The sequence below is a fragment of the Aeromonas fluvialis genome (assembly GCF_000819885.1).
Lineage (GTDB): Bacteria > Pseudomonadota > Gammaproteobacteria > Enterobacterales > Aeromonadaceae > Aeromonas > Aeromonas fluvialis.
The window spans coordinates 37,893-95,563 of the sequence record NZ_CDBO01000011.1 but is presented as its reverse complement, the minus strand read 5'-3'; the positions used below and the strand labels follow the sequence as shown (position 1 = coordinate 95,563).

Sequence of the window (57,671 nt, the reverse complement as noted above, 5' to 3'; positions counted from 1 at the left end):
AACTGATCCAGCAACTCCGGCTGCCAGCGGCGTACCAGCTCCTTGATGGTGCTGACGTCGACGTTGCGGTAGTGGAAGAAGGCTTCCAGCTCGGCCATGTGCTTGACCATGAAGCGACGATCCTGACCGATGCTGTTGCCGCACAGCGGGCTGGTGCGCTCCGGCACCCACTGGCGGATAAACTCAAGCGTCTCGGCCACTGCTTTGGCTTCATCGTGCTGGCTCGCCTTGACCCGGGCCACCAGACCGCTCTTGGTGTGGGTGTTGACGTTCCACTCGTCCATCTTGGCCAGCTCTTGCTCGCTCTGGTGGATGGCGATGACCGGCCCTTCGGCCAGCACGTTCAGGTCCTTGTCGGTGACGATGGTGGCAATCTCCAGTACCACATTCTCTTCAGGGTCGAGACCCGTCATCTCCATGTCGATCCATACCAGGTTCTGCGCGCTGACTGTCATGATTACTCTCTCTATTGGGAGGAATGGCGGAATTTTGTCAATTTACATGTATCATACTGGCTTTGGATCTGTTCATAAACTGGCGAATCGAGTGGCAAAGAAAGCAAAACTCAATCTGGGTCAACAAAGGCGCGTCCAGGCCAACCGCGAACGGCGGCTGCAAAAAGATCACACCACAGTGGTGGATGACACCCTGTTTGGCCCCGCCATCGAAGGGGTGGTGATCAGCCGTTTTGGTCAGCACGCAGACGTGGAAGCGGTTGATGGCACCATCCACCGCAGCAACCTGCGGCGCAGCAGCATCAGCAGTCTGGTGTGCGGCGACAAGGTAGTGTGGCGTCCCGGCCTCAATGCAGCGACAGCGGGCGTCATCGAGGCGGTGCATCCGCGCCACTCGGTACTGACCCGGCCGGACTTCTACGACGGGGTCAAACCCATCGCCGCCAACATCGACCAGATCATCATCGTCTCGGCGGTGATGCCCGAGTTCTCCACCAATATCGTCGACCGCTATCTGGTGGCCGCCGAGGATGTGGAGATCCAGCCACTCATCGTGCTGAACAAGGTCGATATGCTGGATGCGGCGGCGCGCAAGCGCATCGACAGCCAGCTCGAGCCCTATCGCAAGCTTGGCTACCAGGTGATCCTGGTGAGCTGCGAGAGTGGCGAGGGGCTCGATGAGCTCAAGGCCCAGTTCGAGGGCAAGATCAGCATCTTCGTCGGCCAGTCCGGGGTAGGCAAATCCTCGCTCACCAACGCCCTGATGCCGGGGCTGGACGTACTCACCGGCGAGATCTCCGAAAACTCGGGGCTCGGCCAGCACACCACCACCACGGCGCGACTCTACCATTTCCCAAGCGGTGGCGATCTGATCGACTCCCCGGGGATCCGCGAGTTCGCCCTCTGGCATCTGGAAGCCGATCGCATCACCTGGTGCTTTATCGAGTTCCGTGACTATCTGGGTGGTTGCAAGTTCCGCGACTGCACCCACAAGGACGATCCCGGCTGCGCCCTGCGGGCGGCAGTCGACAGTGGCGCCATCAGCGCCGATCGCTTCCACAACTATCACCGCATCCTGGAAACCATGCAGGAAGCCCGTCATGGCCGCCAACAGGCGCGCCTGTGACCCGATTCACCCCTCTTTTTGCCAAGAGCTGATGATAAACATGAGCATTACTGACAACCTGAAAATTGCCGGTCAATACTGTCTGCCCAAGCACGCCCTCTCCCGTCTGATCGGCAAATTTGCCGCTGCCGAAGCGGGCAACCTCACCACCCGGGTGATCGAGACCTTTATCAAGCAGTATCAGGTCGACATGAGCGAGGCGCTGCACGAGAGTCCGGCCCACTACAAGAGCTTCAACGAGTTCTTCACCCGTGAGCTGAAACCGGGGATCCGCCCGGTGGTTGAAGATGCCATGACCCTGGCGCTGCCAGTGGATGGCACAGTCAGCCAGCTCGGCCCCATCCATCAGGGCCGCATCATTCAGGCCAAGGGCCACGACTACAGCGCCCGCGAGCTGCTGGGTGGCGATGAGGATCTGGTGGCGCCGTTCAAGGATGGTGACTTTGCCACCATCTATCTGGCGCCCAAGGATTACCACCGCATTCATATGCCGCTGGACGGCGTGCTGGAGAGCATGGTGTTCGTGCCGGGGGACCTCTTCTCCGTCAACCCGCTCACCGCCGAGAACGTGCCGAACCTGTTTGCCCGCAACGAGCGGGTGGTCGCCACCTTCCGTACCCCGCACGGCCCGATGGCGCTGGTGCTGGTCGGCGCCACTGTCGTGGCCAGCATCGAAACCATCTGGGCCGGCAATATCGCGCCGACCAAGCAGAAGGAAGTGGTGCGCTGGGATTACACCGGTGATGAGGCCATCACTCTGCAAAAAGGCGCCGAGATGGGCCTGTTCAAGCTGGGCAGTACCGTGGTCTGTCTGTTTGGTCCGGGCATGCTGGCCGGTTTCGAGCCGCATCTGGCCAACGGGGTCACCACCCGCATGGGCCAACCCTTTGCCAAACTGGCGGAGCAGGCATGAGCGAGCAGCAGAAAAACAACCCGTTGCACGGACTGACCCTGGAAGCCATCGTCACCGCGCTGGTCGAACACTATGGCTGGGAAGAGCTGGGGCAGCAGATCAATATCCGCTGCTTCACCGATAACCCCAGCATCAAGTCCAGCCTGAAGTTCTTGCGCAAGACCCCCTGGGCTAGGGAGAAGGTAGAGAGCCTCTATCTGTATGTACAACGCCAGCAGACCAAGCTGAAAGGCTCTGACTGTGTTTAAATCCGGCCTGACATCCCTGCGCAAGACGCACAGAGCTCGGGAGAAGGTAGAGAGCCTCTATCTCTACGTCCAGCGCAAGCAAGCCAAATCGAAGAAGGAAGGGCCAGATGGCGTTTAAGATCACCTACACCTACAAGAAACAGACCAAAGAGCTGGGCTACGCCAACGACAAGTTCCGCAGCATCTATGACGCCATTGCCGCTGCCGAAGGGATTGACCTCTCCAGCTTCCACGCTATGGAGGCCCAGCTGGCCCAGGTTTGTCGCCGTGACAAGAAGAGCGTTAAGGCTTATCAGGAGAACTACTTCAAGGAGTTGGGCTTTTCCAGCATCGTCATTGAACGGGATCTGCAGGAGTAACCATGCGCACCTTGGCCCTGATGGCCGCCTCCCTGCTGCTGGCGGCATGCAGTACACCGGAACAACATCTGGTTGGCAGCGATCGCGACAGCCACGGCTGTATCGGCAGTGCGGGCTATCAGTGGTCAGCGCTGACCGGCAAATGCGTGCGCCTGTTTGAAGAGGGTATCCGGCTCAATCCGACCGATGCCGACCAGATCGGCAGCGCCTTCGTGCTGTTCAACACCGATCAGAGCAAGGCCGAACTGACTCTGCCGACCGGCGAGCAGCACCAGCTTGCCCGTCAGGGTGCAGAGGGCAACTGGTCGTGGCAGGGCAGCGGCTACACCCTCTTCCCCTGGAAGGGATATGTGCTCAAATCCGGTGACAAGGTGCTCTATCAGGGGAAATAACCCAGAGCGATAGCGCACTGCGCGGTATCGGCGCGATACCAGCGAAAAAATGCCGACCCAGTGGTCGGCATTTTTGTTTCTGAAACAGCCTGTAATCAGGCGCGGCTGAGGTAATCGGCCTGCCCTACCCACTTGTAGCTGGTGAGCTCGGTCAGCCCCATGGGGCCACGGGCATGCAGCATCTGGGTCGAGACAGCCACCTCGGCACCCAGACCAAACTGGCCACCATCGGTGAAACGGGTCGAGGCGTTGACATAGACAGCCGCCGAACCGGCACCGTTGACGAAACGCTCGGCGTTGGCCAGATCGTTGGTCAGGATGGCATCGGAGTGGCCGGCGTTATGCTCGCGCATATGGGCCAGTGCCTCGTTCACATCCGCCACCAACTTGACCCCCAGAGTCAGTCCCAGCCACTCGGTATCGAAATCCTCTGGCCCCGCCTCGCACAGGTTGTCGGCACCCGCCAGCAGCGCCATGGCGTTGGGCGCGGCCACCAGCGTCACCTTGCGCTCGTTCATCAGCGCCACCAGTTGCGGCAGGAATGTCGAAGCGACTTTCTCGTGCACCAGCAGGGTATCGAGGGCGTTGCAGGCAGAGGGGCGCTGCACCTTGGCGTTGTCGATGACCGCCAGAGAGCGCACCAGATCGGCGCTCTCGTCGACGAAGATATGGCTGATGCCGAAACCACCGATGATGACGGGGATGGAGCTGTTCTCCTTACACATCTTGTGCAACCCGGCACCGCCGCGGGGGATGATCATGTCCACATAGCGGTCGAGGCGCAGCAACTCACCTACCAGGGCCCTGTCAGGGTTGTCGATGTACTGCACCGCCGCCTCGGGCAGACCGGAGGCCGCCAAGGCATGCTGGATAACCCGCACCAGCTCCAGATTGGAGTGGAAGGTCTCGCGCCCGCCACGCAATATGCTGGCGTTGCCAGTCTTGAGGCAGAGGCTGGCGATATCGATGGTGACGTTGGGGCGCGCCTCGTAGATGACGCCGATAACCCCGATGGGCACCCGACGACGGGAGAGACGCAGGCCATTTTCCAGCACCCGGCTATCCATTTCGGTGCCGACCGGATCGTCCAGCGTGATCACCTTGCGCACATCCGCCACGATACCGGCCAGCCGGGCCGGATTGAGCAGCAGCCGATCCAGCATCGCCTCGGAGAGGCCAGCCTCGCGCCCTGCGGCGATATCCTTGTCGTTGGCCGCCAGGATCTGCTCGCTGCGGGCCTCCAGCTCGTCGGCAATCGCCGCCAGCGCCCGATTCTTCTGCGCCGTGCTGATGGTAGCCAGCTGATAGGCTGCTTCACGGGCCGCCTGCCCCATTTTCTCCAGACTCATCTCGGTTCCCTTTTATTCATGTTGTGCCGCCCTGATTAGAGCAGCACCATATCATCTCGATGGATCGCCACGGAACCGTAACCGTAGCCCAATACCTGCTCAATCTGATCCGAGTGAACGCCCCGCAGCTTCTCCAGCTCCAGATGGTCGTAACGACAGATGCCGCGGGCCAGCTCGGCCCCCTTGGGATCGAGGATCCGCACCACATCGCCGCGCACGAAATCTCCCTTCACCGCCACAATCCCCTTGGGCAGCAGGCTGGAGCCTTTCTCCTTCATGGCGGCGACAGCCCCCTGATCCACATGGACTTCGCCGTGAGGGGGCGGGCCAGCCAAAATCCAGCTCTTGCGCCCTTCCAGCGGGGACGCCAGCGCCGGGAACAGGGTGCCGATACGCTCACCCTTGGCGAGACGGCCGATCACCTCCGGCATCTGGCCGGTGGCGATCACCACATTGACCCCGGCGCGACGCGCCACATCGGCTGCCTGCAGCTTGGTAGCCATGCCGCCTGTGCCGAGGCCACTGACACTGTCACCCGCTAGCGAGCGCAGGGTATCGTCTATGGTCTGTACCTCTTCAATCAACTGGGCATCCGGATTGGTGCGCGGATCGGCGGTAAAGAGCCCCTTCTGGTCGGTCAGCAGGATCAGCAGATCCGCATCCGCCAGAATGGCGGCCCGTGCGGAGAGGTTGTCGTTGTCGCCGACCTTGATCTCGGCGGTCGCCACCGCATCGTTTTCGTTGATCACCGGAATGATCCTGTGATCAAGCAAGGTGCGCATGGTGTCGCGGGCGTTGAGGTAACGCTCCCGATCTTCCAGATCGGCGCGGGTCAGCAGCATCTGGCCGATATGCAGACCGTAGAGGTTGAACAGATCCTGCCATACCCGAATAAGCTGGGTCTGGCCAACGGCCGCCAGCATCTGCTTGTTGGGTAGGGTCGGTGCCAATGGCGGGTGGCCCAGATGTTCACGCCCGGCAGCGATAGCCCCCGAAGTGACCACCACCACGCGATGGCCGTGACGGTGCAAGGCTGCACACTGTCTGACCAGCTCGACCATATGGGCACGATTGAGCTGGGAAGACCCCCCTGTGAGCACGCTGGTGCCCAACTTGACGACTATGGTTCTGTTTTCCATGGGAGCATAAAGGCTAAAAAGTAAGGAATATCTTTATACCCACGGCCATGGAGCCCTGCAAGGCAATTAACGCCGGGGTGAGGAGATGGGCGCAAAGGCCCGGATGATTGCGAGCGGAAGGGGGAAATGGCTGACTGATCGCCCGGCAAGCGGCTGGGTGCTGCTCGCCGGGCATCAGGGGCTCAGGCAGCCGTTACGCTCAACTCGTTGGTCACCTGTTCGGCAGGCACTAACTGACACTCAAACAAGGCTAACTTGTCACTGATCAGCTTGTAGAAACGTTTGAGTGTTCGTTCAACTTCCATCTGATGTTTCTTGGGGATCGGCTTGTCGAGCCACACGCCATCGGCATTGTATAATCCGAACTGATAATGATAGCGGAACAGATGTTCCTCCTGCTCCAACACCAGCCACCAGCCCCAAAACTCACGCTTGTCCGGCGCCGGTTTGGCACTGACACAAACGGACAGGCTGTCGAAACGGTAACGCCCCTCTTCACAGAGATCCTCGCGCAAATAGGGGCCAATGGCAGCAAACTGCCTCAGCAGTCGCTTGTAGGTCACTCTTTCAGACATGTTAACCTCCCTGTTAAACAAGCCGCGCCACCTCGGGATGGCGTCAGTTCTTTAGCGCAATGTCAGGTACACAAATGCTGTTTCAGCCACTCGACGATTTCGTCCAGTGCCTTGTCATACACCTCCAGCAAAGGCTGTTTGTCGAATACGATGGCCTTGCCGTTACGACTGGCCGCCGCCAATGCCCGTACATCCTGCTCGGGACAAATAAAATCTCGCTTGTGTCCAATACTCAATATCGGCACGGAGGTGCGAGTCCCCAGCAATCCCTGTGTTTTCAGTGAAAATACCTGGCACTTGGTACGCATGCCATCCCACTGCGCCGCATCAGCCCCCAAGCGGTTGGCCAGACTGTCCCGCATCATGCGCGGACACTTGGCAAACAGCTCCTGATTGGTAAACACCTGATTGACCCCAGCCCCGACACAGACCACGGTGCGCAGTTTGAAGGGTTCGATAAAGGCCAGCCGGGCTGCAACATTGCCTGCCAGCCGAAAACCGACCATGGCAATACGCTGGTGATCGACCCAGGCCACTTCGGAGAGATAATGGAGCACCGCCTGATGGAGGCGGCTGGAATCCTGCACCAATGGCCAATGCTCGGCATAGCCGATACCCGGCATGTCGAGAGAGAGCATGCCGATGCCGTTGGGCTCAAGCCGCTTGAGATAGAAGTTGAGGAAATCGAGCTGCAGGGAGTCGATCCCACCGCTGATGATCACTAACGGCACCGGTTTGTCGGTGGTTGGCAGGTGGAGATAACCCTGGATATTTTTTCCGCGAAAGGGCACCTGGATCTCTTTGAGCGGCACCTTGAACAGCCGACCGGCCTCGCGATAGGCCATGTTGCCAAGCAGCTGGGCCTGATCCGCCAGTTCGTCATCCTTGAGATGGGGATAGCTGGCGATGGAGTAGTAACGCACCGCCTTTAGCAGCTTTTGCAGGGCGCCAGCAGCATCCCCTTGCTCGCGCAGCTCGCGGCCCTGCTTGAAATAGTTGCCAGCCACCTGGCTCCACTCGTAGATCCAGTTGCCGGGCACATAGCCCTTGATGGTATCGAGATAGCAATCGTGAGTGCGCTCGCCGCTTGCCATAGCGATGCGGGCCAGGGTCTGCTCCACCTCGATCGGATCAGCCCCCTGCCAGGCCCAGGAGGGGCGGCGCAGCAGACGATACCAGCTCTTGGACATGGAGCCGTCGATAAACATCTCGTCTGACTCTGCCTCGGCAATGTCCGCCGGGCTGGAGTTGGAGATCTCGGATGTTTCCAATACCTTCTTGACGCGGGTAAAGAGCTGTTCAGTCAGATTAAGGTCTTCGTTCAAGTCCAAGGCAGTGTCCCATTCATATCAGGCAATGGTCCATCTTAACCACTTTTACCGCCGCACAGCCACCCCGCAACAGATTGATAGACAAAAAAACAGGGCTCCAAACTGGAGCCCTGTGAAACCATTATTACCGGTTGCGGTCAATGGACGCTGTGAGCGTCACATTCCCATCCCGTTACTCTTCGTCGCAGATTGGCGTGGTGAACTCCAGCGCCATATCCCACGGCTGTTCGATCCAGGTATCCTGCGGGATCGCCACTTCGAAATCGTCCAACAGCGCTTCGCCCATCGGCTTGGCGAAGATCGCGATGAACTTGGCTTTCGGGTAGAGCTCGCGAATCGCCTTGGCGGTGGTGCCGGTGTCCACCAGATCTTCCACCACCAGCCAGCCTTCGCCGTCACCGGCGGTGGTGGCGGCCTTCACTACCACCAGCTCGCGCTGGTTGTCGTGGTCATAGCTGGAGATGCAGAGGGTTTCCACATTACGAATGCCAAGTTCACGGGCCATCAGGGCAGCGGGCACCAGACCACCACGGCTAACCGCGATGATACCTTTCCACTGGCTGACAGGTAGCTGACGACGGGCCAGACGACGAGCTTCACGTTGCAGGTTGTCCCACGACACATAGAACTTTTTCGGCATGTTATCGATCTCGAATAGTTATATAAAAACAATCACTTAAAATAATTAAACCCGCAAATCCCCCTGCGGATGCCAGCAAATGGCTGCCCTTGCCCGACTGAATTCAGATTGCACTTCGGCGGCCTCAGGGCTGAGCCTCGGCAGCAAATCTGATAACAATGGAAGCAAGATGGGCGTATCCGGCGATCGGTTAGATGATGTGTCCAAACCGCGGACAGGCTATTGGGCCGGTATGATAGCACCGTTTGCAGATAAAATGCCTGGCAAACGTATGCCAAAAACAGGAAAAATCGGCATCACCCTCTCCATTTGGCACATCATGAGAGCCAAACGACCAACCTTCTAGTCGCTGCTAATGACACCAAAATAGGCGTAGCGGCAAATCGCAGATAAAAAAATAGCAGGGGGAGGTTTGACCTCACGCACCTGCTGCTTTCTCGCCTCTGCCTGGTTGGGCAGCTCGTCTTAGCGACGAGTGACGAAGGGGTTAGGGTAGCTGAAACCCTGGGTATACAAAGACGGGGCAAACCAATAGGTTGAGTTGCTGCCTGGCATATTGAAACTCCTGATTGCTTAACAAGTTACGTACCTTTAATGCGGGCTCAAATCCTTGAACGAACACTCGGTTCCATGGAGGCGCACTTGCTTTGCTTCGGTTCCCTGGAGGCTTTCATCGTCATCCTGACGGGTGGCGAACCATGGGGGCTAATTTACCAGTCAGTGCGTGAAATTCAATATTTTTGTGAGATCGGTCACATAATTTCTTTTCTACCAGCCTGCGTCGTCCGAACCTGACAATCGTACTGCCTGGTTGCCATGGGTCAGCACAAGCTGCCGTTGATTTGCGCTGATTGCTCACATTTTTGTGTGATTGACTGTATTATCGTTATCCTCTTCCCCGGCCCGTTGATGGGGCCCTATTTATTCCGTGCTGGTAAGGAGTCCCGACGTGGCACAGCTTAGCTCTCTCTCTCCCAAACTGATTTGGCATTTCTTCGAACAGATCTGCTCCATTCCCCACCCTTCCAAGCATGAAGCCGTACTGAGCGCCTGGATCATCCAATGGGCCCAAGGGGAAGGTCTGGCGGTCAAGCAGGACAAGGTCGGCAACATCATCATCAAGAAACCGGCCACCCCGGGGATGGAAAACCGCAAAGCCGTGGTGCTGCAGGCCCACATCGACATGGTGCCGCAGGCCAACGCCGACACCAAACACGACTTCGCGACCGACCCCATCGATGCCTATGTAGATGGCGAGTGGGTCACTGCTCGTGGCACCACCCTGGGTGCCGACAACGGCATCGGTATGGCCGGTTGCCTGGCTGTGCTGGCTGACAAGACCATCAAGCACGGTCCGCTGGAAGTGCTGCTGACCACCGACGAAGAGACCGGCATGACCGGCGCTTTCGGCCTGGAAGCGGGTTGGCTGGAGGGCGAAATTCTGCTCAACACCGACTCCGAAGAGGATGGCGAGGTCTATATGGGCTGCGCCGGCGGTGTGGATGCCAATATCCGTTTCCCGCTCGAGCAGGTTGACGCCAGCGAAGGTGAAGCGTTCGAGCTGGCGGTCAAAGGGCTGCGTGGCGGTCACTCCGGTTGCGACATCCATCGCGGTCGTGGCAATGCCAACAAGCTGCTGGTGCGCCTGCTCAAAGCAGCCGAGCCGCTGGGTATCCGTCTGGCCGAGATCCACGGCGGCACCCTGCGCAACGCCATCCCGCGCGAAGCCCGCGCCACCCTGCTGGTGCCCGCCGCCAGCGTGAACGAGTTCAAGGCGCTGGTTGACCGCTATACCGGTATCTACCAGACCGAACTGGCCGCCACCGAGCCGAACCTGACCCTGCTGGTCAACAGCGCCGCCAAACCGGCCAAGCTGATGAGCGCCTCCTTGCAGCAACGCCTGCTGGATGCCCTGCTGGCCTGCCCGAACGGCGTGATGCGCATGAGCGATGCCATGCCCGGCGTGACCGAGACCTCCACCAACCTGGGGGTCATCAAGACGCAAGATGGCGAAGTGTACGTCCAGTGCCTGATCCGCTCCCTGATCGATTCCGGCCGCGAGAGCATCGAGCAGATGACCCGCTCCCTGTTCACCCTGGCAGGTGCCAGCTGCGAATTCACCGGTGCCTATCCGGGTTGGGCACCGAACGTGGACTCCCCCGTCATGGCGCTGGTACGGAGCAGCTACCAATCGCTGTTTGGCACCATGCCCAACGTGATGGTGATCCACGCCGGTCTCGAGTGCGGTCTGTTCAAGAGCGCCTATCCGGAGTGGGACATGGTCTCCTTCGGCCCGACCATCCGTGGTGCCCACTCCCCTGACGAGAAGGTACATATCCCGGCAGTCGAGCGTTTCTGGCAACTACTGGTGCACGTGCTGGAAGCCATTCCGGCCAAATAACCCGGCCGTCGCCACACGGCAAAACAAAGCCCCGCACTGCTGCGGGGCTTTTTATTGTCTGTTCCAGCCAGACTTTGGCGCTTAACGGATGCCGCGGGCCTCGCGGATCCACTCCCAGGCTTGCTGGATCTCCTGGGTCTTCTCCTTGGCCATCTCCATCATCTCCGGCGGCAGCCCCTTGGCGGCCAGCTTGTCCGGATGATGCTTGCTCATCTCTTTGCGATAGGCGCGCTTGATATCCTGATCGCTGTCACTCTCGCTCACCCCCAGCAACTGGTAGGCATTCTTAAGGCGATCCGCAGAGGGTGCCTCCTGACGGTACTGCTGGCCACCGGAATGGCCCCCCTGATACTGGCCATGGGCCTGATTGAAGAAGTTCATCTGCGCTTCGGCCATCGCCAGAATGCGGGCCAGCTCGATGCGGCTGAACCCCAGCTCGTCGGCGATGGTATGGAGAATGGCACGCTCGCCATCCTCTACCCGCCCGTCGGCAAAGGCCGCCTGCAACTGTACCTCGAGGAAGAAACGCAGAATGTCGCGCTGGCCCTGGCTGGCGCGACGAAACTCGGCCAGGGTCTCGCGCAGCGGGAAGTCGGCCTCTTTACCGAGACGAAACGACTCCTGCGCCCGGGCACGCTGTTCGCCCGCCAGCCGCATCCGATCCATCAGGTTGGAGGCAACCCGGATCTCCTGTTCAGTCACCTGACCGCTCGACTTGGCGATGTGGCCCATCACCGAGAAGGTGGCATGGAAGAAGACGGCTTGTTGCTGCTGACTCGGGCCGCGACGAAATGCCCCCTGCAGCCCCATGCCCCGGTCGAAACGGTGGCCGATCCAGAGGCCAATCAGAGCGCCGATGATATTGCCGAGCAGAAAACCGAAGAAGGCGCCCAGCACCTTACCCCAAATACGCATGGTTCAAGACCTCTTGAAGTTAATGAGTGCGGGCCTGGAGCTGGTCATCCAGCTCGCGCAGTCTCTCGACCGTGCCGATATCTCGCCACTCACCAGCGAGTAGACTGCCGCCCACCCTCCCCTGCGCCATCCAGTCACGCAGCAGGGGCGCCAGCTTGCGGGCTCCACCAGCAAGACCAGTAAAGGCCGCCGGATCATATAGTCCGACCCCGCTGAAGGTAAACGCTGGCGTATCCACGACTCGCCCGGCTTGCAGGGCAAAATCTCCGCTCGGGTGCTGGGGTGGATTGGGCACCAGCCAGAGGTGGGCCAGATCATCGCCAAGGGACTGGCTGATCAGGGTGTGATAATCGAGATCGAGCCAGGTATCGCCGTTGATCACCAAAAAGGGTTCTGCGCCCAGTAGCGGCAGCGCCTGCACGATGCCTCCCGCGGTCTCCAGCGCGCTCTCCTCGGCTGACCAGTGAATAGTCACTCCAAGCGCACTGCCATCACCAAGGCTCTCGACCAGCTTGTGACCAAGCCAGGCGTGATTGATGACCAACTCGGTCACCCCGACGGCTTTGAGCTTTTCGATGTGATGAACGATAAGCGGCTTGCCCCCCACCGCCAGCAGCGGCTTGGGCTGCAGGTCAGTCAGTGGGCGCATCCGCTCGCCACGGCCAGCGGCCAAGATCATCGCCTTCATGGTTTCACTCCAACGTTGGCGATCCCGGGCAACACCACCCGCTCCAGCCACTGACCAAAGCGGCCCAGCACCGGATAGGTGCCACCGTGGCTGCGACAGACATCCACCACGTAGCCGAGGGTGCGGGGAATATCCTTGAGATAGCCGGACTTGCCATCGCGATGAGAGAGCCGGGTGAAGATCCCAGCAGCCTTGAGGTGGCGCTGCATACCGGTCAGATCGGCATCGCGGCGGAAACTGTCGTAGTCGCCCTCGTCCAGCAACCCCGCCTGTTGCAGGGTTGCAAAGCCGTGACGCATCCCTTGCTCAATCACCTCGTCCGGCCAGCGCACGTAACAATCCTTGAGCAGGGAGACCAGGTCATAGCTCAGGGGCCCGATCACCATGTCCTGAAAATCGATGATGGCCAGCCGGCTGTTCTCGGGGGTATCACCGCCACACACCATCAGGTTGCGACTGTGAAAATCCCGGTGCATCACCCCTTGCGGCTGGGCCAGATTGCAGGCGGTGAGGCAGGCAAAGGTCTCATCCAGCAACTGCTGCTCTTCATGGCTCAGGATCAGTTGCAGATGATGGCCCAGCAGCCACTCGGGGAAAATGCTGTTCTCCCGCGCCATAAAGGCCGTATCGAAGGGTTCAAGGGCCAGTTCAACCCCGCCCAGGCGAGGCAGCAAATCAATCGCCTTGCCATACCATGCCTGCACGTTGTGCTCATGCAGGCAGCGGATAAGCTGGATATCACCCAGATCAGTGACCGCCAGCAGACCCTGTTCGTAGTCCACCGCCTTCACCTCTGGCGCCAGTAGCTGACGCGCCCGCAAGGCGGCAGCATTACGAACAAACTCATGATTTTTTTCGGTTTCAGGATTGGCATCCACCCACACCAGCCCCCCACCACGATAGTAGCGGCGGAAGCTGGCATCACCGGAAATAAGGGTCAACTGAAGATTGGCATCACCGGAAATACGGCGTGCCCACTGCAATAGCAGGGAATTGCGATCGTGCATAAGTCGAGGACCAAGGTGGAAAGCAGCACTTGGCTGTTAGCCCTGGCCGCAATAATGCTTTATCATTGCCGGCTAACATAAAGCAATGACATGCAATGTCAACTCGATGAAACCTGTCGTAAAATGCATGCTTTGGATCAACCGTATTTATCACGGATTGCAAGAGTCTTTCACATGACAAAATGGACACTGGGGTACCGCTATCCCATCGCCCTGACGATCAGCTTGGCACCGGCCCTGACATCCATGATGGTTCAGGCTGCCCCTTTTGATACGCCGCCAGCTACCGGGATCCTCAACAGCCTCTGCTACGACTATGTGCCCAAGGTCGAAAAACCTGTCTCTGCCGAGGAGGCCAATGCCCTGCCGGTAGAAGTAGATGCTGACCGGCTTGAAGCCAAGCAGGGCGGTACCGCCCTCTATGAAGGGGATGTCAAGGTCCGTCAGGGAGTTCGCAAGTTCGACTCCGACTATGCCCAGCTCGACCAGAAGAGCCGGGATGTCATCGCCATTGGCAACATCTATTACAACGACGGTCAGGTGACCGTCACCAGCGACAAGACCCTCAAATCCAATCTGGATACCAAGAACTCCGAACTAGAAGAGGGCAAGTATCAGGTGCACGGCTCACCGGTGCGCGGCTTTGCCAAGCGTGTGGTGATGACCAACAACAACCAGAACATCACCATGGAGGGGGCTCAGTACACCACCTGTCCCCCCGGTCAGGAGGTGTGGACCCTCAAGGCAGGCAGCATCGACATCGACCAGAAAGAGGTGTTCGGCGAAGCCTGGAACGCCAGCCTCTGGCTCTATGACTACCCGGTGTTCTACTTCCCCTATATCAACTTCCCCATCAAGGATGAGCGGAAGACCGGTCTGCTCTACCCGGGTTACAAGCAGAGTTCCGACAATGGCATGGAGATCACCCAGCCCTTCTACTGGAACATTGCCCCTAACTACGATGCCACCATCACCTCCCGTTTTATGGACAGACGTGGCCTAATGGAGCAGGTGGAGTTTCGCTACATGCCGGACCCTGCCCATACCGGCACCCTCTATTTCGAGAATCTGGCCAACGACAAGCAATACGACGAGACTCCGGGCCTTAACGATTACCTCTCCGATGGTCATCGCTATCTGATGAACGTCAACCATAACTCCAGCCTGATGGATGGTGCCCTGCGCCTCGGGGTCAACTACACCAAAGTACGGGACCAGGATTACAACTACTTCAACGACTTCAACCCCCTGGTGGGCACCAGGGTGGATGACCAGTTGCAGCAATCCTTTACCGCAGGTTACTACCAGCCCAACTGGAATCTCACCTCCGAGCTGCGCCAGTATCAGATCCTGAGCCCCTATGCACTGCTGCCCCACGAGATGCTGCCACGCATCAACTACAACTACTACCAGCAGGGTAACTGGTTTGATCTGGCGTGGAACAGTGAGCTGACCAAGTTTGGGTATGACGCTGGCAATGCCAGCAATTTCCAGAAAGGGGAACGCTATACTGCCACTCGTTTGCATCTGGCGCCGACCCTGACCGTCCCCCTGGTCGATGCCCCCGGTTACTACCTGACCAGCCAGTACAAGCTGATGTTTACCTCCTACAACCAGGAGCTACCCAAGGATCTGGTTAGCCAGGATCGCAGACGCTTTACCGATGCCGATAGCAATCAGCTGACCCTGAAAGACGGCAACATTACCCGCACTTTGCCGTCCTTCCGCCTCAAAGGGGGGGTCAACTTCGACCGCCCGCTCAACTGGTATGATGGCAAGGGGACCCAGACCCTGGAACCTGAGCTCCAGTACCTCTATATCCCTTACAAAAATCAGGACGAGATCGGGATCTACGACACCACCACCACCCGCCAGGACTACTACAGCCTGTTCAGCGATCGCCGCTTTGCCGGTCTCGACCGCATCAGCGATGCCAATAGAATCAGTGTTGGCCTGACCAGTCGGATCTATGACAATGTCGGGGATGAACGGCTGCGTTTGGCTGTGGCGCAAGCGTTCGAGATGAGACCCCCTAAAGTTAGGCTGTATGCGGCTGATGCCGAGAACACCAACTCCCGTTCCCTGCTCTCGTTTGAGGGGGATGCCCACATCACCGACAAATGGTTTGCCCATGCTGGGACCCAATATGATACCTCTGAAGATGAATTCAGCGCAGGCAACAGCGCCGTTGAATATCGCCATGAAAAGCTGACGACCCAGCTCAACTACCGGTATCTCAAGGATGGCAATCTCGATTATCGCACTCTCACCACGGCGCGACAGGCCGAAGATCTCAGCCAAGCGGGCCTGGTGATGATGGCCCCGCTTAACGAGCGCTGGCAGATGTATGGCGGTTACTACCGGGATATCAACCAGAACGTCAACATCGATCGCAAAATTGGTGTCAAATACGACTCCTGCTGCTGGAGCATCAACCTGAGCCTGGAGTGGCACAACCAGCCTGACAACATCACCCTGAGACCCACGTCGGAGAAATCGATCGGTCTGCAGTTTGAGATGAAGGGGCTCGGCAGTGTCGGTACCGGTGACCGCACCGCCACACTGGATACCGAGCTGTTGCCCTATATTCGCCCGTTTAATCTGAAAGGCCAGCAATGATGCTGGCCCAGCCTTGAGAGATGGATATGAAAAAGACCCTGATTGCCCTGCTGACCGCGGGAATGTTCGGTGCCATGAGCCAGGCCGCCATGGCGGCCCCCGAACTGATGGACAAGGTGCTGGCCGTGGTCAACAAGGACGTGGTGCTGGCCAGCCAACAGGATGCCTTGGTCAACAAGGTGAAGCTCTCCGCCCAGGAGAGCGGCCAGTCTCTACCTGACGATGCCACCCTGCGCAAACAGGCGCTGGACCGTCTGATCCAGGAGAGCCTGCAGCTGCAGCTGGCGGATCGCCAGGGGCTGAAGATCAGTGACACCCAGCTGGAACAAGCGATTCAGGGCATCGCCGCCGACAACAAGATGACCCTGGATCAGCTGCGTGCCCAGCTCGCCCGTGAAGGGATGACCTATGCCCAATATCGGGAAGAGGTACGCCGCGAGATCCTGATGAACGAGGTGCGCCGCAACCAGGTGCGCCGCCGTATCAATATCTCCGAGCAGGAGGTGAAGCAGGTGGTGGAGATCCTGAAGAAACAGGGTCAACAGCAGGATGAATACCACCTCGGTCATATCCAGATTGCCCTGCCGGACAACCCCACCGCCGCCCAACTGGATGCCGCCAAGAGCAAAATTGAGCGCATTCTGGCCGCCCTGAAAGAGGGCGCTGACTTCCGTAAACTGGCTATTGCCGAGAGTAACGGTCCCAAGGCGCTGGAAGGGGGCGACTGGGGCTGGATGAGCCAGCAAGAGATGCCGACCCTGATGGCCGAAGCGGCAAAGGGTGCCAAGAAGGGCGACATCGTCGGCCCGCTGCGCTCGGGTGCCGGCCTGCACATCGTCAAAGTGTTCGACAGCAAGGGTCAGCAGCAGGTGATGCATACCGAGGTGAAGGCCCGTCACATCCTGATCAAGCCCTCCATCATCCTGAGCGAAGAGAAGGCCAAGGGGATGCTGGATGGCATTCTGCACGACATCAAGAGCGGCAAGGCTAACTTCGCCAGCATGGCGGAGAAGTACTCCGAAGATCCGGGCTCTGCGGTGCAAGGTGGCGAACTGGGCTGGTCTGATCCCAACGTTTACGTGCCGGAGTTCCGCGACATGGTCAACCGCCTGCAACCGGGCCAGATCAGCGCCCCGTTCCGCAGCTCTCACGGCTGGCACATCGTGCAGGTGGAAGACCGTCGCAGCCAGGATGCCACCGACAAGGCCCAGGAACAGCGCGCTTACCAGCTGATCTACAACCGTCGCTTCGTGGAAGAGTCCCAGGCATGGCTGGACGAGCTGCGTGACGAGGCCTACATCCAGATCGAAGGCGCCGGTAGCTGATGAGCTGTCGTCGCCTTGCCGTCACCCCGGGTGAACCGGCCGGGATCGGTCCGGATCTGGTGCTGCAGATTGCCCAGCAGGATTGGCCCCACCAGCTGGTGGTGATCGCCGATCCGGCGCTGCTGCGCGAGCGGGCAGCTCTGCTGGGGCTGTCTGTCGAGCTTGAGCCCTATGATGCCGCCGCCCCTGCCCACCCCCAGCGAGCGGGCACCCTGACCGTCTGTCCTGTCTATCTCGGCGCCACCGTGGTGCCCGGAGAGCTGGACGAAGGCAATGGCGCCTATGTGCTGGCGACCCTGCAACGGGCCTGCGATGGCAACCTCAGCGGCGAATTTTCCGCCGTGGTGACCGGGCCGGTGCACAAGGGGATCATCAACCAGGCTGGGGTCTCGTTTAGCGGTCATACCGAGTTCTTCGCCCAGCAATCCAACACCGCCGACGTGGTGATGCTGTTGGCGACCGAAGGGCTGCGGGTCGCACTGGCGACTACCCACATTCCGCTGGCCTATGTGGCGAAGGCTATCACCGAGGATCGCCTCGGCAAGGTGATCCGCATCCTGGATGCGGATCTCAAAGCCAAGTTCGGCATCGCTAGCCCCCGTATTTACGTCTGCGGCCTCAATCCCCACGCCGGGGAAGGTGGCCATCTCGGACGTGAAGAGATTGACGTGATCGAACCCGCTCTGGCCACCCTGCGCCAAGAGGGGATCGATCTGGTCGGCCCGCTGCCGGCCGACACCCTGTTCCAGGAGAAATACCTCAAGGATGCGGATGCGGTACTCGCCATGTACCACGACCAGGGGCTGCCCGTGCTCAAATACAAGGGCTTCGGCAGCTCGGTCAATATCACCCTTGGACTCCCTTTCATCCGCACTTCGGTGGATCACGGCACCGCACTGGATCTGGCAGGCCAAGGCCTGGCGGATTCGGGCAGCCTTGTCACCGCGATTAACCACGCCATCAAGATGGTAGAGAAAAAAAGATATGAGCAGTAAGGTGCACATGGGTCACACGGCCCGTAAGCGTTTCGGTCAGAACTTCTTGCACGATCGCTATGTAATCGACCAGATCGTGGCCGCCATCAACCCGCAGCCGGGCCAAAACTTGGTGGAGATAGGTCCGGGTCTGGCCGCGCTGACCGAACCGGTCGCCTCCCAGATGGACAAGATGACCGTGGTCGAGCTTGACCGGGATCTGGCAGCTCGCCTGCGCGAGCACCCGACCCTCAAGGACAAGCTGACCGTGATCGAAGCAGACGCCATGCGGTTCGACTTCGGCACCCTGATGGGGGAAGGCAAGGGCCCGCTGCGGATCTTCGGCAACCTGCCCTACAACATCTCCACCCCGCTCATCTTCCACCTGTGCGAGTTCGCCGATCGGGTTGAAGACATGCACTTCATGCTGCAAAAGGAAGTGGTGCTGCGTCTGGCCGCTGGCCCGGGCAGCAAGGCCTATGGCCGTCTGAGCGTGATGACCCAGTACTACTGCCAGGTAGTACCGGTACTGGAAGTGGGCCCTGGCGCCTTCAAACCGGCACCGAAAGTGGACTCTGCCGTGGTCCGTCTGATCCCGCACAAGAACCCGACCATAGTGGCGAAAGACATTCGCTGCCTGAGCCGCGTCTGTACCGAGGGCTTTGGCCAGCGTCGCAAGACCATCCGCAACAGCTTCTCCAACTTCATTACCGACGCCCAGCTGACCGAGCTTGGTATCGATGGCAATCTGCGTCCGGAGAACCTCTCCCTCGAGCAGTTTGTCATGATCGCCAACTGGCTGGCGGACCAGCCAAAGGCCTGATCCTGTGGCACTCCCGCACATCGAGATCCGCCCATACCCCGTGTATGTGGCAGGATCCAGAGACCCCTACCAGTTTCACTATCTGATCGAGATTGAGAATCTGGGGCCCGGCCCGGTGCAACTGCTGCACCGGCGCTGGCTCATCACCGATGCCAATGGCAAGATGTTGGAAGTGGCAGGCTCTGGCGTGGTCGGGGAGCAACCCGTCATTGCCGAAGGGGAGACCTACCGCTACCAGAGCGGCGTGCCGCTGGCGACCCCGCTTGGGGTGATGGAAGGGAGCTATACCCTGCAAGATGGCTCTGGCCAGCAGTTCGAGGCACCCATCGCCCCCTTCACGCTGGCCATCCCCAATATTATCAACTGAGGTTTCATGGCGAACTGTTTTGTCGGTGACATCCAGGGCTGTTACGACGACTTGCGCCGTCTGCTGGATCTTGCTGCGTTCGATCCCGATCAAGATGTACTTTGGCTCTGCGGCGACCTGGTCGCCCGCGGCCCGGACTCCCTCAATACCCTGCGGTTTGTCAAAGGACTGGGCAACCGGGCCGTCACCGTGCTCGGCAACCACGACCTGCACCTGCTGGCGGTCGCCAATGGCGTTGCGCCGCTAAAGAAGAAAGACAAGCTGCAAAGCCTGATGGATGCGCCGGATCGGGACGAGCTGCTGGAGTGGCTGCGCCACCGACCGCTGTTGGCCGAGCATCCGGAGCTGCCCATCATGATGGTCCATGCCGGCATCTCCCCGGCGTGGGACGCCCGCACCGCCCGCAACTGCGCCCGCGAGGTAGAGAGCCTGCTGCGCGGCGATCAGTACCTGTGGCTGCTGCACAACATGTATGGCGATCAGCCGGATGGCTGGCAGGATGATCTGGTCGGCATTGACCGCTACCGCTACATCATCAACACCTTCACCCGGATGCGCTTCTGCTATTTCGACGGTCGTCTCGACTTCAAATGCAAGAAGGGGCCCAAGGAGTCGACCCCGGGGCTGCGCCCCTGGTTCGAACAGCGCGAACACCACGTGGATGACCCCATTCTGGTGTTCGGCCACTGGGCGGCGCTGATGGGCAACACTGGTAAGAGCGATATCAAGGCACTCGATACCGGCTGCGTCTGGGGCAACAGCCTGACCCTGTGGCGTTATGAAGATGATGCCCTGATCGCCACCCCCTGCCCGGTTCACGCCAGCTAGGGAGTGCACAGCACTCTGGCGGTATCTACCGAACCGATTGCCAAGACTCGCTCCAATAACAAAGCCCGGCGACCTGCCGGGCTTGCTGTTTCTTGTTCCCGGTTTTCCGGGTGGATGAGATCACAGCTTGCGCCCCAGCCGTTTCTCGATCTGGCGCCGCTCCCAATCCGGCCCAAACATCTTGAAAGGCTGGAACAGATTAACAGCATGGGATAGCAGTCCCAGCCCCCACCCCAGCGCTGGCCACCAGGCCCAGATATAGTCCGGATTGCTCAGGTAATTGATGACAAACAGCCCACAGATCACCAGCAGATAGCTGGTCATGTGGAAATAGAAACCCTTGAGTGCCTCCACATAACGCATGGCTGCCCGCTCTTCGATAGATACCTGCAATGCATCCTGACCCATAGTGTCGCTTCCTCTCATCTCGTGCTCCTGTTGCCGTGTGCCGTCAAGTTGCGCCACATCAAGCTCGAAGACCGAGGCCAGGGCCTTTAGAGATTCCAGTCCGGGTTGCTGCCCCTGCTCGATCCGCTGGATAGTGCGGACACTCAAACCAGTCATTGTCGCCAACTGATCCTGGGACCAACCCCGTTGCAATCTCAACTTCCTGACGATCATCGCGAACTCCTTGTGGTCATTGACAGGGCCAGCATAGGGCTTGGGCTGCGAAAGGTGACACGACAGATGGCCGACATCAACCTGACAACTCTTTCAAATCAATTAGTTGAACAAACATAAAGAGATATAAGGTCAAGCTCTGGCACACATGCAGATGTGTCCGGATGTGTAATCACAGGCTCTGCATCAGCTCTGCGGCAATCTCGAAAGAGCGCAGCCGCGCCTGATGAGCGACGATCGGGCCATTGAACATCAGCTCATCGGCACGGGTTTCCGCCAGCAGCGCCTTGAGACCGTGGCGAACCTGCTCAGGGTCGCCCACCAGAGAGCGGGCCATCGCCATCAGCTCACGGGGTGTCCACTCGTCGCCAAACTAGACTACCGGTGCAGGCAGTTTGCCCGCATCACCACGATGAAGGGGCAGGAACTGCTGCTGCACTGTGGTGAACTGGAAGCGGGCCTCCCGCTCGCTGTCGGCGGCAATCATGTTGATGCAAACCACCGCATGGGGCTTGGGCCAGCGGGCAGAGGCCGCCCGCCCCGATCTGCAGTGTGGTGGTGGCCTCGGCCAGATGACCGATCAGCACCGAGGTGGCGGTACTGGCAATGCCCGGCATGTTGTGATGTTCGGCCAGCCAGTAGCGCTGGTAACCCCAACCCTCGGCATGGCGGGCAAGATCCCGCGAACGGCGAAACGACTCGGCAGGCACGGAACCCTCGGTAACCGGCACCAGATCGAGCACAGAATAAGGGCTGGCAGACATGGGGCACCCCATTATTACACATTTCAACAACATACGGGCAACGTAGCATAATATACCTGAATGACACCCCACCCTGAAATACCCCATGGCTACCCAGCCTGAGCAATAAAGTCCCATCGGGAGCCGGATCTAAACTTGCTGATATTCCTGTCCCGATCGCTGTGTTTTTTGCCGTACTGCGAGCACACTGATATGGGCCATTACGGCCATCTCCCATGGGACAAGGATCCGTCCATGACAAAGAGAATGCTCAATAGAAAACCGTTTTACGTGCACATTGCCACGCTCTTCATTCTGCTGTTCAGCGTGCTGGGGGGAGTCCTCATCATGCTGCAGTTTCATCAGGGCATGCAGCAGGGGCTGGAACACGAGCGACAGCGCTTCCTGCAATACCGGGAACAACTGGCGCTGGCCTTCAAGTTGCATCAGCAACCGGCGCGCATGTCGCTGAGCCTGCTGAGCCGTGGTCAGCTGGCCGCGATGACCAGCCTAGATGCTCGCCTCGGCTACCTACCCCAGCTGGCCGAAGTGCTGGCCAACAGCGCCAGTTATGGTGCCATCTATGCCGGTTACGAGAACGGTGATTTCTTTCTGGTTCGCAAAGTGACCGACAGAGCCAGGGGTCGGCTGGACAACCCCCCACCCGCTAGCCACCTGCTGGTACAGAGCCTGAGTCAAGGCCAGGGTGAATACCTCTATTTCGACAAGCAGCTACAGCTGCTCGAACGTCGACTCATGCCGGACTACCAGTTTGATCCCCACAGCCGCCACTGGTACAAGGAGGCGCGCTTGCGCACCGGCCTCATCGTCACCCAGCTCTATCTCTTCTTCACCACCAAGGAGCCGGGCATTACGCTGGCAGTGGAGAGCGACGATCGCCGGGCGGTGCTCGGACTGGATGCCGGGGTGGAGGGGCTCTCCTCCCTCATCGGTGCTCTGCCCCTACCCAGTCATGGGCAACTGGTGCTGTTCGACGAGCTTGGTACTCTGCTGGCTACCGATCCGACACGACTGCCAAGCTTCGAGCAATTGACCAGATTGCCCACGCTGTCGGTACTCAAGAACCCCATATTGACCCAGTTGCAGCAACAAATCGCAATCCATCCCCCCCTGTTGCACGGGCCGACCGAGCTGACCCTGAGCGCAGAGGATCGCCGTGAGTGGTTGGTCAACCTCTCCCCCCTGGAAGAGGGCTCTCCCTTCTACATTGCCCTGCTGATGCCAGCGGACACCCTCACCAAGCCAGCCCTGAACGAGGCCCTAACAAACCTCTCCTGGGCCCTTGTCGGCTTGCTGTTGCAACTGCCTGTCATCTGGCTGGTGGCGAGGCGTACCGCGGCGCCCTTGCTGGCACTGACCCATGAGGCGGAGCGTATCCAGCACTTCGATTTTGGCGAGAGCAAGTGGCCTGATTCGTCAATCCGCGAGATCGACGATCTGGCCCGCATCATGTCCAGCATGCGGCAAACCCTCGGCAATTTCATGAGCATGGGGCGAGCACTGGCGGCCGAACACCGCTTCGACTCCCTGCTCAGTCGCATCTTGCACGAGACGATCTCGGCGGCGCAGGCGGAAGGGGGTTGTCTCTATCTGGCGCAAGACACGCACATGACGGCGGTACAGGCCATCTGGCGGCAGCAGCCCCTGGACTGTGAGCAGGTGCACTGGCAGGAGGCGTTGCACGGTCGTCTCTATCATACCGAGCGCCTCAGCCTGCCCCTCGATGTCGACCAGTGGCAGCAATATCTGGCCGACTGGGGCCCCTTCCCGGGTCCCCGCCAGTTGCTGGCAGAGCCGCTGTACAATCAGCGCCAGGAGCTGATCGGCTACCTGTTGCTGATCCTGCCAAGCTGCTCATCACAGGAGCTGACGTCACGGATCAGCCTGATCGAGGCGCTGGCGGGCATGTCAGCCTCCGCCATCGAGAACCAGCGTCTGCTGGAAGAGCAGAAAAAGTTGCTGGAGGCCTTTATCGAGCTGATCGCGGGGGCCATCGATGCCAAGAGCCCCTATACCGGTGGTCACTGCCAGCGCGTCCCCAAGCTGACCAGGATGCTGACGGAGGCGGCCTGCGCCCAGCAGCAGGGACCCTTCAGCGAGTTCAGCCTCAACGAAGAGGAGTGGGAAGCCATCCATATCGCGAGCTGGCTGCACGACTGCGGCAAGGTCACTACACCGGAGTTCGTGGTCGACAAGGCCACCAAACTGGAGACGATCTACGACCGGATCCACGAGATCCGAACCCGTTTCGAGGTGCTTAAGCGAGATGCCTATATCGAGGCGCTGGCGGCCCGCTTGCCGGAGCAAGAGAGGGTGGCGAGCCAGGAAGCGGTGGCTCAGACTTGGTCAACCTTGGATCAGGAGTTTGCCTTCGTCGCCGAGTGCAACTTGGGAGGAGAATGGATGGCACCGGAGAAACTGGAGCGGCTCGATGCCATCGCCAACCGCACCTGGTTGCGCACCTTGGATGACCGCCTCGGCATCAGCCAGGAAGAGCTCAAGCGACGCCAAGCAGAGCCCGCCGCGATCCTGCCCTGTCTAGAACCCTTGCTGGCCGACAAACCGGAGCACCTCATCCCTCACCCCGGCCATGACAATCTGGCGCTAAACAACCCCTGGGGGTTCAAGGTCAAGGTCCCGACTCACCTCTACAATCGGGGGGAGCGCTACAACCTCGCCATCAGCCGTGGCACCCTCACCGAGGAGGAGCGCTACAAGATCAACGATCATATCATCCAGACCATCCGCATGCTGGAGCGGCTCCCTTTCCCCCGCCACCTGCGCAAGGTGCCGGAGATCGCGGGCAGCCATCATGAACGGATGGACGGCAAGGGCTATCCATATCAGTTGCAGGGGGCACAGATGAGCATCCCGGCCCGCATCATGGCCATCGCCGACATCTTCGAGGCGCTGACCGCCAACGACCGCCCCTATAAGGTAGGTAAAACGGTATCCCAGTCGCTGACCATCATGAGACAGATGGTGCAGGATCAGCACATCGATCCGGCCCTGTTTATCCTGTTCGTCGACAGCGACATCTGGCGGGAGTATGCCGAGTGTTTCCTGGCGCCGGAACAGCTGGACGAAGTGAACAGCCAGGCTCTATTGGCGGAGCTAGCCTAGCCGGCGCCCATAAAAAAAAACGGTCAACCTGGGTTGACCGTTTTGACACCCGAGTCAGGGACTCAGAACAGCAGGTGTGCCACCCCGGCGATCACAGGCAGAGTGACCAGGGTGCGCAGCAAGAAGATGACGAACAACTCCCACAGCTTGACCGGGATCTTGCTGCCCAGCAGCAGAGCGCCCACTTCGGACATATAGATCAGCTGGGTCACCGACATGGCGGCGATGACGAAGCGGGTCATCTCGCTCTCGATGGTGGAGGCCAGCACGGCCGGAATAAACATGTCGGCAAAACCGATCATAATGGTCTTGGATGCGGCTTCCGCCTCCGGCAGTTGCAGCAGTTCCAGCAACGGAACAAACGGCGCGCCCAGCCAATTAAAGACCTGGGTGTGCTCGGCCAGCATCAGGGCACAGGTACCGATCGCCATCACCACCGGCAACACGCCAAACACCATATCCAGCGCATTCTTCACCCCTTCCCGCGCCACGGCGCCAAGATCGGTAACGCTCTCGGCCTTGGTCAGCGCACGCTCGAAGCCATAGCTCATCACACTGTGCTGATGCGGCACCGCTTCCTGCTTGCGGCACAAGGGCGTGCCATCGGCATAGATGTCCTTTTTCCAGCACAGTGGCGGCAGACGCGGTACCACGATGGCGGCGACCACACCCGCCAGACAGACGGTCAGATAGAAGGGAACGAACATGTGCTCCAGCTTCACCTGGGAGATAACCACCAGACAGAAGGTGATGGAGACGGCGGAGAAGGTGGTACCAATAACCGCGGCTTCACGCTGGGTATAAAACTTCCCTTCGTACTGCTTGCTGGTCAGCAGGATGCCCACGCTGCCATCGCCGAGCCAGGAGGCAAAGCAATCCACGGCGGAGCGACCCGGCAGGCGAAATACCGGACGCATGATACGGGTCATCATGGTGCCGACGAACTCCAGCAGCCCGAAATCGAGCAGCAATGGCAGCAGCAGGCCGGCGAAGATGAAGACCGAGAACAGCACTGGCAGCAGATCGTTGAGCACCAGACCACCGGTCGCACCGGAATAGAGCACCTCTGGTCCCGCCTGGAAGAAGGTGAGCAGGACGAAAATACCGCCCAAAACCCGCACGCTGGCCCAGAAGGGAGAGACATTGAACAGGCTGTTGAGGAAGGGTCGACGCACCAGAATCGCGGGCTTGAACAACCAGGTAATCAGCGTCATCAACATGGTGGTGGTGATCGCGGCGCTGACCATGGCGACCAGATAGTCGGCAAATACGCGCTGAACCAGCTTGGCCAGCACGGCCACCGGAATGGTGACGTTGCCGTCATAGACGACCGGCGTCATGAACAGCAAGATCCCGATCAGTGACGGGATTAGAAACATCAACAAGTTACGGCGGGTATTGACCGCAGGTGCTTCGAGACTCTTTTCCAACATGATATGACTGCCTTAATGTTACTTTTCCCTAGCCTGGCCAAACTGCGTATTCATGCATTAGCCAGCAAAACGGCCGCAAGAATACTCTAAAAAAATGCACAAACAAGCCCTTAATCGATAAATCTGCGCATAAATATTTTATCAGGTAAACCTTCCATCAAAACAACAAGATATAGCGGCGCATATCGATTCAATCGACATCGACAGATGATTGTTTCGTTATTGTTAATTTTGGTAGGCAGTATAATCGGTTATCAGTGGCAGGCAATAAGTAGCATCACAAACATACCTAATGAGTTGCTGCTCGATAGACATAAAAAAACCGGAGCCTGTTCAGGCTCCGGTTTTCAATGAGAGTGACGGGGATCAGTCACGGACGTAGATGACTTCAACGCCATCATCTTCGTCGTCATCCCAATCATCATCGTCGAGCCCTTCGTCAAAGGCCATGGAGGCGGCCAGCGCATCCGCTTCTGCCTTGGCTAACTGGTTCTTGTGGTAGTCGTCCCACTTGAACTCGACCTTCTCGATGGCCTCTTTGGCATCTTCTGCCAGTTGACGCGGCATGGTGTCCAGCAGGTCCAGAATGTCATAGCAGACTTTCTTGGTCCCTTCCTTGCTGATAGCAGTGATGGCGTAGACCGGGCCTTCATGGTTCAGGGCCGCCTTGACGCGATCCATCACTTCCTGGGCTTCTTCTTCCAGGATCAGGTCCATCTTGTTGAACACCAACCAGCGCGGCTTGCCTGCCAGCTCGGGGCTGTACTTCTCCAGCTCCCGGACGATCGTCACGGCATTTTCAGCCGGATCCGACTCATCCACCGGGCAGATATCCACCAGATGGATCAGCACGCGGCAACGCTCGAGGTGCTTGAGAAAACGGATACCAAGGCCTGCGCCTTCGGCGGCACCCTCGATCAGACCCGGGATATCGGCGATCACGAAGGAGCGGGAGTTCTCACCACGCACCACGCCCAGGTTCGGCACCAAAGTAGTGAAGGGGTAATCGGCCACTTTTGGGCGGGCCGCAGAGACGGCGCGAATAAAGGTAGATTTGCCTGCGTTGGGCAGACCCAGCATACCGACGTCGGCCAGCAGCAGCAGCTCCAGCTTCAGGGTACGCACTTCACCCGGGGTACCGTTACTCTTCTGGCGCGGAGCACGGTTGACCGAGCTCTTGAAGCGAGTATTGCCCAGACCATGGAAACCGCCTTTGGCAACCATCAGTTTCTGGCCATGGCTGGTCAGGTCGCCCAAACGTTCACCGGTATCTTCATCGCTGGCGCGGGTACCGACCGGTACGCGCAGGACCTTGTCCTTGCCACGATGCCCGGTACAGTTGGCACTGCGACCATTTTCTCCACGCTCGGCAGCATGGAAACGCTCAAAACGGTAGTCGATCAGGGTGTTGAGGTTTTCATCTGCCAGCAGATAAACATCACCACCATCGCCGCCGTCACCACCGTCCGGACCACCGTTAGGAACATACAATTCCCGACGGAAGCTGACACAACCGTTACCACCGTCACCGGCATCGACTCGAATCTGGACTTCATCAACAAACTTCATAGGTAACCGTCACCTTAATTCGAAAAACCGATACGCAATTATAGTGGTACAGACCCCTGCGGGCGATACGCATCTTGCCAATCATGCTCATCAGAGCCAACGTCAGCTGCGTTCCGTTTTTTCGTCAACGACATCAGAAAGACGTCAGAAAAACAAAAGCCCCGCCTGTTGGCGGGGCTTCGGATCCTTGCGGTCCGTAATTACTCAGCAATGATGCTTACGTACTTACGATTCAGCGGACCTTTAACTTCAAACAGGATCTTGCCAGTCGCTTTCGCGTACAGGGTGTGATCGGTGCCCAGACCAACGTTGTTGCCAGCGTGGAACTTGGTGCCACGCTGACGAACGATGATGCTACCAGCCAGAACTGTTTCGCCGCCGAAACGCTTCACGCCCAGGCGTTTAGCTTCAGAATCGCGACCGTTGCGGGATGAACCGCCAGCTTTTTTGTGTGCCATTTATCGGACTCCTCTAATTAAGCGCTGATGCCAGTGATTTTGACTTCAGTGAACCACTGACGGTGGCCCGCTTGCTTACGATGGTGCTTACGACGACGGAACTTGACGATAGTCACTTTCTCGCCACGGCCGTGAGCCACAACTTCAGCTACAACCTTGCCACCTTCAACGAAAGGAGCACCTACTTTAAAAGTGTCGCCTGCAGCAACCATCAGAACTTCGTTGAAGTCGATGGTAGCGCCAGTCTCAACGTTCAGCTTTTCCAGACGAACGATTTGACCTTCGGCCACACGGTGTTGTTTTCCGCCGCTTTGGAATACCGCGTACATTTGATTAACTCCGTAAAGGCATGTCTTTTGCTCAAGGCTAGACATGCACAAAAACCTATAACAATGGGCGGGCATTCTACGCAAATCGATTTGCTCAGGCAAGGCCAATTTAGCAAAAAGTTTATTTTGTGCGCATATCTGCCGCCGTGAATAAACGCCTAACTGTAACCCATTGTGAAATCGTGTAGAATCCCTGCCATTACTAAAATCGCAGTTCTTGCTGCTGTCACGTTACGAGACTTATGGACCAACAGACTATCCGTGCGCTCTGTGCCGCCGACATGACGGCGGTCAATGAACTGATCCTGGCCCGACTCCAGTCCGACGTTAGTCTGATCAATCAGCTGGGTTTCTACATTGTCAGCGCCGGCGGGAAACGGATGCGCCCCATGCTGACCGTGATGGCTGCGCGTGCGCTGGGCTATGAGGGTGAGGATCACCTGAAACTGGCCGCCATCATCGAATTCATTCATACCTCTACCCTGCTGCATGATGACGTGGTCGACGAATCCGACCTGCGCCGCGGCCGGGAGACCGCCAACGCCATGTTTGGCAATGCCGCCAGCGTGCTGGTCGGTGACTACCTCTATAGCCGCTCCTTCCAGATGATGGCCGAACTCTCCAATCTGCGAGTGATGGAGATCCTCTCGGATGCCACCAACACCATCGCCGAGGGGGAAGTGTTGCAGCTGATGAACTGCAACGATCCGGACACCACCGAAGAGAGCTACATGACGGTCATCTACTGCAAGACCGCCAAGCTGTTCGAGGCCGCCACCCGGCTCGCCGCCGTGCTGACCCATCAGCCCGAGCCCGTCGAGCAGGCCATGACCGATTACGGCAAGTATCTGGGCACCGCGTTCCAGATCATCGATGACGTGATGGACTACTGCTCCCAGAGTGAAGAGATGGGCAAGAACGTCGGTGACGATCTGGCCGAAGGCAAACCGACCCTGCCGCTGCTGCGCGCCATGGAAGTGGGCACGCCGGAAGAGCGCCAGCGGGTGCGCGATGCCATCGAGCACCGCAACGGTATGGAACATCTTGAGCAGATCCTCGGCATTCTCGACCGCACCGGTGCGCTGGAATACTCCCGCATGCGGGCCCGGGAAGAGGCTGACAAGGCGATTGCCGCCCTCGCCATCCTGCCGGACTCCCAGCACAAGCAGGCACTCGAGACCCTGGCCCATATGGCGGTCCAGCGCAGCGCCTGAGTCACAGGGTCAGATACAATAAAAAAGAGGCCGGATGGCCTCATTTTTTATTGTCTGTTGGGGCAGGCGTAACAGCGCCCACCGTCAGGCTCAACGACTCATCATCCAGAGGATCACCGCACCAGCCACCACCAGCGAACCGCCGATACGGCGCAGCTGCTCCGCGGGCTGGTCACTCAGCAGACGCAGCATCTGCTGCCAGGCTCTTGGCATCAACAGCGGACCGAGCCCTTCAAACAGCAGCAGCAATCCCAACCCCGTCAGTATGGATGTCAGCATCAGGCCTCCTTCAATACAGCAAGCTACCCAGAGTATCCACCAGGTGGCGTTGGCAGCAAAACAAAAGGGTCTGACAATGCAGACCCTTTGAATGTAACCCTGTGGCGATTACTGCTTGGTGCCGTTAGGTGACTTGAGGTAGCGGAAGAACTCGCTGTCCGGCTTCAACACCATCAGGTCGTTGCCACCGGCAAAGCTCTTGCGATAGGCCTCCATGCTACGCACGAAGCTGAAAAACTCGGGGTCTTTCTTGTAGCTGTCGGCATAGATCTTGGCGGCTTCGGCATCCCCTTCACCACGCAGTTGACGCGCGTTACTCTCGGCATCGGCGATCATAACGGTCACCTTGCGGTCGATATCGGCACGCAGGATTTCAGCCTGCTCACGACCCTGAGAGCGATGCTCACGGGCTACCGCAGTCCGCTCGGCACGCATCCGCTGATAGATGGAGCTGGAGACTTCCAACGGCAAGTTGATCTGCTTGATCCGTACATCAACCACCTTGATGCCCAGCTCGGAGGAGCGTGCCATCTTCATCAGGGCATCTTCCATCACGGTACTGCGCTCACCGGAAACGATATCCTTGATGGTGCGGTTACCGATCTCGGAACGCAGCCCGTTGTTGATTTTACGCTTGAGCAGATCTTCAGCCTGGATCTTGTTGCCACCACCGGTTGCCAAGTAGTACTTGGAGAAGTCTTCGATCTTCCACTTCACATAGGAGTCGATGATCAGATCCTTCTTCTCGGACGTGACGAAGCGATCCGCCTGGCCTTCCAGCGTCTGGATGCGAGCATCCATCTTGCGAACCTGGTCGATGAGCGGCACCTTGAAGTGCAGACCCGGCTCGTAAAGACGGGGCTCACCTGAGTCAATACGCTTCACCTTGCCAAATTGCACCACGATCCCTTTCTGCCCTTCATTCACAATAAAGACAGAAGAGAAACAGACCATGGCCGCGACAGCGATTGCACCAATAGCTAACTTTTTCATCTATCAGTTTCTCCCTGAGCTGAAACGGTCACCGCCACGCAGCGGGGTCGGTGTAGAGTTGGCCCCTTCGTTGGACGGAGGCGTCTGTTCAACCACCGGAGTACCTGCCGGACGAGCCGGTTGTACTGCATTCGCTTTGCCAGAGAGCTTGTCGAGCGGCAGATAGATCATGCTGTTGTTGCCAGCCGGCATGTCGACCACCACCTTGTTGGCTTGCTGATAGAGCTCTTCCATCGTTTCCAGATAGATACGCTCACGGGTCAGCTCGGGGGCAGCCTGATACTGGGGCAGCAGCTCGTTGAAACGGGCAACTTCACCCTGGGCCTTCAGCACGATCTGTGACTTGTAAGCTTCCGCTTCCTGCTCCAGACGCTTGACGGAACCGCGCGCCTTCGGCTCGACTTCACGGGCATAGGCTTCCGCTTCACGAATGAAGCGCTGCTCATCTTCCTGAGCGGAAATGGCGTCATCGAAGGCGTCTTTCACCTCTTCCGGCGGACGAGCCGGCAAGAAGTTGACGTCCACGATCTGCAGACCCATCTGGTAGGGCTCGATGATGCCATCGATCACCTGCCAGGTCTCCTGACGGACTTTTTCCCGACCCGTGGTCAGTACGTCATCCATCTTGGTGTGACCCACTACGTAACGCAGGGCACTATCGGTCGCCTGACTCAGGCTCTCGTCAGCATTGGTTACGCTGAACAGATACTGCTCCGGGTTGACGACGCGGTACTGCACGTCCATCTCGACCCGCACCACGTTTTCATCCTGAGTCAGCATGAAACCGGAGGCCGGCAGGGAGCGTACCGATTCGACGTCTACCGGAATGACCTGATCGATAAAGGTCGGCTTCCAGCGCAAGCCCGGATCCACATTATGGGAGTACTCCCCAAAACGCAGCACCACGCCTCGCTCGGCTTCACGAATGGTGTAGAAGCCGCTGACGACCCACACCACCACGGCTACCACCAGCGCGATGGAGAGACCAAAGCGACCGATATCGCCGCCAGACTTGCCGCCACCCAGCAAGCCACCGAAACGGCGACTCACCTTGCGCAGCATTTCATCCAGATCAGGGGGGCCCTGATTCTTGCCGTTATTCCCCCAAGGGTCACGGTCTTTGCCGTTGTTACCAGGCTCATTCCAAGCCATCAGCGTCTCCATTAATACTTGCGGATGGAAATCATCTCTACCGGACCTTCATCGTTGATGAAGCCTGTCAGCATTCACAGACGAATCAATGTCTGATAGAGCGTTGTAAAATCTCACCTTCCTGTTTCACGAGGCGGTTCCAGTCGGCCACTTGCAAGCGGACTTCCAGCACGAAATCACCCTCCTCGCTAAAACCTTCCTGCTCAATCCCTTTCAACTGATAGAGCGCACTGCGCAATCTCGCGGCAGAAGGAGGCAACTGCAGGGTGTGATGCACCATGGAGCCAGCCAGCAATTCGGTCAGCGCCGTAAACAGATGCTCACACCCTTCACCGGTCTGGGCCGACAACCAGACGCGCAACGGGCGCCCCTCGTCATCTCGCTCCAGACCCGTCGGACGATCCGCCAGCTTGTCGATCTTGTTGCAGATCATCAGCTGGGGACGGTCATCGGCTTCAATCTCAGCCAACACCTGCTGCACGGAGTCGATATTCTCCTGCATCTGCTCATCGGCACAATCCACCACATGCAGCAGCAGATCCGCTTCACGGGTCTCCTGCAGGGTCGCCTTGAAGGCCGCGACCAGATCATGGGGCAAGTGTCGAATAAATCCAACTGTATCCGCCAAAATCACATCACCCACATCCCGGATCACCAGTTTACGCAGGGTGGGATCCAGAGTTGCGAACAATTGGTCGGCAGCATACACGCTGGCAGCTGTAAGTTGGTTGAACAAAGTGGACTTTCCGGCGTTGGTATAACCAACCAGTGACACCGTCGGCACTTCGTTGCGGTTGCGGGCGCGGCGTCCCTGCTCCCGCTGCTTGGCCACCTTGTCGAGCCGACGCAAAATCGCCTTGATGCGTTCCCGCAACAGACGTCGGTCAGTTTCAAGCTGGGTTTCACCCGGGCCACGCAGACCGATCCCGCCTTTTTGACGCTCAAGGTGGGTCCAGCCTCGCACCAGACGAGTAGAAAGATGGCGCAACTGGGCCAGTTCGACCTGCAGTTTACCTTCGTGGGTACGAGCACGCTGGGCAAAGATATCGAGGATCAGGCCGGTTCGGTCCACCACCCGGCACTGGAACAGACGCTCCAGGTTACGCTCCTGGGCGGGGGTCAGGGCATGGTTGAAGATCACCACGTCCGCCGCCAGCATCTGGACTTGGGACGCGATCTCTTCAGCCTTGCCACTGCCGACAAAAAACTTGGCACTGGGCGCACTGCGGCTGGTGGTGACCACCCCCAGTGCATTGACGCCGGCCGAGCTCACCAGCATTTTGAGCTCTTCCAGATCCTCCCGCTCACCCTCATCACTGAAGTTGACATGCACCAGGACGGCCTGTTCGCCAGCTTCATAACGGTCAAACAAGCGCTTGCTCCTTAACAGGAATCATGATGAATCTGAGTTGACGAGTAGACTCGCCCAGGGATATCACGCCTCGGCATCACCCTGTTCATCCGCCGCACCACCCGGAGCTGGTTGGTGATGATTGACGGCACGGGCCGGTACGACGGTCGAGATGGCGTGCTTGTAAACCATCTGGCTCACGGTGTTTTTCAGCAGAATCACAAACTGGTCAAAAGACTCGATCTGACCTTGCAGTTTGATGCCGTTCACCAAATAGATAGAAACAGGAATCCGCTCACGGCGCAGCGCATTCAAAAACGGGTCTTGGAGAGATTGCCCCTTAGCCATTTTTCTTTTCCTTATAGTTTGTTGTTTTTAAACACCGAATATCAATATAACAACCTGATTATACAGGGAGTGTCAAGCTGCACCAGCGCGAGCAAGCACGCGGTCGAGATTGCCAGACTCACCAGATTCCAACCAGGTTACCTCGGGCCAGCCGCGCAACCAGGTCATCTGTCGTTTTGCCAATTGGCGTGTGGCAACAATGCCACGATAACGCATCTCATCATACCCCACTTCGCCGCCCAGGTAGTCCCACATTTGGCGATAACCCACGCAGCGAATGGAGGGGAGATCCAGGTGCAGATCGCCACGCGCCATCAGCGCACGCACCTCCTGCTCAAAGCCACCTTGCAGCATCTTGTCAAAGCGCTGTTCAATACGCTGGTGCAGCACGGCGCGATCACTTGGCGCAATGGCAAACTGCTGCACCCGATAGGGCAACCCCTCACCTTGCACCTGCGTCAGCTCGGTGAGTGTCTTGCCGCTGATGCGGTAGACCTCCAGAGCCCGGCTGAGGCGCTGCGGATCATTGGGATGGATCCGTGCCCCGGCGACCGGATCGATGCGCACCAGCTCATCGTGCAGCGCCTGCCAACCGAGGCGGGCCGCCTCTTCTTCAATCCCGGCACGAATGACGGGATCGGCGGAAGGCAGCGGGGACAATCCCTCCAGCAACGCCTTGAAATAGAGCATGGTGCCACCGACCAGCAGCGGAATGCGGCCACGGTCGGCGATCTCTTTCATCTCCCGCAGGGCATCCTTGCAAAAATCGGCCGCCGAATAGCTCATGGCCGGGTCGAGAATGTCGATCAACCGGTGTGGCGCCAACGCCAGCTCCTCGGCGGTCGGTTTGGCCGTGCCGATATCCATGCCACGATAGATCAGCGCCGAATCGACGCTGATGATGTCGCAGGGCAATGTCTGGCACAGTTTAATGGCGAGATCCGTCTTGCCGGAGGCCGTCGGCCCCATCAGAAAAATTGCGGTCGGCAAGTCACTCGCCATGTTCAAACTCCTCCAGCACGGTCGCCAGCGAAAGCGGGCGCACCATACGCATGTCACCAAGCTGGTCACTGAAATCAGTCACAAGTTCCGTCAGCAGACGACTGGCAGTTGAAAAATCGTATATCTTCTCGCGGCTTATCCCCTGCTCCACCAGCCATTGGCATAATACTTCAGCCTGCTGACCAGCATCACTGTCAGATCCGCCCTCGATAATTTGCAGCAATTCGGGTAACAGACGCACCAGATCGGTCTGGCGCAGCAGAGCCGGCACCCGAGTCAGGATCATGGTGTCGCGCCCCCCGCTTTTCAACTCCAGCCCCATCCGTTTCAGCAAACGTTCCTGCTCGGTCACCAGCGCGATCAAATTCTTCGGCAGCTTGAAGGAGACCGGCAGCAGCAAGGGCTGGGCCGCCAGTCCCTGGCCCCAAGCCTCCAGCAGCCAGTGGCGCAGCAGCACCCGCTCGGCGCGCACCAGCGAGAGCAGCTCCAACTGATTATCCCGCTCTATCAACAGATAGGCCTGATCCACCAACGTCAGGGCGCGACATTCCCCCTGTCTGGATGGCGCCGCAGTGGCAGCAGGCTGCGCGGGAGCGGGGGCAGCCTCAGCCGCCGCTGCGATGGGCAGCGTAGTGAGCAGGGCTCCCATGCCGCGCATCGCCTCCCGGCTCGTCGGCTCGGGGGGTTGGTAGTTGCTGGCGCGCACCGCGCCTTCCCGCACCTGCGCAGGAGCCCGATAGCTGTGCTCGGCACCGTACCACTCAGGGCGTGGCGCCTGACCTGGGTACTCTATTTGCGGACTGCCCGGCAGCTCGACCAGCGTTTCGGCCAACGGCGCTTCCTGATGGGCGGCAGTCGCCCCTTTACGGCGCAACGCCGTAAACAACGCCTGAAAGATGAAATCATGCACCAGCCGTGCCTGATGGAAGCGCACCTCGTGCTTGGCCGGGTGAACGTTGACATCCACCTGACGGGGATCCAGCTCGATATAGAGCACATAGGCGGCAAAGCGGTCGGCAGGCAGCAACTCGTCATAGGCCTGACGAATGGCGTGGTTGATGAGCTTGTCGCGCATCATCCGGCCGTTGACATAGGTGTATTGCAGATCGTTTTGCGGTCTTGCCCCCTCCGGAGTCGCCAGCCAGCCCCACAGCCGCACATCGCTGTGCTCGCTCTCCACCGCCAGCGCATGATGCATGAAGGGGGTTCCGCAGACGGCGGCGAGGCGGCGCTCCTGCTCCGGCACGGTATTGGCGGCCTTGTACTGGCGCACCACCTTGCCGTTGTGGCGCAGGATCAGGGTGGCATCGAAGCGGGAGAGCGCGATGCGGCGCACCAGCTCGTCGATATGGGCAAACTCGGTCTTTTCGCTGCGCATGAACTTGCGCCGCGCCGGGGTATTGAAGAAGAGATCCACCACCTCCACGGTGGTGCCCACCGGATGGGCGGCCGGCTTGATGGTGACGCTCATCTCGCGCCCTTCCGCCTGCGCCTGCCAGGCTTCGGACTGCTCAGCGGTGCGGGAGGTGAAGGTGAGGCGGGAAACCGAGCTGATGGAGGCGAGCGCCTCGCCGCGAAACCCCAGGCTGTTGATCCCCTCCAGATCGTCCAGCGTGGCCACCTTGGAGGTCGCATGACGCGACAGGGCCAGCACCAGCTCATCCTTGGCGACGCCACAACCGTTGTCACGGATGCGGATCAGCTTGGCGCCCCCCTTGTCGATGTCGATCTCGACCCGGTCTGCCCCCGCATCCAGGCTGTTTTCCACCAGCTCTTTCACCACAGAAGAGGGCCGCTCCACCACCTCTCCGGCTGCAATCTGGTTGGCCAGGATCGGGGGTAATATACGGATCGGCATCACTTACTCCTGAATTTCAATCTTGCGGATGATGAGCCCCTTAACTGTCCAGAAGGGCAGCTCAACCCCCTCTCCGCCAGCCGGAATCTGGTTGGCCAGAATCAGGGGTAATATACGGATCGGCATCACTTGCTCCTGAATTTCAATCCTGCGGATAGTATTCGCTAACACAGGGAGCGGCATCGCCCGCTCCCGCAGGTCAGTTTTGGGGAATGTAGAGCACCTGCCCGACCTGGATATTGCGCGACTTGAGCTTGTTGATCTCTACCAGCCGAGCCTGACTCACCCCATGTTTCTCGGCAAGGCGGGAGAGACTCTCCCCCCGCTTGACCACATGGCGGAGCATCTGCGACTTGTCGTCACTGCGAACGGCGGCTGCTCGGCTCTGGCCCTGCTGGGGGATATAGAGGGTCTGGCCGATCTGAATATCCCGGCTGCGCAGTTGGTTAATATCGACCAGGGTGGACTGACTCACTCCATGCTTTTCGGCAAGGCGGGAGAGGCTCTCGCCCCGCTTGACCACATGGCGGAGCATTCGCGATTTGTCATAGTCCCCCACACTGCTGACCGGCGCACCGGACTCCTGCGCTGCCGCCGAGTAAGGCTTGATCACCCCGGCGCCAGAACCGGTCGCCCCACTGCCGTCACGAGTCGTGGCAGGCATCTTGTTGGTCACCACCGGCTGCGACTGTAGCTGCCTGGGCTGGCTCACCGGCTGCGAGGCGACCGGCGCGGGCCGTGTGGCAGCGGCAGGCCTGCTCGCCTGCCCCTTGCCGGTCAGCATGGCCCCCTTGGTCGGGTTGGCACGGTAGTAGTTGCGGATCCCCTCGAAGATGGCACGGGCCAGCTGGTCCTGATAGCTGGCGGTGGCCAGTAGCTTCTCTTCCGCATGGTTGGAGATAAAACCGGTCTCCACCAGCACGGAGGGAATATCCGGCGCCTTCAGCACTGCCAGACTGGCGTGCTCCGGCGCTTTCTTGTGTAGTCGGGCGACCTTGCCCATGGAGCGCAGGATCTGGCGGCTGACGTCATACCCTTCGGCACGGGACTTGTCCATGGAGAGGTCGAGAAAGGTCTGCGCCAGATAGGGGTTAGGATCGGATTCCGCCAATACCTTGCCTACCCCGCCCAGTAGCTCGCCCTGCTTCTCCTGCTTCTCCAGCCAACTGCCCATCTCGCGGTTGGCACGGTTGGTCGAGAGCACCCAGACCGAGGCGCCGCGCGGGGTGGAGTTATGGAAGCTGTCGGCGTGGACCGACACCAGCAGATCCGCCTTGGCCTTGCGGGCAATCTCGGAGCGCTTGTTGAGGTCGACGAAGTAGTCGCCACGACGGGTCAGCACGGCACGCATTCCCGGCTCACGGTCGATCAGTGCGGCCAGTTTCTGGGAGACCGCCAGCGTTACCCGCTTCTCATAGGTACGACGCGGTCCGATGGAGCCCGGGTCTTCCCCGCCGTGACCCGGGTCGATGGCAATGACCACTCCCTTGCCCTTGCCACCAACGGGCGTGGCTTGCACCACAGCCGCCGAGCGCTTCTCTTCATAGGGCAGGTCGATCACCAGACGGTGGCCATAAGGGCCGGCAGGCGCTAGCGGAAAGACCACCGGCTTGATGGCGGAGCTGAGATCCAGCACCAGCCGCAGGCCCCCCTTCTCCAGCGGCGTGCTCTCACGAACCTTGCGCACCAGTTCGCTGTTGTTCTCGATCCGGGCCAAATTGGCGGTATTGGTTGCCCCTTTCAGATCGATCACCAATCGATCGGGGCCAGCCAAGGTAAAGTAGTTGTAATTGGGGGCACTGCTCATATCGAGCACCACCCGGGTGTTATCCGGTGATGGCCAGATTCGTACGCTCTTGAGCTGATTCGCCCAAGAGGGTAACGCCATCAAGGAGAAAGCAAGAAGAAGGATCAAGCGCACGTAGATGACAACCGTTCCAGAATGGCTTCGCCAATCGCAGTGCGCGCCTCAATCAGGGCCTCGCGCTGCTCGTTTACATAAGTCAGGGTAATGTCCAGATCGGGAGCCGGCAGCCAACCTTCACCCTTTTCGGGCCACTCCACCAGACAGAGCGTATTGGCGGCAAAGTAGTCCCGAATACCCATGAATTCCAGCTCTTCCGGATCAGCCAGACGATAGAGATCGAAGTGGTAAACCTGCCAGCCATCGAGTTCGTAGGGTTCGACCAGGGTATAGGTCGGGCTTTTTACCTTGCCATGATGGCCAAGCCCCTGCACCCAGCCACGGGTCAGGGTGGTTTTACCGGCGCCCAGCGAGCCGTGCAGAAATACTGTGGTCGCCTGTTGGCAAGCCTGTGCCAGACGGCCACCCAGAGCCACGGTTGCTGCCTCATCCGGCAGTGTCATCATCAACTGTTTTGCCATGTTCTTCTTGTTAAGTTGTTATGGTATTGGGATTAACCAGCCAGCGGATCAGCGGCAGCAGGTCTGATGCCAGCATGCCCCGCTCGCCGTCACTAGCCGCCATATCGGCAGCCTCGCCGTGGATCACGGCGCCTAGCCAGGTCGCCATGGTGGCAGACCAGCCCTGAGCCAAAAGGGCGGCGATTATACCAGATAACAGATCGCCCATGCCGCCACTTGCCATGCCGGGATTGCCTTCACAACAGAGAGCGACCCGCTCGCCATCATAAATAAGTGTTCCCGCCCCTTTTAACAACACCACACCGCCATAGCGCCGCTGCAGCGCCTGCACGGCGGCAAACCGGTCGGTTTCAATGTCAGCAAGGGTGCATCCCAGCAGTCGCGCCGCTTCGCCGGGATGGGGCGTGAGCACCCAATTATCCTGATGGCGGGGAGATTGCGCCAGCCAATTCAATCCATCGGCGTCCAAAACCAGTGGCAGCCGATCGGTGAGATAACGGACGATTTGCTCCCTTCCCCACTCTTCCTGACCGAGGCCGGGGCCGATGACCCGCACCGACGACCACTCCTCGTCATCAGCGGTGATAAGGCTCATCAGCTCGGATTGATAGAGGCTGACCGGCGGATGTTCCGGATGCTGACACACCCGTACCAGCCCCGCGCCTGCCCGCAGGCAGGCGCGAGCAGCCAGCACGATAGCTCCCTGCATGCCGCGATTGCCCCCCACCAGCAGCACCTTGCCATAAGAGCCCTTGTGGGCAGCGCGCTGGCGCGGGGTCAGCTGTTCGCTTAGCAGCGGATAATCGATGCGCCAGGCGGCGGGCAACATAGTGCCATCCGGCGTCACCCCAAGGGGATCACAGTCGAGCAGGCCGACGCAATCCACCCCGTCGCCGGTGAGCAGCCCCTGCTTGATACCGATAAAGGTGAGGGTGCGAGTGGCCTGCACCACGGCCCCCATGGCGCGGCCGGTATCGCCGTTGAGGCCGGAGGGGAGATCCACCGCCAGCACGGGCACAGCCAAGCCATTGATTGTTGCGACGATCTTTGTCAGTAGTGGCGAGAGGGGCGTGTTGACACCGGTGCCAAGCAGGGCATCGACCACCAGATCCGGGGCGAGATGCAGGGCCCCATCAAATTGCTCGGCCAGCCAGACCCGGCCACTGGCCGCCAGCCACTCATCGGCGGCCCGTCTGGCATCCCCCTTCAGCTGATCGGGTGCTCTGGCGGCAATCACCACCACCTCGATACCGATCTGGCGAGCCAGGCGGGCCAGCACATAGCCATCACCGCCGTTATTGCCGGGGCCGACGAAAATCCACCAGCAGCGGCTCTCGGGCCAATGCAGGGTGGCATAGGTGCGCAGCGCAGCACCAGCTCGCTCCATCAGGGCATAGAGAGGTTGTCCCTCACGCGCAGCCCAGTTGCGCTCCAATGCGCGGATCTGTTCAGTCTGCCACAACCCCTGTGGTAAACTGCCCCCCTCTTTTGTGCCCAACGCGCCCCTGATGATCTCTACCATGACGGCTCCCGCCTCTTATCAATCGACCCACGCCAGCAAACACCGGCCAGGCCAAGCCGCATGAGCGCACCTGACTTCCACCAGCTGGCCCACGATATCAAGCTCTGGGCACGGGAGCTAGGATTTGACCAGGCGGGCATTACCGACACCGATCTGCGTATCGAAGAGCCGAGATTGCAGGCCTGGCTGGATGCGGGCTATCACGGCAGCATGGATTACATGGCGCGCCACGGCATGATGCGGGCGCGCGCCCACGAGCTGCTTCCGGGCACGGTGCGGGTGTTGTCGGTGCGGATGAACTACCTGCCGTTCGAAGCTGGCTTCGCCGCTACCCTGCGCGATCCGACCCTTGGCTATATCAGCCGCTATGCGCTCGGTCGCGACTACCACAAGGTGCTGCGCAACCGGCTCAAACAGCTGGGTGATCGCATCGAAGCGCGCTGCGCCGAGCTGTTTCAAGGCACTGAGGAGACCTTGGGTGAGTGGCGCCCCTTCGTCGACTCCGCCCCCATCCTTGAACGGCCACTGGCGGCCAAGGCCGGCCTCGGCTGGGTTGGCAAACACTCACTGCTGCTCAACGAATCGGCCGGCTCCTTCTTCTTTCTGGGGGAACTGTTGCTCAACCTGCCGCTGCCACTCGACCAGCCAGTGAAGAAGGAGCAGTGCGGCAAGTGCGTCGCCTGCATCAACATCTGCCCGACCGGTGCCATTGTCGCCCCCTATGTGGTGGATGGCCGCCGCTGCATCTCCTATCTCACCATCGAAAACGACGGCCCTATTCCGGAAGAGTTCAGGCCCTTGATGGGCAACCGCATCTACGGCTGCGACGACTGCCAGCTTATCTGCCCCTGGAACCGCTACGCCAACGCCAGTCCTGAGCCCGACTTCAGCCCGCGCCCCAATCTGCACCGCCCGCCCCTCTTGACCTTGTGGGGCTGGAGCGAGAGCGACTTTCTCAAGCACACGGAGGGCAGCCCCATTCGCCGCATCGGCTATCAACGCTGGCGCCGCAATCTGGCAGTGGCCCTTGGCAATGGCCCGGCGACCCCCGAGGTGATCACCGCCCTGAAACGGGGGCTGACCACGGCCGAACCCATGGTGGCCGGCCATATCGAATGGGCGCTGGCCACCCTTGCCCGGTGTAAAGATGAAGAGAACAAGAAGACCCGTTTGCTGATCCGCTGCATCGAAAAAGGTCTGCCGGATCACGCATAGGTAATCTGCCCCTTGCCGGAATGCAGCACTTTTTTCATGCTCTGCCGACCCGCAGTGATCCACACTGCGATCAATACAACATGGTCGGTACACTAAAAGGACATGACAGATGCAAATGTTGGGAGTGGATATTGGCGGCTCGGGGATCAAGGGTTGTCTGGTCGACACCGAAACCGGCGAATTGATTGGCGAGCGCCATCGCATGGCCACACCGCAGCCGGCTACACCGGCCGCCATTGCCAATACCCTCAAAAGAATGGTTGAGCATTTCAACTGGAAAGGACCGGTGGGTTGTGGCTTTCCTGCTACCATCCACCACGGGGTCGCTAAAAATGCCTCCAACATCGACAAGAGCTGGATCGAAACTGACGCCGCTCACCTGTTCAGCGATGTCATCGGCCACCCCTGCTACGTGTTGAACGACGCCGATGCTGCTGGCTTGGCCGAGATGACATTTGGCGCAGGCAAGGATCGCAAGGGAGTGATTATCCTCATCACCGTTGGCACCGGTATTGGCACAGCCGTGTTCGTCAACGGCCACCTGCTACCCAACACCGAGCTGGGTCACCTGATGCTGGAAGGGATGGTGGCGGAGCACTACTGCTCCGACGCGGTGCGCAAGCGGGAAGATCTCTCCTGGGGCCGCTGGGGCAAGCGCTTCAACAAGTATCTGGCGCGCCTCGAATTTTTGTTCTCCCCCGACCTCTTCATTCTAGGGGGGGGCTGCGCGGCCAAACTGGAGAAGTTTGTCGATCGCATCGAGACCCGGGCACCGCTCATCCCTGCGGCCAGCCTCAACCAGGCAGGCATTATCGGAGCCGCTCTCTTCGCGGCCAAGCAGCAGGGCTGAACAACGCTCACCGCAAATCAAATGAAAGGGCCCGGCACAGCTGCCGGGCCCTTTTGTTTGGCCGCTATCTCATCTGTTTGACCGCCATTACCCGTTACATGTCATCGAGTCGATGCACCCCGTGTACCAGTCGGGTCAGGCGAGTCTGCTCCAGCCCGGCCAGATTCTCGAGCAGGGCGGTGGTGGCCGGTGTCGGGCACTCCCGGGCCAGATGGCCCAGCTCGCCCACCAGCTGCTCTTCCCAGCGGCACACCTGAGTGACGATATCCTGAGTCTGGGCTGATGCTGGCATCTCGAAGCGGGTAATGACAGGCAGCATATCCTCGCTGAAACTCTGGTTCAGCCAGGTCTCTCTGACCGCCTCTCCCAGCTGAGCGGCGTATTCGTGCAGATGGGCTGTGGCCGCATCCTCACGCCCTTGCAGATAGACCAGCAACATCCGGCTGCGTTCGCTGTCCACCTGACTGGTCAAGCGCCCGTAACAGAGTCCGAGCTGGTGATGAACCTGTTCAAGATAGTGCAGCAACTCTTTAATCTGTTGGAATCTCATCGCACAGCCCTCCATGATTGTCGATATCATCAGTATAAAAAAGCGACGCACCCGACCCAATCCCTATCCGTCGCCCCCTTGCGCTGCATCAAGGTTGGCGCCGACAAAGTCGCGGACAGGTGATCCGGTCGCGAATAGGGAACGATTTGTGCAGCTATTTGTGCAACGATGGAGAGGCATCAGGCTCGACACCTGATATGAGCAGGAACGGGCCAACACACTCATAACTCCAGTGTTTACCCGATATAAACCATCTTTAATTCGGCCATATACCACACTGACGAAACAGGATCTGGAAGCGCAACCTTTTCCTTCGGTTTATTATCCGCCAGACAGAAATCCCCATCAGTTTTTAGACGTCTAGACGTAGAAACACACATTGACACGGCCATCCGGACATCTTAGCATCATCCTCCATGATGGCAGAGTAACCCAGTGGAACCTCTGCCCAATTCACCTGCCTGTAGCGCCCTGTGCTTTAAGGCTGTTAGCACGGAAGAATCCATGATTAAGTTGAAAGGTCTCAACAAAGTCTACGGTACAGGCAGTGACGCCGTGCACGCCCTGCGTGATGTGAGTCTGCATGTACCCCAAGGCAAAATATTCGGGGTGATCGGTGCCTCCGGTGCCGGCAAGAGTACCCTCATTCGTTGTGTCAACCTGCTGGAGCGCCCGACAGAGGGCGAGGTGATTGTCGACGGCCAGGATCTGGTCGCCCTGAGTGAGCGGGATCTGACCCAGGCTCGCCGCCAGATCGGGATGATTTTCCAGCACTTCAACCTGCTCGCCTCCCGCACCGTGTTTGCCAACATCGCCTTTCCGCTGGAGCTGGCAGGCTGGAGCAAAGAGAAGATCCAGCAACGGGTTGCCGAGCTGCTGGCGCTGGTCGGGCTGGAAGCCCGCGCCCATGCCTATCCGTCCGAACTCTCCGGCGGACAGAAACAGCGGGTCGCCATCGCCCGGGCGCTGGCACCGGCTCCCAAGGTACTGCTCTGTGACGAGGCCACCTCGGCCCTCGACCCGCAGACCACCCGCTCGATCCTGACCCTGCTCAAAGAGATCAACGTCAAGCTGGGGCTCACCATTTTGCTCATCACCCATGAGATGGACGTGGTGAAAGGGATCTGTGACGAAGTGGCCATCATCAGCGACGGCCGCCTGATCGAACAGGGCGAAGTGGCCTGGTTCTTCAGCAATGCCAAGACCCAGCTGGCGCGGGATTTCATCCACTCAACCATCCATCTGGAAGTGCCCCAGGAGTATCAGGATCGGATGAGCAGCGAGCGGGTGCCAGGCAGCTACCCGCTGGTGAAGCTCGGCTTTACTGGCAGCACGGTCGATACACCGCTGATTTCCGAGGCGAGCCGCCGTTTCAATATCGACATCAGCATTCTGAGCGCAGACATCGAGTACGCCGGTGGTGTCAAATTCGGGTTTCTGCTGGCCGAGCTGTTCGGGGATGACGCCCAGTGCGAGGCGACCCAGCAGTTCCTCATCGACAACCACATTCAGCTGGAGGTAATGGGTTATGTCCGAAGCCATGATTAATCTGCTCATCACGGCCCTGGGCGACACCCTGATCATGGTGTTTGCCTCCGCTCTGTTCGGCTGCCTGCTCGGCTTGCCGCTCGGCGTGGCGCTCCATGTGACCAAGGCTGGCCAGATCCTGGCCAACCCCTTGCTCAACCGTACTCTGGGCATGGTGGTCAACGTGGGGCGTTCGGTACCCTTTATCATCCTGCTGGTCGCCATCATTCCGCTGACCCGGCTGATTGTCGGCACCAGTATCGGCACCATCGCTGCCATCGTGCCGCTGACGGTCGGCTGCATCCCCTTCATCGCCCGTCTGGTGGAAGGGGCCCTGATGGAGGTGCCGGATGGCCTGCTGGAAGCGGCCAAGGCGATGGGCGCCAAGCCGCTGCAAATCATCACCAAGGTGCTGCTGCCTGAGGCCCTGCCCGGCATCCTCAACAGCGTCACCATTACCCTCGTCACGCTGGTGAACTACTCGGCCATGGCCGGGGCCATCGGTGGCGGCGGTCTGGGCGATGTGGGTATTCGTTATGGTTATCAGCGCTTTGACCCAACCGTCATGCTGGTGACCGTGGTTATCCTGGTAGTACTGGTTCAACTTATCCAGAGCGCGGGTGAGCGCCTGGTCAACAAATGTGATCATCGTTAATCGTCGATTTCTGACAGGAGGTTTTATGAAATTTGGCATCAAATCCGTGGCAGCAGCCCTGCTGGCTGGTCTGGTTCTGGCCGGTTGCGGTCAAAAAGAAGAGAGCAAGGTTCTGAAAGTAGGCGCCATCGCCGGCCCGGAGACCGAGCTGGTTGAAGTGGCGGCCAAGGTCGCCAAAGAGAAATACGGTTTGACCGTCGAGGTGGTCAACTTCTCCGACTACGTCACCCCGAACGTGGCGCTGAACGATGGCAGCATCGACGTCAACGCCTTCCAGCACAAGCCCTATCTGGATGCGCAGGTGCGTGATCGCGGCTTCAAGCTGGTGCCGGTTGGCAACACCTTCGTCTACCCGATCGCCGGTTACTCCAAGAAGATCAAGGCCCTCTCCGAGCTGAAGGATGGCGCCCAGATCGCGGTACCGAACGATCCGACCAACCTGGGTCGCTCCCTGATGCTGCTGGCCAAACAGGGTCTGCTCACCCTGAAGGATGGCGCCGGTCTAGAAGCCACCGTGCTGGATATCACCAGCAACCCGCGCGACTTCAAGATTGTCGAGCTGGAAGCAGCCCAGCTGCCCCGCTCACTGGAAGATGTGGATCTGGCCATCATCAACAACACCTTCGCTGGCCAGATTGGTCTGACCCCGAGCGAAAACGGCCTGTTTGTTGAAGACAAAGAGTCCCCCTACGTCAACCTGATCGTCGCCCGCGACAACAACAAGGATGACGAGAAGGTCAAACAGTTCGTGCAGGCCTTCCAGACCGACGATGTCTACAAGAAAGGGCTGGAACTGTTCAAGGGCGGTCTGGTGAAAGGTTGGTAATCACTCACTCGGCAAAAAAGGCCATGCAATGCGTGGCCTTTTTTATTGGCGCCGCTATGATATCGACGAGCACGGCAACACGAACATATTCAGCACATGAAAAAATGGTATCTGGCCTACTGCAAGCCAAAAGAAGAGGCCCGCGCCCGCGCCCACCTCGATGCCCAGGGGGTCGAATCCTACTACCCCATGGTGGAAGTTGAAAAACTGCGGCGGGGCAAACGAGTCCCGGTCAGGGAGCCCATGTTTCCCAACTACCTGTTCATCTACGTGGATCTGGAAGAGGTCACCCCGGTCACCCTGAAATCGACCCGCGGCATCAGCCGGATCATCCACTTTGGTAGCGAATGGACCCCCATCAGCAACAAGCTGGTCTATCAACTAATGAGCCGCGATGACAGCGACGAGGCGAGATCCCGCTACACCAGCCTGCCCACCGCGGGAGATAAGGTACTGATTGAAGAGGGGCCGCTCGCCGGCTTTGAAGCCATCTATATAGAACCGGATGGGGAGAAACGGGCCATTTTACTGGTGAGCCTGCTCAATCAGGAGACCGCCAGCAGCTTCGACAACCAGGCCTTCAGACGGCTCGACTAAAAAAGCGGAGTACCCCTGTCTGCAGAGTCACCCGTACCACACTGTCTGCAGAATACGCCGGCACGTGCCACTTTGATGGCGTCACCCTGGGCCGGCAGAGGACACGGCTCCCCGACCCGATGGTGCTTGAAAGAATAGGAAGAGTAGGCAAGGGTCGGCATAACTGTTGCTGGGTAATGACCAGGCAGGCCGGGTCCGATTGATGTAGGCCAAGCGACACGTCGAGGAGAGTGCGGAGCCGCTGGTTGATAAACCCGAAACCGACTGCACCCGGCTCGCCATGCGCTTGAACATCCCTGTTCCAAGCAAGCGGTTTGTTCTAAAGATTCAGATAGCGATAAGGGTCGGTAATCTTTTCTGCCAAGCACGGTGCCACTCTTGCAACTCACTGCGTGGCATCGGTCTGGCAGAGAAGAACCCCTGGCAAACATCGCAGCCCAACTCTGCCAGCAGCCGCCAGGTTTGCACATCTTCCACCCCTTCCGCCACCGACTTGAGGCCCAACTTGCGCGCCAGTTCGATACTGGACTCGATAATCGCCAGACGGGAGGGGTCTTCAAAACAGCGATCGACAAAGGATCGATCCAGCTTCAACTCGGTAAAGGGCAGCAGCGCCAGTTGCTGCATGGAGGAGTAGCCTGTGCCGAAGTCGTCGATGGATAGGCCAAAACCGTGCATCCGCAGGCGGGTCAGCACCTCCAGCGACTTGCCCAGATCCTGCACAAAGGCGCTCTCGGTCACCTCCAGGGTGATAAGCTCAGGGTTGATGCTCCAGCGCTGGCACTGGTTGATCAGGGTATTGCACAGATCACCCTCGATCAGCGAACTGGTGGAGAGGTTCATCGACAGATTGAGCGAGAGCCCGGTCTCTTCCCACAGGTGACCATCACTGAGGGATTTGCCGATGATCACCTCGGTCAACTGATCGATCAGACCGTTATGCTCCGCCAGCGGAATAAAGCGTCCCGGAGAGATCTGGCCGAACTTGGGGTGCTGCCAGCGGGCCAGCGCCTCCATCCCGACCCACTCGCCGGAGGCAAAGCTCACCTTGGGCTGATACCAGGGCAGCAGCAGATCCTGCTCCAGCGCCAGACTCAGATCATCCAGAGTCAGGCAGTGACCGTCCTCCTCCTGAACCCGCTCCTGTTGTGGCCGCCAGGTAGTGATCAGCTGGCTGATCTGTTGCTGACTGGAGGGCTTCTCGATGCGCCCCAACACCTGCAAGCCATAGGCGGCACTCATGCGCAGTACGGCTTCCACCACATCGTCCTCAAGGGCGCTGGAGAGGATAATCCCCCCCCGAAAACCGCCCAGCGACAGACGACGCAGGAGCGCCATGCCATCCATGCCCGGCATCCGCAAATCACAAAACAGGATATCGACGGCGTGTTGCTGGCTCAGTGCCAGCGCCTCGGCACCATCGGCCGCCTCCAGCAGATTCTGGTAACCCAGACTGCGGATCTGGTGCAGCAGCGCCTTGCGCTGAAATCCATGGTCTTCCACGACCATGATGACCAACTCATGTTGTGCTTTTTTCATCGAGCCATAATCCAATGTCGTGGGCGATCGCCGTCATCAATAGCTGCACCGTTCCGATCAGCTCATCCAGTTCATCAAGCTGCTTCAATCTCGCTACCGACTCAAGTCTGGCTGCCTGGCTGGCCAGCTCCTGCAGTCCGACCATGCGGGCCGCCCCCTTGATCCGGTGGGCTGTTTCTACCAGTGCGCCGAAGTCATGGCAAGTCAGTGCCGCCATCATATGCGCACCATCCTGACGATTGGAGTCGAGATATTCCGCCGCCATCGCCCGTGCCGTCTGCTCATCGCCAAACAGGGTCAACCAGCGCTCTGACTGCACAGTCAGTCCGTCATCGACAGCCGTCACTGCGGCACTGCCAGCCGGTACCGACTCAGCGAGCCAATGTGCCAGCAGTTGGTGCAGGCTATCCAGCGGATAGGGCTTGAACAGCATGTCGCTCATGCCTGCCTCCATCATACGGGCATGGGCCTCTTCCGAGGTATCCGCCGTCACCCCGATAATGGGTGCCGTCACGCCCGCCGCCCGCAGCGCCTTGGTCAGGGCATAGCCATCCATCACCGGCATATGACAATCGGTCAGCAACAGAGAGAATGGTTGACCCTGCCAGGCCCGCAACGCCTGCTCGCCATCCTCCACCACCTGGGCTTCAACTCCGAGCCTAGCCAGTTGTCGTGCCAGCAGGGCACGATTGACCGGATGGTCATCAGCCACCAGCACCCGTCCTCCCAGCTTGTCAACCGGCGCAGGCAGGACCGGGGCGACCCGCTCCTGCAGCAGCGCAAGACAACTCTCCAGCAGCAGATCCGGATAGAGAGGAGAGAGCCCCAATCGCCACCAAACCTGACCACCTACCCGCCCCCGTAGCGCCTCATCGGGTGACGCTAAGATCCCCTTCAGCGCAGAGTGTTGCAGCCAGTTCTGCCACTCACTGCCAAGGGTCTGCTCCAGCCACTGCTGATCAGCCAGCAGCAACCCTTCCAGTGAGCGGTTGAGCTGACTGGCATCCAGATGCTTGAGCCTGGCCCCCAACCGCCGCATGGCCGTCTCGAGGTTGGCATCGGCGCTGAAAAACCACCACTCTGTCCCGGCCAGCGGGGGGGCATCCCATTGAGGATTGGTCAGCGGCACGGTAAAACGGAAACGGGAGCCCTCTCCCGCCTTGCTGGTCAGGGTGAGTTTCCCCCCCATTTTGCGTACCAGCTGATCACAGATGGCCAGCCCCAACCCGGTGCCGCCAAAGCGGCGATTAATGTCAGACTCCACCTGCTCAAACGGGGTAAATAACAACCCCTGTTTCTCTTCGGCAATCCCGATACCGGTATCGCGGACACTGATGGCAAGCTGCTCGTGCAGGTAGCTGACCCGGATAGAGACCTCCCCCTGTTCGGTAAACTTTACTGCATTGTTGAGCAGGTTGGAGATCACCTGACCGACCCTTACTCCGTCGATATCGGCCCTATCAGGGACAAGCAGGCCCCACTCCAACGTCACATTGAGCCCCTTGCTATGGGCCTGGGTGGCGTGACCGCGGATCGCATCGCAGATCACTGTCTGCAACCGGCTGCTCTGGTAATTCAACTGCAACTGACCCGCTTCTATCTTGGAGAAATCGAGAATATCGTTGACCAGATAGAGCAGATTGTTGGTCGAGGTAACCACATTACGCACCATGTAGCGCTGATCGTCATTGAGCTCGCTCATTTGCAGCAACTCGAGCATGCCGTGCATACCGGAGATAGGTGTGCGCAACTCGTGGCTCATGGTGGCCAGAAAGCGGCTACGCGCCTGCATCGCCTGCTCGGCATAGGCACGCGCCTCCCGTAGCTCATGCTCTTGCTGCTTGATAGCCGTGATGTCCTGAACCACTCCGTTGAGGATCAGCCCCTGCCCCTGCAGCTCCTGGCGGACAAAATTGCCGCGCACCTGCACATAGCGATCCCCGTCCGGACGATCCACCTTGACCTCCAGATCGAGGGGGGCCAGAGTCGCGGCATGGTTTGCCACCTGGCTGACAAACGCCTGCTGTGCCTGCTCGGTAAAGCCGAATACCTCACCGCCAGACCTGGCGCCAAACAAATCCAGATCTGGCACCCCCATAATCTCGTTGGCCCCCTGAGAGGCGTAAAGAAAGCGTCCATTACCCGGCCCTAGCCACAGATACTGGTAGACGACGCCAGGCATGCTGTCGGTGATCTGGGTCAGGCGGGTTTCAGCCTGACGAGCACGATCCTCGGCCTCCTTGATCCGGCTGACATCGGTCAGCACCGTCAGCACCCCCCGCATGTTGCCATCGGGATCACGATAAGGGCGCTTGGCATAGATCACATGAAAAGGGGTACCATCGGCATGCGAGCTGCTGCCGGCCCCCTCCAGTTCCTGACCGCTTTGCCATACCCTGCGCTCCTCTTCCAGCACCCTCTCGCGCAGGGATTCTGGCATGCTGTACAGGTCATCCGACACCTCGCCATTACTGCCAACGAGAAAGGCATCGCGATAGGCCTGGTTGCAGAGAGTGATCCGCTGCTCGCTATCGCGTAATGCCACCATGGTCGGCAACGAGTTGAGCAGGGTCTGCACAAATAGCAGTTGTTCGTTTAGCTTGTCCTCTGCAATGTTTCGCTGCGCAATCTGGCGACGCAGGCTGCGAGCCCAGAGCATCACCAGCAGACCACAGGTCAACAAGGCAGCCCCTCCCAACGCCAACCACTTGTAGAACAGGCTGTAATCAGGCTTCATATTTACCGATACATTGAGCCAACGCCGCTCCAGCAGTTGCCACTCCTCATCCGTGATACTCTGCAGCAGCTTGTCCATGATGCGCAGCAGTTCAGGCTGCTTGGTATCAACGCCCATGCTGATAGGCACAGAAAATTCGGGGGCGCTCAGTACCACCTGATACTTCTCATTGAACCCCTTCATCGCCTGCTGCCCCAGATTGGTCATGGTCAGCAGCACATACTCGGCTTTCCCCGTATCGAGCAGGGTAAGCAACTCGGTATCCTTGCTCACCTCGATGACGTTGCCACCATGAACGCCGATAAGGTGGGCCTCATAGGATGACTCGGTTACACCTATCTGGAGCCCTTTCAGCTGAGCCGACGATGTCAGCGGGCGGGCACCGCGCCGGGCTACCAAATAGGTGTTGATGTTAAGGTAAGGGGAGCTGAAGGAGGCAAATGTCTCGCGCTCCCTGAGCGGTGCTATCAGGGGGATCAGATCCACCTTGTGCTGTTTCAGCAGCGCCAGCGACTCGAGCCAGGTGCTGGTCAGTTCCAGTTCAAAGCGGATCCCTGAGCGCTGACTCAGCAGTTTCATCAAATCTGCCGTGTAGCCGTACAACCCCCCTTCGTCATCGATCTCGCTGATACCGGCAAGCGATGGCGTAACGGCAAACCGGACCACCTTGTTCTTCTGATTCAGCCAAGCCATCTCGCCTGGCGTCAGCAACAAACCCGCCTTGAAGTTACGATCCTTCTGATTCAGCCGCAACCGGGCATCTGCCGCGGGGATCCGCTGGTAGGCCTGCCAGATGCGATCAGTCAGCGCCGGATCATGCTTACTGGTGGCGATGGTCAATGCGCCAGCAGAGATCCAGCCTGGCATCACAATCCCCATCGGCTCGGGCAACCGCGCCATCTCCATGGCAATAATCGATCCCAGTGCCATATAAGCATCGGCCGCCCCCTGTTTGACCATGTTGGTCGCCTCGTCACGGCTCTCCAGCTCGGTCACTTGGGGCATCTTCAGCCTGGCCAGCTCTTTGCAACTGCCAAAACCGCGAATACAGACCCAGCGCAGTTTGCGTGCCTGCTCAATGGTTAATTGCTGGTTCGGATGGCGCATCAGGATGGCTCTGGCATAGGAGCCCAGATGCCCCTCATGGCGGATCCCGTCCAGTTCGAGGGCATCGACTTCAACCCCGATCAGTGCATCGATACGGCCACTGTGCAGTGCCGTCTGGGCATCTAAATAGGTGTTGTAGGAGACATATCGCAGGGAGACCCCCATTTCTGCTGCAATGCGCGAGGCCAACGCCTTGAGCGGACCGGCATAGCGCTGATCGGGCTGCTCGTAGAGAAAAGGGGGATAACCACCAAGGGGCACCCCGATCACCAGCTCTTCATCGGCTGCAATCCAGTCGCCCACCCCCGCCTCTTCCAACTGGAGAACAGCAACAGCAGGCATGCCGCAACACAGCAACAACAGGGGAAGAAAAAGCTGACGAAAGAGTGACATGAAGTCTTGTCCTGATAAGTAAAACGGAGAGGCCACCACATCTAATCTTGCCGATCCTGACAGCACAAGGCGAAAAAATGACGAGCCTGTCACAAACGGGGCGGAGAGAATAGTGTAAGCCCACTGAAAAGTGAATAAAAATCAACCTTCAGACACAAAAATGGCAGGCATTCCGTCTGCCATCGCCATAATAGGGAGAGCGTTTACTCTCCCCTGTGGATCAGGTTATTCGATTCCCGAGCCGAAAGCCGGTTTGATACTCCCGCTCGCGAACGAGGGAGATCTGACCCTGATATCCTTCCAGACCGATATCTTTCAGCAGGGCTGGCGACAGATTGACCACGGCGAGGCGACGCTCAACCCGGGCGATTCGCTTTGGAACCAAAGACTTCGACACGACGCAGTAAGACCAGTTCGATAGACATGACATTCTCCAGTGAACATGCGGTTCTCCCGGAGAAAGTGGAGATCACCCTGCGGGACGAACCTCGGGTGATAAAAAAGACAGGGGTTACCTGCTTACGCCACGCGGTAAAAGAGCACGAGATTTCACGCTGCCATGGGTGCAGCGAGCAAATGCAACGTTGAGCATCAGATCTTGCATTTTCGTCTCCTTATCGGGCAAAAGTTGAACAAGTTGCAGCGGTCTAAAAAATATCCGAATTAAAAACAAGCCTCTCTCGACTCCCTTTCAACCATTTCACGGCATTTTATGCTGCCCGCAAGGCAGTGCCGGGGGCATCAGATCCCCGAGAGCAGCCGATACTCCTCCAGCACATAGGTATCCGTCATGCCGCTGACGTAATCGAGCAGCAGCCGCACCCGGTAATACCACTCCTGCTCGTGCTGGCAGGCAAAGCGTGGATCCGGGGTAGCGATCGCCAACCGGTAGGCCTTGAGGTGGCGGGCCGAGAGGCGGTGATAGAGGCGGCGCGCAAAGAACAGCGCCTGACCTCCCTCCCCGGCCAGCAGGCGGGCAAATTGTGACGCTGGCAGCGCCAGCAGGCAGGCATAGCTGGTCAGCACGCCGCGCAGCGCCGCATAGCCTTCTAGTTCGAGGGCTTCCACCTCGGAGCGCATAAAGACCTGCGTCCTTGCCACCTGTTTGAGGATGTCGAGCACCCGCGCCGCCGGCGCCTGACCGTGTAACAGCGCTTGCGGGTAGGAGCCCTGCAAAATGGCCTGATGTTCGCTGACATAGCTCTGCGCCGCCAGCGCCACCAGATCCCGGGTCAGTTGCTGACGAAAATGGGGAAAAAAGCCTCGGCCGGATGCCAGCGCGTCATCGAGCAAGGTGCCCATGTAGTCGCTCTGATCGGCCCCTCGCAACGCAGCCAACAGTTCGCTCAGCGTCAGGATCCGCCGATCGACCGCATCCTCCAGATCGGCGATGCAGTAGGAGATGTCATCGGCCGCCTCCATGATGTAGACCAGCGGATGACGGCAGCCGGGGGCCAATCCCAGACTCTGGCCGAGGGCGCGGTAGAGCGGCTGCTCGCTGAAGAAGATGCCCCGCTTGCTGCTCCAGCCATGATGCTGGCCATAGCTGACTCCCGGTTGGGGTTGCTGCGGGTATTTGCACAGCGCCGCCAACTGGCCGAGGGTCAGGTTGAGTTCGTGCAGACTGTGCACCAGCCGCAGGCTCTGGGCGTTGCCATCAAACAGTTGCAGATCCTGACGTAATTCCGCCCACTGGGCCGAGGGAGGCTGCGCCAGCGCCTGCTGATAGAGGGGATCGAGCATCTCACCGAGCCACTGGCTCATCACCTGCTCGCCAAAGTGACCAAACGGCGGATTGCCGACATCGTGCAGCAGGCAGGACATCTCCACCAGATTGATAAAGGCCCCTTCGCAGACCTCACCGGGCGGCAAGGCGGCCAGAATACGACGGCTGATCTGGCGGCCGGTCTCCTGCACTTCAAGCGAGTGGGTGAGGCGGCTGCGCACCGAGGCTTTCACATCGAGCGGAAAGACCTGGGTCTTTTGCTGCAGCCGGCGCACCGGCGCCGCCTGTACAATTCGGGCGCGATCCAGCTCGGTCGCCTCCAGCAGATCCTCATCCCCCCAGGGGTGGATGCGCGCGGGGGTAATCAAACGGCTATACATCTTGCAGCTCCTTGCCAGCAACTTCCGTCAGATTCAAGACAATAGCCAGCGCCGCAGACGGGCGATATCGCCGGGATATTCACGGCGCAGCGTCTCAATCCAGTCTTCCACGTTCTCCCACCAGGCGGGGTGATCCGGACTCTGGATCAGCTGGGCCGTCTGCTGCAGACGGCGCAGACCGATGGAACCTGCAGCGCCCTTGATCTTGTGGGCCTCCTCCACTACCCCCGCCTGATCCTTGGCAATCATGTTGGAGTCGAGCACCGCCATGTAGTCCGGCATCATCTTCTCGAACAGATCGACGCTGGAGAGCAGCACCGGCTTGCCCACGGTATCGGCGTAATCAGTGAGGAAATGCAGGTCCAACAGCTGATCCTGACTCTCTGCATCCACCTGCTCGTCAGCTTCGTCTTCCGCCAGATCGGCAAACAGATGGCCAATCACCTCTCGTACCGCCTTCGAGCCGAGCGGCTTGTTGATCACATCCAGCATGCCGCGATCCAGGTAATACTGGCGATCACTAGTCACGTTGGCAGTCAGCGCCACCATGGGCGGCAAGCTGTCACCGTAACGTTCAAGCAGTTGGGCCGCCACATCGAAGCCGGTCATGTCCGGCAGCTGGATATCGAGCAAAATGAGGTCGAAATCATCCGGGTTGGCCATCGCCAACGCCTGGGTGCCGTCTCGTGCCACCTGCACCTGATGACCCAACTTGTTGAGCAGGGCGCAGGCCACCGTCACGTTGAGCTCCACATCCTCCACCAGCAGGATATCGAGGGAGGGCATCTCCTCCTCCTGCTCCGGCAATACCGGCTCGGCGCAAGCTACCTCCAGCTCGGCGGTGAAGCAGGAACCTTCGCCCGGATCGCTGTCCACATAGAGCTGGCCACCCATGGCTTGCACCAGCTGGCGGGAGACCGCGAGGCCAATGCCGGTGCCGGTAGCGTGCTTCTTGCCCTGCACCTGATAGTACATGGCGAAGATCTTCTCCTGCTGGGCGCGCGGGATGCCGATGCCGGTATCCTCCACCTCGAAGTGCAGGGCCAGCTTGCCCGGCTCGTCGGCAGGGTGGGAGAGACAACGCACGGTGACGCCCCCCTCATCGGTAAACTTGACCGCGTTGCCCACCAGATTCCACAGCACCTGACGCAGGCGGGTGCCATCGGCCATTACGTATTGCGGCATGTCGCCATCCCGATCGAAATGGAGATAGAGCCCCTTCTGCTCCGCCTGGATGCGAGAGAGGGTCTCCAGTTCGTCGAGAAAGGCTGGGAGATCGATGCGGGTCGGCGCAATTTCGAGGCGACGCCGGTCGAGTTTATCGAGATCAATGATGTCGTTGAAGATATTGCCAAGGGTCACCGCACTCAGGTGAATGGTCTTGAGCTGTTGGTGCTGCTTGGCATCGAGGGGGGTATCCATCAGTATCCGGCTCAGCCCCACAATGCCATTGAGCGGGGTGCGCAGCTCGTGACTGATGGTGGAGATAAAGGTGGTCTTGTCGCGGCTCGCCTTCTCCAGTTTGTCCTGGTACTGCTTACGTTCGGTGATGTCACGACCAAAACCGAGCAGGCCAAGCCGCTTGCCGAAGCGATCGAAGAAGGGCACCTTGCGCAGCTCGAAGTAGGCCTTGCGACCATCGGGATACTCCAGCCACTGCTCGTAGGTGAGCGGCTCGTTGCTACTGAAGACTTGTCGGTCGGTCTCGACTATCTTGTTGGCAATCTCCTGCTTGTAGACATCGAACGGGGTAAGACCGATCAGCTCGCTTTCCACCTTGCCGGTCAGCTCCTCCATGGCACGGTTGCAGCCGGAAAACTGCTCATCCTCGTTGCGGTAGTAGACCAGATCGGGGGAGCAGTCTATGAAGGAGCGCAGCAGGGCGGTGCGCTCCCCCAGATGGAGCTGGGCTTTCTCTCGCTGGAACACCTCGTTCTCGAGATCCTCGATGGCCTGCAGACGCAGGCTCTCGGCCCGGTTGGTCTCGGCAATCTGGGCGTTGAGGCGGCTGATGTTCTCCTGCAGCTGGGTATTGAGCTCCAGGTCCCGCTCGCGCATATCTTGCAGCTTGCTCACCATCCGGCTCAGTCGCTGGCGGGAATCCTCCAGCTGATCCACCACGATGGAGAGAAAATAGACCGCCCAGGGTGTCACCAGCAGGCCGAAGAAGACCGAACGCACGAAGTCGATCACATCGACATTGCCGCGCAGGAACAGGGTCACCCCCATCTGGATGGCGACCGCCAGCACGATAATGCCCGCCGCCAGGAACATGCTGAAGCGCACCAGTCCCAGCGTGGTCATCAGATCGACGTAATATTGCGCCCAGGATTTAATCTGCTTCATCTTGTTATTTTCTCCCCGATATACGCGAACAGAATACCAGCACAGAGAATTGAACTCTTCTTATCTCGCACAATTAATTAACGATTCGCCGAGTTAAATGAGTGAGTTAGGGAAAGAGCGAACAAGTCCCCGGCGTGAGATCGAAAGTCACAATCAACACCATGTGCGATGGTCACAACGAATCACCAACGCACCTTCGCGGAGTGAAGAGTTCAATGGCAAACGCCGCGAAGAGATATGCTTGGTCCCCATGGATGCTGCTCCCCCTCCCGTGGTCAACGATGCTGGGCGTCGCCCCTATCCACTCGACACGATGATCCGCATGTACTGCGTGCAATGAAAGAGGGA

At 59.1% G+C, this 57,671-nt stretch carries 52 protein-coding genes and 2 pseudogenes (1 of these 54 only partly in view); 22 read left to right on the top strand and 32 right to left on the bottom strand.

The window, feature by feature from the left end:
• Nucleotides 1-455, bottom strand: the 5' portion of a protein-coding gene (orn, locus tag BN1125_RS02550; RefSeq protein WP_042010505.1) for an oligoribonuclease. The gene continues 91 nt to the left of window position 1, outside the view; only the first 455 of its 546 coding nucleotides appear in the window; the start codon lies at nt 453-455; its stop codon lies off the left edge, out of view.
• A gap of 91 nt (nt 456-546) precedes the next feature.
• Between orn and rsgA the strand changes: the two genes are divergently transcribed.
• Genes rsgA through BN1125_RS02525 form a run of 6 tightly spaced genes read left to right on the top strand, consistent with a single transcriptional unit; the run spans nt 547 to nt 3,493 of the window.
• Nucleotides 547-1,581 carry a small ribosomal subunit biogenesis GTPase RsgA gene (gene rsgA / locus BN1125_RS02545; protein ID WP_042010730.1) on the top strand — a complete coding sequence of 345 codons (1,035 nt, stop codon included), beginning with the start codon at nt 547-549 and terminating at the stop codon, nt 1,579-1,581.
• Between the two features lie 40 nt (nt 1,582-1,621).
• Complete coding sequence (asd, locus tag BN1125_RS02540) at nt 1,622-2,494, top strand: archaetidylserine decarboxylase (RefSeq protein ID WP_042010729.1); 873 nt, start codon at nt 1,622-1,624, stop codon at nt 2,492-2,494.
• The gene (locus tag BN1125_RS02535) at nt 2,491-2,742 is read left to right on the top strand and encodes a VF530 family protein (protein WP_042010504.1); all 252 of its coding nucleotides are present in this window, start codon (nt 2,491-2,493) and stop codon (nt 2,740-2,742) included. The genes asd and BN1125_RS02535 overlap by 4 nt, the downstream gene beginning before the upstream one ends.
• Nucleotides 2,735-2,860: a VF530 family protein gene (locus BN1125_RS18835; RefSeq protein WP_342027720.1), complete on the top strand. Its 126-nt coding sequence runs from the start codon at nt 2,735-2,737 to the stop codon at nt 2,858-2,860. Before BN1125_RS02535 ends, BN1125_RS18835 begins: the two co-directional genes overlap by 8 nt.
• Nucleotides 2,850-3,101 (top strand): DUF2960 domain-containing protein, encoded by a 252-nt coding sequence (locus BN1125_RS02530; protein WP_042010503.1) that lies wholly within the window; start codon nt 2,850-2,852, stop codon nt 3,099-3,101. The genes BN1125_RS18835 and BN1125_RS02530 overlap by 11 nt, the downstream gene beginning before the upstream one ends.
• A 2-nt stretch (nt 3,102-3,103) precedes the next feature.
• The gene (locus tag BN1125_RS02525; RefSeq protein ID WP_042010502.1) at nt 3,104-3,493 is read left to right on the top strand and encodes a hypothetical protein; all 390 of its coding nucleotides are present in this window, start codon (nt 3,104-3,106) and stop codon (nt 3,491-3,493) included.
• Between the two features lie 95 nt (nt 3,494-3,588).
• On the opposite strand, the gene BN1125_RS02520 is transcribed toward BN1125_RS02525, so the two are convergent.
• The 5 genes from BN1125_RS02520 to gpt form a co-directional block, all read right to left on the bottom strand.
• Nucleotides 3,589-4,842 carry a glutamate-5-semialdehyde dehydrogenase gene (locus tag BN1125_RS02520; RefSeq protein WP_042010500.1) on the bottom strand — a complete coding sequence of 418 codons (1,254 nt, stop codon included), beginning with the start codon at nt 4,840-4,842 and terminating at the stop codon, nt 3,589-3,591.
• Between the two features lie 35 nt (nt 4,843-4,877).
• Nucleotides 4,878-5,981, bottom strand: coding sequence for a glutamate 5-kinase (gene proB, locus BN1125_RS02515; protein WP_042010499.1), 1,104 nt, complete (start codon nt 5,979-5,981; stop codon nt 4,878-4,880).
• Nucleotides 5,982-6,163: 182 nt separating this feature from the next.
• A complete protein-coding gene (gene crl, locus BN1125_RS02510) occupies nt 6,164-6,556 on the bottom strand; it encodes a sigma factor-binding protein Crl (protein ID WP_042010497.1) in 393 nt (130 codons plus the stop codon).
• 62 nt (nt 6,557-6,618) lie between these two features.
• Nucleotides 6,619-7,887, bottom strand: coding sequence for an esterase FrsA (gene frsA / locus BN1125_RS02505; RefSeq protein ID WP_042010496.1), 1,269 nt, complete (start codon nt 7,885-7,887; stop codon nt 6,619-6,621).
• A gap of 172 nt (nt 7,888-8,059) precedes the next feature.
• The gene (gpt, locus tag BN1125_RS02500; RefSeq protein WP_042010495.1) at nt 8,060-8,527 is read right to left on the bottom strand and encodes a xanthine phosphoribosyltransferase; all 468 of its coding nucleotides are present in this window, start codon (nt 8,525-8,527) and stop codon (nt 8,060-8,062) included.
• A 79-nt stretch (nt 8,528-8,606) separates the two neighbouring features.
• Here gpt and BN1125_RS18830 point away from each other — a divergent pair, with 79 nt between their 5' ends.
• Both BN1125_RS18830 and BN1125_RS02495 read left to right on the top strand, forming a co-directional pair.
• Nucleotides 8,607-8,873 (top strand): hypothetical protein, encoded by a 267-nt coding sequence (locus BN1125_RS18830; RefSeq protein ID WP_156993031.1) that lies wholly within the window; start codon nt 8,607-8,609, stop codon nt 8,871-8,873.
• A gap of 603 nt (nt 8,874-9,476) precedes the next feature.
• Nucleotides 9,477-10,928 carry an aminoacyl-histidine dipeptidase gene (locus BN1125_RS02495; RefSeq protein WP_042010493.1) on the top strand — a complete coding sequence of 484 codons (1,452 nt, stop codon included), beginning with the start codon at nt 9,477-9,479 and terminating at the stop codon, nt 10,926-10,928.
• An 81-nt stretch (nt 10,929-11,009) separates the two neighbouring features.
• On the opposite strand, the gene djlA is transcribed toward BN1125_RS02495, so the two are convergent.
• Genes djlA through BN1125_RS02480 form a run of 3 tightly spaced genes read right to left on the bottom strand, consistent with a single transcriptional unit; the run spans nt 11,010 to nt 13,538 of the window.
• A complete protein-coding gene (djlA, locus tag BN1125_RS02490; RefSeq protein WP_042010492.1) occupies nt 11,010-11,843 on the bottom strand; it encodes a co-chaperone DjlA in 834 nt (277 codons plus the stop codon).
• A gap of 19 nt (nt 11,844-11,862) precedes the next feature.
• Nucleotides 11,863-12,531, bottom strand: a complete 669-nt coding sequence (murU, locus tag BN1125_RS02485; RefSeq protein ID WP_042010490.1) for an N-acetylmuramate alpha-1-phosphate uridylyltransferase MurU — start codon at nt 12,529-12,531, stop codon at nt 11,863-11,865.
• Nucleotides 12,528-13,538, bottom strand: a complete 1,011-nt coding sequence (locus BN1125_RS02480) for an aminoglycoside phosphotransferase family protein (protein WP_042010488.1) — start codon at nt 13,536-13,538, stop codon at nt 12,528-12,530. The genes murU and BN1125_RS02480 overlap by 4 nt, the downstream gene beginning before the upstream one ends.
• A gap of 174 nt (nt 13,539-13,712) precedes the next feature.
• Between BN1125_RS02480 and lptD the strand changes: the two genes are divergently transcribed.
• Genes lptD through BN1125_RS02450 form a run of 6 tightly spaced genes read left to right on the top strand, consistent with a single transcriptional unit; the run spans nt 13,713 to nt 20,474 of the window.
• Nucleotides 13,713-16,157 (top strand): LPS assembly protein LptD, encoded by a 2,445-nt coding sequence (gene lptD, locus BN1125_RS02475; RefSeq protein WP_042010486.1) that lies wholly within the window; start codon nt 13,713-13,715, stop codon nt 16,155-16,157.
• A gap of 26 nt (nt 16,158-16,183) precedes the next feature.
• Nucleotides 16,184-17,482 carry a peptidylprolyl isomerase SurA gene (surA, locus tag BN1125_RS02470; protein WP_042010728.1) on the top strand — a complete coding sequence of 433 codons (1,299 nt, stop codon included), beginning with the start codon at nt 16,184-16,186 and terminating at the stop codon, nt 17,480-17,482.
• Nucleotides 17,482-18,477, top strand: a complete 996-nt coding sequence (gene pdxA / locus BN1125_RS02465; protein ID WP_042010484.1) for a 4-hydroxythreonine-4-phosphate dehydrogenase PdxA — start codon at nt 17,482-17,484, stop codon at nt 18,475-18,477. The genes surA and pdxA overlap by 1 nt, the downstream gene beginning before the upstream one ends.
• The gene (rsmA, locus tag BN1125_RS02460; protein WP_042010483.1) at nt 18,467-19,279 is read left to right on the top strand and encodes a 16S rRNA (adenine(1518)-N(6)/adenine(1519)-N(6))-dimethyltransferase RsmA; all 813 of its coding nucleotides are present in this window, start codon (nt 18,467-18,469) and stop codon (nt 19,277-19,279) included. The genes pdxA and rsmA overlap by 11 nt, the downstream gene beginning before the upstream one ends.
• 4 nt (nt 19,280-19,283) lie before the next feature.
• Nucleotides 19,284-19,646, top strand: coding sequence for a Co2+/Mg2+ efflux protein ApaG (apaG, locus tag BN1125_RS02455; protein ID WP_042010481.1), 363 nt, complete (start codon nt 19,284-19,286; stop codon nt 19,644-19,646).
• A 6-nt stretch (nt 19,647-19,652) separates the two neighbouring features.
• A complete protein-coding gene (locus BN1125_RS02450) occupies nt 19,653-20,474 on the top strand; it encodes a symmetrical bis(5'-nucleosyl)-tetraphosphatase (RefSeq protein ID WP_042010479.1) in 822 nt (273 codons plus the stop codon).
• A gap of 120 nt (nt 20,475-20,594) precedes the next feature.
• On the opposite strand, the gene BN1125_RS02445 is transcribed toward BN1125_RS02450, so the two are convergent.
• Nucleotides 20,595-21,095, bottom strand: a complete 501-nt coding sequence (locus tag BN1125_RS02445; RefSeq protein WP_042010478.1) for a 2TM domain-containing protein — start codon at nt 21,093-21,095, stop codon at nt 20,595-20,597.
• Nucleotides 21,096-21,267: 172 nt separating this feature from the next.
• Nucleotides 21,268-21,859: pseudogene (locus tag BN1125_RS02440) on the bottom strand (LLM class flavin-dependent oxidoreductase).
• A gap of 234 nt (nt 21,860-22,093) precedes the next feature.
• Between BN1125_RS02440 and BN1125_RS02435 the strand changes: the two are divergent.
• Nucleotides 22,094-24,982, top strand: a complete 2,889-nt coding sequence (locus BN1125_RS02435) for an HD domain-containing phosphohydrolase (protein WP_042010476.1) — start codon at nt 22,094-22,096, stop codon at nt 24,980-24,982.
• A gap of 62 nt (nt 24,983-25,044) precedes the next feature.
• Here the strand turns inward: BN1125_RS02435 and BN1125_RS02430 are convergent, their stop codons facing one another.
• From BN1125_RS02430 to rplU, 4 genes are all read right to left on the bottom strand, one after another.
• Complete coding sequence (locus BN1125_RS02430; protein WP_042010474.1) at nt 25,045-26,415, bottom strand: YjiH family protein; 1,371 nt, start codon at nt 26,413-26,415, stop codon at nt 25,045-25,047.
• Between the two features lie 366 nt (nt 26,416-26,781).
• Nucleotides 26,782-27,984 carry an Obg family GTPase CgtA gene (gene cgtA / locus BN1125_RS02425; protein ID WP_042010472.1) on the bottom strand — a complete coding sequence of 401 codons (1,203 nt, stop codon included), beginning with the start codon at nt 27,982-27,984 and terminating at the stop codon, nt 26,782-26,784.
• A gap of 200 nt (nt 27,985-28,184) precedes the next feature.
• Entirely contained in the window at nt 28,185-28,442 is a 258-nt protein-coding gene (rpmA, locus tag BN1125_RS02420) for a 50S ribosomal protein L27 (protein WP_042010470.1), read from the bottom strand.
• A gap of 17 nt (nt 28,443-28,459) precedes the next feature.
• A complete protein-coding gene (rplU, locus tag BN1125_RS02415) occupies nt 28,460-28,771 on the bottom strand; it encodes a 50S ribosomal protein L21 (protein WP_005304210.1) in 312 nt (103 codons plus the stop codon).
• Nucleotides 28,772-29,013: 242 nt separating this feature from the next.
• On the opposite strand from rplU, the gene ispB reads away from it, so the two are divergent.
• Entirely contained in the window at nt 29,014-29,985 is a 972-nt protein-coding gene (gene ispB, locus BN1125_RS02410) for an octaprenyl diphosphate synthase (RefSeq protein ID WP_042010468.1), read from the top strand.
• Nucleotides 29,986-30,075: 90 nt separating this feature from the next.
• Here ispB and BN1125_RS02405 read toward each other — a convergent pair whose 3' ends face one another.
• From BN1125_RS02405 to BN1125_RS02355, 11 genes are all read right to left on the bottom strand, one after another.
• The gene (locus BN1125_RS02405) at nt 30,076-30,264 is read right to left on the bottom strand and encodes a DUF2065 domain-containing protein (protein ID WP_042010467.1); all 189 of its coding nucleotides are present in this window, start codon (nt 30,262-30,264) and stop codon (nt 30,076-30,078) included.
• Nucleotides 30,265-30,372: 108 nt separating this feature from the next.
• Entirely contained in the window at nt 30,373-31,257 is an 885-nt protein-coding gene (gene hflC / locus BN1125_RS02400) for a protease modulator HflC (protein WP_042010465.1), read from the bottom strand.
• A gap of 3 nt (nt 31,258-31,260) precedes the next feature.
• Entirely contained in the window at nt 31,261-32,409 is a 1,149-nt protein-coding gene (gene hflK, locus BN1125_RS02395; RefSeq protein WP_042010463.1) for an FtsH protease activity modulator HflK, read from the bottom strand.
• A gap of 85 nt (nt 32,410-32,494) precedes the next feature.
• Entirely contained in the window at nt 32,495-33,781 is a 1,287-nt protein-coding gene (gene hflX / locus BN1125_RS02390) for a ribosome rescue GTPase HflX (RefSeq protein WP_042010461.1), read from the bottom strand.
• Between the two features lie 63 nt (nt 33,782-33,844).
• Entirely contained in the window at nt 33,845-34,108 is a 264-nt protein-coding gene (gene hfq, locus BN1125_RS02385) for an RNA chaperone Hfq (RefSeq protein WP_040096149.1), read from the bottom strand.
• 72 nt (nt 34,109-34,180) lie between these two features.
• Nucleotides 34,181-35,110: a tRNA (adenosine(37)-N6)-dimethylallyltransferase MiaA gene (gene miaA / locus BN1125_RS02380; RefSeq protein WP_084202232.1), complete on the bottom strand. Its 930-nt coding sequence runs from the start codon at nt 35,108-35,110 to the stop codon at nt 34,181-34,183.
• A complete protein-coding gene (gene mutL, locus BN1125_RS02375) occupies nt 35,100-36,968 on the bottom strand; it encodes a DNA mismatch repair endonuclease MutL (RefSeq protein WP_042010460.1) in 1,869 nt (622 codons plus the stop codon). The genes miaA and mutL overlap by 11 nt, the downstream gene beginning before the upstream one ends.
• Nucleotides 36,969-36,971: 3 nt before the next feature.
• Entirely contained in the window at nt 36,972-37,094 is a 123-nt protein-coding gene (locus BN1125_RS19645) for a hypothetical protein (protein WP_280136058.1), read from the bottom strand.
• Between the two features lie 73 nt (nt 37,095-37,167).
• Nucleotides 37,168-38,856 carry an N-acetylmuramoyl-L-alanine amidase gene (locus BN1125_RS02365; RefSeq protein WP_042010457.1) on the bottom strand — a complete coding sequence of 563 codons (1,689 nt, stop codon included), beginning with the start codon at nt 38,854-38,856 and terminating at the stop codon, nt 37,168-37,170.
• A 23-nt stretch (nt 38,857-38,879) separates the two neighbouring features.
• The gene (gene tsaE / locus BN1125_RS02360; RefSeq protein WP_042010455.1) at nt 38,880-39,353 is read right to left on the bottom strand and encodes a tRNA (adenosine(37)-N6)-threonylcarbamoyltransferase complex ATPase subunit type 1 TsaE; all 474 of its coding nucleotides are present in this window, start codon (nt 39,351-39,353) and stop codon (nt 38,880-38,882) included.
• A 10-nt stretch (nt 39,354-39,363) separates the two neighbouring features.
• Nucleotides 39,364-40,875, bottom strand: a complete 1,512-nt coding sequence (locus tag BN1125_RS02355; protein ID WP_042010453.1) for a bifunctional ADP-dependent NAD(P)H-hydrate dehydratase/NAD(P)H-hydrate epimerase — start codon at nt 40,873-40,875, stop codon at nt 39,364-39,366.
• 60 nt (nt 40,876-40,935) lie between these two features.
• On the opposite strand from BN1125_RS02355, the gene queG reads away from it, so the two are divergent.
• Together queG and ppgK are read left to right on the top strand one after the other, a co-directional pair.
• Nucleotides 40,936-42,090, top strand: a complete 1,155-nt coding sequence (gene queG / locus BN1125_RS02350) for a tRNA epoxyqueuosine(34) reductase QueG (protein ID WP_042010451.1) — start codon at nt 40,936-40,938, stop codon at nt 42,088-42,090.
• A gap of 109 nt (nt 42,091-42,199) precedes the next feature.
• Entirely contained in the window at nt 42,200-42,940 is a 741-nt protein-coding gene (gene ppgK / locus BN1125_RS02345) for a polyphosphate--glucose phosphotransferase (protein WP_042010449.1), read from the top strand.
• Nucleotides 42,941-43,034: 94 nt separating this feature from the next.
• Here ppgK and BN1125_RS02340 read toward each other — a convergent pair whose 3' ends face one another.
• Nucleotides 43,035-43,490, bottom strand: coding sequence for a hypothetical protein (locus BN1125_RS02340; RefSeq protein ID WP_042010448.1), 456 nt, complete (start codon nt 43,488-43,490; stop codon nt 43,035-43,037).
• Between the two features lie 504 nt (nt 43,491-43,994).
• On the opposite strand from BN1125_RS02340, the gene metN reads away from it, so the two are divergent.
• From metN to rfaH, 4 genes are all read left to right on the top strand, one after another.
• On the top strand, nt 43,995-45,038 hold the full coding sequence (gene metN / locus BN1125_RS02335) for a methionine ABC transporter ATP-binding protein MetN (protein WP_042010447.1): 1,044 nt from the start codon (nt 43,995-43,997) through the stop codon (nt 45,036-45,038).
• The gene (locus tag BN1125_RS02330; RefSeq protein ID WP_005339070.1) at nt 45,019-45,672 is read left to right on the top strand and encodes a methionine ABC transporter permease; all 654 of its coding nucleotides are present in this window, start codon (nt 45,019-45,021) and stop codon (nt 45,670-45,672) included. Before metN ends, BN1125_RS02330 begins: the two co-directional genes overlap by 20 nt.
• 25 nt (nt 45,673-45,697) lie before the next feature.
• Nucleotides 45,698-46,498, top strand: a complete 801-nt coding sequence (gene metQ, locus BN1125_RS02325) for a methionine ABC transporter substrate-binding lipoprotein MetQ (RefSeq protein ID WP_042010444.1) — start codon at nt 45,698-45,700, stop codon at nt 46,496-46,498.
• 96 nt (nt 46,499-46,594) lie between these two features.
• On the top strand, nt 46,595-47,095 hold the full coding sequence (rfaH, locus tag BN1125_RS02320; protein WP_042010442.1) for a transcription/translation regulatory transformer protein RfaH: 501 nt from the start codon (nt 46,595-46,597) through the stop codon (nt 47,093-47,095).
• 327 nt (nt 47,096-47,422) lie between these two features.
• On the opposite strand, the gene BN1125_RS02310 is transcribed toward rfaH, so the two are convergent.
• The 5 genes and pseudogenes from BN1125_RS02310 to arcB form a co-directional block, all read right to left on the bottom strand.
• Nucleotides 47,423-48,634, bottom strand: a complete 1,212-nt coding sequence (locus BN1125_RS02310) for an EAL domain-containing response regulator (protein WP_042010438.1) — start codon at nt 48,632-48,634, stop codon at nt 47,423-47,425.
• Nucleotides 48,615-52,871 (bottom strand): ATP-binding protein, encoded by a 4,257-nt coding sequence (locus BN1125_RS02305; RefSeq protein WP_052446025.1) that lies wholly within the window; start codon nt 52,869-52,871, stop codon nt 48,615-48,617. Before BN1125_RS02305 ends, BN1125_RS02310 begins: the two co-directional genes overlap by 20 nt.
• Before the next feature lie 220 nt (nt 52,872-53,091).
• Nucleotides 53,092-53,296: pseudogene (locus BN1125_RS18300) on the bottom strand (hypothetical protein).
• A gap of 316 nt (nt 53,297-53,612) precedes the next feature.
• A complete protein-coding gene (gene dgt, locus BN1125_RS02300) occupies nt 53,613-54,977 on the bottom strand; it encodes a dGTPase (protein WP_042010436.1) in 1,365 nt (454 codons plus the stop codon).
• A 33-nt stretch (nt 54,978-55,010) separates the two neighbouring features.
• Nucleotides 55,011-57,323, bottom strand: coding sequence for an aerobic respiration two-component sensor histidine kinase ArcB (gene arcB / locus BN1125_RS02295; protein ID WP_042010434.1), 2,313 nt, complete (start codon nt 57,321-57,323; stop codon nt 55,011-55,013).
• Between the last annotated feature and the right edge of the window lie 348 nt (nt 57,324-57,671).

Coding starts and splice junctions, on each gene's coding strand:
- asd (WP_042010729.1), top strand. CDS start 1,622: ATGAGCATTACTGACAACCTGAAAATTGCCGGTCAATACTGTCTGCCC.
- BN1125_RS02535 (WP_042010504.1), top strand. CDS start 2,491: ATGAGCGAGCAGCAGAAAAACAACCCGTTGCACGGACTGACCCTGGAA.
- BN1125_RS02530 (WP_042010503.1), top strand. CDS start 2,850: ATGGCGTTTAAGATCACCTACACCTACAAGAAACAGACCAAAGAGCTG.
- BN1125_RS02525 (WP_042010502.1), top strand. CDS start 3,104: ATGCGCACCTTGGCCCTGATGGCCGCCTCCCTGCTGCTGGCGGCATGC.
- BN1125_RS02520 (WP_042010500.1), bottom strand. CDS start 4,842: ATGAGTCTGGAGAAAATGGGGCAGGCGGCCCGTGAAGCAGCCTATCAG.
- proB (WP_042010499.1), bottom strand. CDS start 5,981: ATGGAAAACAGAACCATAGTCGTCAAGTTGGGCACCAGCGTGCTCACA.
- crl (WP_042010497.1), bottom strand. CDS start 6,556: ATGTCTGAAAGAGTGACCTACAAGCGACTGCTGAGGCAGTTTGCTGCC.
- gpt (WP_042010495.1), bottom strand. CDS start 8,527: ATGCCGAAAAAGTTCTATGTGTCGTGGGACAACCTGCAACGTGAAGCT.
- BN1125_RS18830 (WP_156993031.1), top strand. CDS start 8,607: ATGGCTGCCCTTGCCCGACTGAATTCAGATTGCACTTCGGCGGCCTCA.
- djlA (WP_042010492.1), bottom strand. CDS start 11,843: ATGCGTATTTGGGGTAAGGTGCTGGGCGCCTTCTTCGGTTTTCTGCTC.
- murU (WP_042010490.1), bottom strand. CDS start 12,531: ATGAAGGCGATGATCTTGGCCGCTGGCCGTGGCGAGCGGATGCGCCCA.
- BN1125_RS02480 (WP_042010488.1), bottom strand. CDS start 13,538: ATGCACGATCGCAATTCCCTGCTATTGCAGTGGGCACGCCGTATTTCC.
- lptD (WP_042010486.1), top strand. CDS start 13,713: ATGACAAAATGGACACTGGGGTACCGCTATCCCATCGCCCTGACGATC.
- surA (WP_042010728.1), top strand. CDS start 16,184: ATGAAAAAGACCCTGATTGCCCTGCTGACCGCGGGAATGTTCGGTGCC.
- pdxA (WP_042010484.1), top strand. CDS start 17,482: ATGAGCTGTCGTCGCCTTGCCGTCACCCCGGGTGAACCGGCCGGGATC.
- rsmA (WP_042010483.1), top strand. CDS start 18,467: ATGAGCAGTAAGGTGCACATGGGTCACACGGCCCGTAAGCGTTTCGGT.
- BN1125_RS02450 (WP_042010479.1), top strand. CDS start 19,653: ATGGCGAACTGTTTTGTCGGTGACATCCAGGGCTGTTACGACGACTTG.
- BN1125_RS02445 (WP_042010478.1), bottom strand. CDS start 21,095: ATGATCGTCAGGAAGTTGAGATTGCAACGGGGTTGGTCCCAGGATCAG.
- BN1125_RS02435 (WP_042010476.1), top strand. CDS start 22,094: ATGACAAAGAGAATGCTCAATAGAAAACCGTTTTACGTGCACATTGCC.
- BN1125_RS02430 (WP_042010474.1), bottom strand. CDS start 26,415: ATGTTGGAAAAGAGTCTCGAAGCACCTGCGGTCAATACCCGCCGTAAC.
- cgtA (WP_042010472.1), bottom strand. CDS start 27,984: ATGAAGTTTGTTGATGAAGTCCAGATTCGAGTCGATGCCGGTGACGGT.
- rpmA (WP_042010470.1), bottom strand. CDS start 28,442: ATGGCACACAAAAAAGCTGGCGGTTCATCCCGCAACGGTCGCGATTCT.
- rplU (WP_005304210.1), bottom strand. CDS start 28,771: ATGTACGCGGTATTCCAAAGCGGCGGAAAACAACACCGTGTGGCCGAA.
- ispB (WP_042010468.1), top strand. CDS start 29,014: ATGGACCAACAGACTATCCGTGCGCTCTGTGCCGCCGACATGACGGCG.
- BN1125_RS02405 (WP_042010467.1), bottom strand. CDS start 30,264: ATGCTGACATCCATACTGACGGGGTTGGGATTGCTGCTGCTGTTTGAA.
- hflC (WP_042010465.1), bottom strand. CDS start 31,257: ATGAAAAAGTTAGCTATTGGTGCAATCGCTGTCGCGGCCATGGTCTGT.
- hflK (WP_042010463.1), bottom strand. CDS start 32,409: ATGGCTTGGAATGAGCCTGGTAACAACGGCAAAGACCGTGACCCTTGG.
- hfq (WP_040096149.1), bottom strand. CDS start 34,108: ATGGCTAAGGGGCAATCTCTCCAAGACCCGTTTTTGAATGCGCTGCGC.
- miaA (WP_084202232.1), bottom strand. CDS start 35,110: ATGGCGAGTGACTTGCCGACCGCAATTTTTCTGATGGGGCCGACGGCC.
- mutL (WP_042010460.1), bottom strand. CDS start 36,968: ATGCCGATCCGTATATTACCCCCGATCCTGGCCAACCAGATTGCAGCC.
- BN1125_RS19645 (WP_280136058.1), bottom strand. CDS start 37,094: ATGCCGATCCGTATATTACCCCTGATTCTGGCCAACCAGATTCCGGCT.
- BN1125_RS02365 (WP_042010457.1), bottom strand. CDS start 38,856: ATGGCGTTACCCTCTTGGGCGAATCAGCTCAAGAGCGTACGAATCTGG.
- tsaE (WP_042010455.1), bottom strand. CDS start 39,353: ATGGCAAAACAGTTGATGATGACACTGCCGGATGAGGCAGCAACCGTG.
- BN1125_RS02355 (WP_042010453.1), bottom strand. CDS start 40,875: ATGGTAGAGATCATCAGGGGCGCGTTGGGCACAAAAGAGGGGGGCAGT.
- queG (WP_042010451.1), top strand. CDS start 40,936: ATGAGCGCACCTGACTTCCACCAGCTGGCCCACGATATCAAGCTCTGG.
- ppgK (WP_042010449.1), top strand. CDS start 42,200: ATGCAAATGTTGGGAGTGGATATTGGCGGCTCGGGGATCAAGGGTTGT.
- BN1125_RS02340 (WP_042010448.1), bottom strand. CDS start 43,490: ATGAGATTCCAACAGATTAAAGAGTTGCTGCACTATCTTGAACAGGTT.
- metN (WP_042010447.1), top strand. CDS start 43,995: ATGATTAAGTTGAAAGGTCTCAACAAAGTCTACGGTACAGGCAGTGAC.
- BN1125_RS02330 (WP_005339070.1), top strand. CDS start 45,019: ATGTCCGAAGCCATGATTAATCTGCTCATCACGGCCCTGGGCGACACC.
- metQ (WP_042010444.1), top strand. CDS start 45,698: ATGAAATTTGGCATCAAATCCGTGGCAGCAGCCCTGCTGGCTGGTCTG.
- rfaH (WP_042010442.1), top strand. CDS start 46,595: ATGAAAAAATGGTATCTGGCCTACTGCAAGCCAAAAGAAGAGGCCCGC.
- BN1125_RS02310 (WP_042010438.1), bottom strand. CDS start 48,634: ATGAAAAAAGCACAACATGAGTTGGTCATCATGGTCGTGGAAGACCAT.
- BN1125_RS02305 (WP_052446025.1), bottom strand. CDS start 52,871: ATGTCACTCTTTCGTCAGCTTTTTCTTCCCCTGTTGTTGCTGTGTTGC.
- dgt (WP_042010436.1), bottom strand. CDS start 54,977: ATGTATAGCCGTTTGATTACCCCCGCGCGCATCCACCCCTGGGGGGAT.
- arcB (WP_042010434.1), bottom strand. CDS start 57,323: ATGAAGCAGATTAAATCCTGGGCGCAATATTACGTCGATCTGATGACC.